Genomic DNA, 56,037 nt, shown 5'->3' on the forward strand with positions numbered 1-56,037 from the left:
GCGAAGCCGGCCTTGCCCAGCGCGGCGGCGCTGGCATTGACGATGCTGTTGATGCCGATGGTCTGGCCCGCGTCGGCACCGACCTGGAACAGCGCGCCGGAGAAAGAACCGTCCAGCAGCTTGGTGCCGTTGAAGTTGGTCTGGCTGGAGACGCGGTCGATTTCCGCGGCCAGCTGCTTGACTTCCGAGTTCAGCGCACCGCGGTCGGTGGTGGAGTTGGTGGCGTTGGCCGACTGCACCGCCAGTTCGCGGATACGCTGCAGGTTGTTGCCGATTTCGACCATCGCGCCTTCGGCGGTCTGCGCCAGCGAGATGCCGTCGTTGGCGTTGCGCGAGGCCACGTCCAGGCCACGGATCTGGGTGGTGAAGCGCTCGGAGATCGCCAGACCGGCCGCATCGTCCTTGGCGCTGTTGATGCGCAGGCCCGAGGACAGGCGCTGGATCGTCGTCGCCAGGCTGGTGCTGGTGGTGTTGAGGTTCCGCTGAGCGTTCAGCGACATTACGTTGGTATTGATGACCTGTGCCATTTTGATATCTCCTCTTAGCGATTTGTCCGGCAACCGGTCGGTGCCTGGAGTCTCCGCAGGGGGCCATCAATTGGCCAGTGCGGCTGGTGATACAAGTAACGGCAATAGGCTCGCAAGCTTTAGCGATTCACTGCAGAAAATTTGCCGTTCCGGCGATGCGCAAAACACCTGGAACACCGCGGAGCGCCTTTCTCGGCCGGATTCCGGCAAACTTTAGGGCCGCATGCGCGTTGTCTACTGATCCAGCGGCGATGGCGATCTTTGTATAACGCGAAAGGCCCGGAGGCGTCGCCGCGCTCCGGGCCTTTTGGTATATCGGGTTTATCGCACGATGATCAGAGTCGGTCGAACAGCGACATCTTCTGCATCTGGGTAAAGATGGTTTGTGCCGCTTTCAGCGCCGACTGTTCCAACTGGTACTGGGAAATCGCCTGCGCGTAATCCAGGTCGCGCAGCGAGGACAGGGTGGTCTTCAGGGTCACGTTGTTGGCTTCGCGCAGATCGGTGGCGTTGTCGATGGCCGCCAGCTGGGCGCCGCCGGCGGCGCGCGCGTCGATCAGCTTCGACGAGGCCTGGGTGATGTCGCGCATCGACGATTGCAGGCCGTTCTGCAGCGCGGCCTTGGCGGTAGGGGTGATGGGATCGGTGTTGAGCAGGTTGACCAGGTTGCTGATGGTGGAGAACACGTCCTTGGTGGTCGATGGGCCGATCTGGAAGCTGTCGCCGGCGGCGGGGGCGCCGTCCACGCGCATCTTCAGGCCGGGCAGGCCGATGCTCTCGCCGGCGGCATAGGTGCCGGTGTTGACCACCGCGCCGCTGCTGTCGCGGACCTCGTAGGTGGTGGCGGCGGTGAACACGACGCTGTAGCTGCCGCCGTTCCAGGCGCTGCCGGAGCCGGCGCGGCTGAAATCCAGCAACAGGCCGGTGCCGGTGTTGCCGGCGGCCGCGTGCGCGTCCACGGTGCCGTCGCCGGTGGGCACGCGCATGAAGATCTCGCTGCCGGGCAGGGTGTCGGAGACCTTGGTGTCCGGCGCGATCTCCACGCTGCGCTGGGTCTGGTTGCCGCTGTAGACCACGTTGCCGGAGACCACGGCGAACGGCGCGGCGTCGTCGGCGGTGCCGCCGAACAGGTAGCGGCCGGAGCCGTCGGTGCTGTTGGACAGGCTCAGCAGGCTGTCGTGCAGGGTCTTCAGTTCCGCGGCAATGGCCTTGCGGTCGGGGGTGGTCAGCGCCGAACTATTGGCTTGCACCGCCAGATCCTTGACCCGGGCCATCAGGTTGCCGGCCTGCGACAGCGAATTCTCCTGCAGGTTGAGCCGGTTCTGCACGTTGGTGGCGTTGTCGCCGAAGCGGGCCAGCGCGGCCACGGTGCGATCCAGGGTGACCGCGGTGCCGGCGGCAACCGGGTCGTCGGCCGCACTGACCAGGCGCTGGCCGGTGGAGAGTTGCTGCTGCAGGTGCGAGATCGTCGCCTGCTTGCCGAGCATGGTGTTGAGCGACTGATTGAAGATCATGCCGCTGGAGATGCGATTGCTCATCGGACCGCGCTCAGGATGGACTGGAACAGGGTGTCGGCGGTGGAGATCAGGCGCGAGGCCGCCTGGTAGGCCTGCTGCAGCCGCAGCATGTCCGCCGCTTCCTCGTCGAGGTTGACGCCGGACAGCGAGTCGCGCGCATCCTGGGCGCTGCTCTGGATCACGTCCTGCGCGTCGGCGGCGTACTTGGCCTGGCGTGCCGACGAGCCGATCGTGGTGGTCAGGCCGGCCACTGCGCCGTTGAGGGTGATGGTGCCGCCGTTGAAGGCCTTGGCATCGTCCAGGTTGGACAGCAGCAGCGCGTTGCCGTTGTTGCTCGAGCCGACCCCGGTGGGGCCCACCGCGAAGCTGTCGCCGGCGGACGGCACGCCGTCCATGGTCAGGCTCCAGCCGTTGGCGCTGATGGTCTGCCCGGCGGTGTAGGTCTGCGGCGCGCCGCCGTTGATCGAGTAATGCGTGGAATCGATGAAGGCGATGTTCGCCGGCGTCAGCAGGTTGGCGTTGCTGGCGTCGGTCGCGGTGACGTTGCTGACCTTGCCGGTGCCCAGGTTGTTCAGCGTGGCGCTGGCCTGGATCGGCGTCGCCGCGGCGATGCGCGAGGGGTCGCTGATGGCCACGGACAGCTTGCTGATGGTGTTGGCGGTGGGCTGCAGCAGGAACTTGTCGCCGCTGGCGGCGGTGCCGGATACCTGCAGGGTCACGCCGTTGACCACGAACGGGTCGGTACTGGTGCCGGACCCGCTCATCGGGACGCTGGCGCCGGTGTCGGCGCGGCTGGCGTTCCAGCTCGTGCCGTTGTAGGTCAACAGCAGGTTCTGCCCGTCGAGCTTGCTCAGGTCGCTGACGCTGGCGGTGAACGCCGCCGTGCCGGTGTTGGCGCTGTTGCCGTCCACGCTCGGCGGCGGCAGATTGAAGAAATCGCCGCCCATCTGCCCGTACAGGTTCATGCCGGCGTGGTGCTGCTGGTTGTAGCTGCTGGCCAGGCCGGTGGCGATGCGGCCGAGCTCGGCCTTGGTCGGATCCAGGACGGTGCTGCGGAACTCCAGGAAGCCGCCGATCTGCCCGCCCAGCGCCTTTTCGCTCAGCGGGGTCGTGCCGCCCTGTGTCTTCACCGCGATCTGCAGCCGCTCCGGCTGGTAGGGATCGGGACTGGCGACCAGCGTCGAGGCGTTGGTCCCGACCACCATCGCCTGGCCGCCGGAGGTGTAGACGTTCATCATCCCGCCATCCTGCTGGATGACGCTGCCGCCGGTGTAGCCGATGAGCTGGCTGATCATCTGGTCGCGGCGATCGAGCAGGTCCGGCGCGGCGGCATTGGCGTTGGAGCCGATCTGGCCGTTGAGCTTGGCGATCTCGGTGGCCAGGCGGTTGGCTTCGGCGGTGCCGGCCAGCAGGCCGTTGTTGACCTCGCTGCCGAGCGAGTCGAGCTGGCCGTTGAGCTGCTTGAAGCGGGTCACCAGCGAATTGCCGGCGTCCAGCAGGTTCTGCCGGTTGGCGCTGGCCGAGGCGTTGGAGGACAGGCCGGTGGTGGCGTCGAAGAAGTTCGACCACTGCCTGGCGATGCTGGTGGCCTTGTCCGAGAACAGCCCGTCGACGCGGCTGGACAGGCTGGACAACTGCTTCAGCCGCGCGACTTCGCCAGTGCTGTCGAACAGGCGCGAGATCGCCAACTGGTCGGCGACGCGGGAAACGTCGGTGATCTGGGTGCCGTTGCCGACGAACTCGCTGCCGTACTGGCTGGGGACCGTGGTCGCGAACGTCGTCCGCTGCCGGCTGTAGCCGTCGGTGTTGATGTTGGCGACGTTGTGGCTGACCGTCGACAGGGCCCGCTGGAAGGCGAGCAGGGCACCGGTACCGGTAGAGAGGATGGACATGGGCGGCTACCTCAGCGGCGCACGAGGCCGGACGAATCGACGGTGCTGGCCAGCACGCGCTCGATGCCGCCGGCGGCGGCGCTGCCGATCGCGGCGACCGCGCGACCGATGGTCGGGCCGCCGGCGATGGCGGCGATCTTGGCCGCATAGGCCGGGTCGGTGGCGTAGCCGGCGCGCTGCAGGCCCTGGGCGAAGCCGCGGATGTCGGTGCCGGCCTTCAGCGCCTGCTGATAGCGCGGATTGGTCTTCAGCAGGCGCACGTAGTCGGCAAAGCTTTCCGCCGGCGAGGAATAGGCGCGGAAATCGGCGGTCTGCGACTGCTTGACCCCGTCCACGTATTCGTGGGTGCCGGTGGTCACGCGATCGCCGTTCCAGCCGGTGGCCTTGATCCCGAACAGGTTGTTGGAACTGGCGCCGTCGCCGCGGGAAATGCCGCGGCGGCCCCAGCCGGTTTCCAGCGCGGCCTGCGCGACCAGGGCGCGCGCGTCCACGCCCAGTTCCTGCGCGGCCTTCTGCGCATGGTTCCAGATCTTGGCCACGAAGCCTTCCGGGGTGCGCTCGCCGAGGCTGGCCGCCGCGGCATTGGCGGCCGCCGCGGCGCTGGGATCGATGGCGCTGCCGCTGTCGGCGGCCGCCTGCAGGTTCGACCAGCGGTCGTCGGCGCCGGCCCAGGACAGGCCGGCGCTGCCGTCGGCCGGGCTGCTGCCGATGGCCTGGTGCAGGGCGCTGCTCTCGCGGCCGGCGATCATGTCCAGCACCTGGTCGACCTGGTGCTGCGGGGCCGCGCCATCGGCGCTGCTCCACGGGCCGACGCCGGCGCCGGCCGCGGCACCGGCGCCGAGCGCGGCCTCGCCCTGCAGCGGCATCGGGCCGTTGCCGGACTGGCCGGACACCAGCGAGTAGGCCTTGGCCGCCTTGGCTGCGCCCAGCGCCGTGTTGGGCGTCTCGCTCGCCGCCGGCTGCCCGCCGCCGAGCTGCTTGGCGATCATTGCCGCCAGGCCCAGCCCCTTGCCGTCGGTCAGGCCCTTGGCCAGCTGCTGGTCGTACATGTCGCGGAAGGTCTGGTTCTCGCCCGGGAACAGCGAGTTGCCGAAGCTGGCCTCGCGCATGCTCTTGACCAGCATGTTGGCGAACTGCCCTTCGAGCTGGCGCGAGACCTTGTCGATCTTGGCCGGATCGTTCTGGGTAGAGGCGTGCAGGTCGAAGGGAGCGGCCGAGATACGCATGTCAGATCACCTCCAGCTCCGCGCTCAGGGCACCCGCCTGCTTGAGCGCTTCCAGAATCGCGATCAGGTCGCCAGGCGCGGCGCCGACCTCGTTGACCGCCCGAACGATCTGATCCAGCGAGGTGCCGCCCTCGAACTTGAACATGCGGCTGCCTTCGTTGGTGGCGGTGATGGTGGACTTGGGCGTGGCCACGGTCTGGCCGCCGCTCAGCGCATTCGGCTGGCTGACCTGGGTGCCTTCGCTGATGGTCACCGTCAGCGAGCCGTGCGAGATCGCCGCCGGGCTGACCCGGACCTGCGAGCCGATCACCACCGTGCCGGTGCGGGCATTGACCACCACCTTGGCAGGTGCCGCGCCCGGCGACAGCTCGACGTTCTCGATGCGTGCCAGCAGGCCGATGCGCGCGCTCTGGTCGGTGGGCGAACGCACCGCCACGGTGGAACCGTCCACCGCGTGCGCGCTGCCCGGGCCGAAGGTGCTTTCCAGCGCCGAAACCATGCGCGAGACGGTGGTGAAATCGGGCTGGTGCAGGTTCAGGGTGATCTCGCCGGTGTTGCCGAACACGTCCGGCAGCGCGCGTTCCACCGTCGCGCCGTTGGGGATCAGGCCGACGCTGGGCACGTTCACCGAGATCCGCGAACCGTCCTTGCCCTGCGCGCCGAAGCCGCCGACCACCAGGTTGCCCTGGGCGACCGCATAGACCTGGCCGTCGGCGCCCTTCAGCGGCGCCATCAGCAGGGTGCCGCCGCGCAGCGAGATGGCATTGCCGATCGAGGAGACGGTGATGTCGATGGTCTGGCCCGGCTTGGCGAACGCCGGCAACTGCGCGCTGATCGCCACCGCGGCGACGTTCTTCAGCTGCGGATTGACGTTGGCCGGCACGTTGACGCCCAGCTCGCCGAGCATGTTCTTCAGGCTCTGCACGGTGAAGGGCGCCTGGCTGGTGCGGTCGCCGCTGCCGTCCAGGCCGACCACCAAACCGTAGCCGACCAGCGCGTTGTTGCGCACGCCGCCGACCTGGGCCAGGTCCTTGATGCGTTCGGCCGCGGCCGGCGCGGCCAGGCCCGCGCACAGGGCGACGGCGGCGAGCAGGCGGCAGGGCAGGGACAGGAGATTCATGGCGGGCCTCAGTACGGCGAGATGCGCGAGTTGAAGAAGCGGCTCAGCCAGCCCATCGCGTTGGACTGCGCGACCGCGCCGCGGCCGCCGTAGGCGATGCGCGCTTCGGCCACCTTGCTGGAGGGGATGGTGTTGTCCGGGGCGATGTCGGCGGCGCGGACCACGCCCTGCACCTGCACCAGTTCGTCGCCCTGGTTCAGGCGCAGGTTCTTCTGGCCCTGGATCACCAGGTTGCCGTTGGGCAGGCGCTGCATCACGGTCACGGTGATGCTGCCCTGCATGGTGTTGCTCTGCGCGGTGTTGCCCTTGCCGGCGAAGCTGCGGTCGCCGCTGGTGGAGTTTTTGAGGATGTTGTTGCCGTTGACGGTCAGCGGCGCGCCGAGCAGGGTCGGCGTGGCCATGGTCACCGCATCCTTCTTGCTGATGCTGGTGTTGGCGGTGCTGCTGGCGTTGGTGCTTTCGACCAGGGTGATGGTCAGCAGGTCGCCGACGTCGCGGGCGCGACGGTCCGAATACAGCTGCAGGCCGGGGCCGGCGGCGTAGATCGCACCGGCGGTGGGTTGCGCCTGCGGCGCCATCACCGGCGTGATCGGCGCCATCGGCGCGTACGGGCGCACGTCGCCGGCGGCCACGCCCAGGCCGGCGCAACCGCCGAGCAGGACCGGCAGCAGCAGCGCGGCGGAGAAGGAGAGAGAGGACAGGCGCGACATGGCGGATTCCGGAGGCGAGGGGATCAGACGTTGTTGTTCAGATAGCCGAGCATGGAGTCGGTGGTGGAGATGGCCTTGGCGTTCATCTCGTAGGCGCGCTGGGTTTCGATCATGCTCACCAGCTCTTCCACCACGTTGACGTTGCTGCCTTCCAGCGCGCCCTGCGCGATCTTGCCCAGGCCGTTGAGGCCGGGGGTGCCGTTGGTGGCCGGGCCGGAGGCGGCGGTTTCCACGTACAGGTTCTGGCCCTGGGCCTGCAGGCCGGAGGGATTGATGAAGTCGGTGAGGGTCAGGGAGCCGACTTGCAGCGCGGCGGCGGTGCCGGCGACCTGCACGCTCACCGTGCCGTCGGAGCCGATGGTCACCGACTGCGCGCCTTCCGGGATCTGGATGCCCGGCTGGATCGGGTAGCCGCTGTTGGTGACCAATTGGCCCTGCGCATCGATCTGGAAGCTGCCGTCGCGGGTGTAGGCCGAGGTGCCGTCCGGCATCTGCACTTCGAAGAAGCCGCGGCCGTTGACCATCACGTCCAGGGCGCGGCCGGTCTGCTGCTGGCTGCCCTGCTCGAAATCCTTGGCGGTGGCGACCACGCGCACGCCGGTACCCACCTGCAAGCCAGAGGGCAACTGCGTCTGCGAGGAGCTGGCACCACCGGGCTGCCGCAGCTGTTGGTACAGCAGGTCCTCGAAGTTGGCGCGGTCGCGCTTGAAGCCGGTGGTGTTGGTGTTGGCCAGGTTGTTGGAGACGACCGACATGCGCGTCTGTTGCGCATCCAGTCCGGTCTTGGCGACCCACAAAGCCTGATTCATGACCCGAATTCCTCTGATGGTGGCCCCGGCACGACGCGCCGGGGGCGCAGGGACTGATGCATGTGCCGTGCCAAACCGGCGCCTGCGGGCGCCGCGGCGCGCCTTAGCCGTTCAGGCGCAACAGCGTGTTGGCCGACTGCGCGTTCTCGTCGCCGTTCTTGATGACCTTCACCTGCATTTCGAACTGACGCTGCAACTGGATCATCTGCACCAGCGCGCCGGCGGCATCGACATTGCTGCCCTCGAGCACGCCGGTCCGCAGCGAATTGCCGGTGGCCGGCGCGAAGGCCTTGGCCGGATCGTCGCTGACGTTGCGCATCAGGCCGTCGGGGCGGCGGGTGAGCTGGTCCGCCGGCGCCTGCACCACCTTGAGGGTGGCGATGGTGCTCATCGCGGTGGGGGCTTCGCCCAACGGCACGATCGACACGGTGCCGTCGTTGCCGATTTCCAGCGACTGGTGCGGCGGGATCGCCACCGGGTTGCCCTGGTCGTCGAGCACCGCATGGCCGCTGGCGGTGACCAGCTGGCCGTTGGGCGTCAGCGCCAATTCGCCGCCGCGCGTGTACGCCTCCTTGCCATCGGAGGACTGCACCGCCAGCCAGCGATCGGCATCCAACGACAGATCCAGCGGATTGCCGGTCATGTGCTGGGCGCCGACGTCGCGATTGAAGCCCTGGTCGATGTGCAGCGCATCGATGCGCGACGGATAACCGGCGCCAGGAATCCGATACGCCTCGGTGTTGGCCAGCGCCGCCTTGAACCCGGAGGTCTCGACATTGGCCAGATTGTGCGACACGGTGGCCTGCGCCTGCAGCGAGGCGCGGGCGCCGGTCATGGCGACGTAGAGCGCTTTGTCCATTGGAGGGAACCGGGAATGGGGAATCGGGAATGGCGGAAAGCGGGAGGTCGGTGGCGGGAACCGCGTTCACGATTCCCGTTTCCCCGTTCCCGATTCCCGTGGGTCATCAACGCATGTTGATGATCGTCTGCGTGACCTGATCCTGGGTCGAGATCACCTGCGAGTTGGCCTGGAAGTTGCGCTGCGCCACGATCATGTTGACCAGTTGCTCGGTCAGGTCGACGGTGGAGGATTCCAGCGAGCCGGACTGCACGCTGCCGAAATCCGAGGTCGCCGGCGAGCCGGTGCGGGCGATGCCGGACGCCGAGCTTTCCGCCCAGGCGTTGTCGCCGAGCGAACTCAGGCCCTGCGGGTTGACGAAGTTGGTCACCGCGATCTGGCCCAGTGCCTTGTCCGCGTTGTTGGAGTAGCGCGCGTAGACGATGCCTTTTTCGTCGATGCTGATCGAGTTGAGCTTGCCGCTGGCGTAGCCGTCCTGGGTCGCGCCGCGCAGCGCGAAGGTTTCGCCGTACTGGGTCGATCCGAACACGTTCAGGGTCAGCGACAGGGTGCCGGCGCCGGTGCTGGGGGTGAAGGTACCCAGCGCGATCTTGCCGTCGGTCGGGCTGACCAGCGCGCCGCTGTTGGAGAACTGCAGGGTGCTGGCACCGCCGGCGGCAACGCCGTCGACGTAGTTGTAGACGGTCCACTGGTTGGGCGTGGAGGTCTTGACGAAGTACGAGGTCTGCACGTGCGCCACGCCCAGCGAATCGTAGACCGTGGTGCCGCCGCTGGAGTTGTTGTAGCTGTTGGCATCGTTCGGATTGAACGTGGTCACCGTCGGCGGCTTGGTGTTGCCGGGCAGGGTGAAGGTCAGGTTGACCGTGCCGGTCTGCTTGGGCGGGCTGTCGGTGGTCAGCAACCGCAGGTCGCTCAGGGTGCCGACCGCGAAGCCGTTGCCGTTGCTCGCCGGCGGGAACACCTGCAGGCGCGCGCCCTGCGGATTGACCACATAGCCGTTGGCGTCGGTCTGGAAGTTGCCGGCGCGCGAGTACACGCGGGCGCCGTTGTTGGACAGGGTGAAGAAGCCGGAGCCGGAGATGGCCAGGTCCAGGCTGCGCCCGGTCGGATCGATGGTGCCCTGCGAGAACTGCTGGGCGACGTTGCTGACGCGTACGCCCGACCCCACCGCGTTGCGTGCCAGGCCGTAGCCGTTGAGCGTGAACTGGTCGGCGAACTCGGCACGCGAGCCCTTGAAGCCGGTGGTGTTGGCGTTGGCGATGTTGTTGGCGGTGACGTTGAGGTCGGTATTGGCCGCCCTGAGGCCGGACAGCGATGTATTGAAACCCATGGTGGACTCCTGAGGATTGTCGGGCGTGGCGTTAGCTGACGCGGAGGACGTTGGTCAGCGGCGTGGTGCCGAGCCCGGTCAGGTCGAGATAGATGCCGTCCGATCCGATGATGGCGCTCTCGACCCGCGCCTGGACGTACGTGGACAGGGACAGGTGGTTGCCCTGGGCATCGGTCTGCCCAGCGGTGATGCTGTAGCTGCCGGCCGGCATGCGCTTGCCGCTGGCGTCGGTGCCGTCCCAGGCGAAATCGAGCTGGCCGGCCTTGTCGGTGGTCAGGCTGATCTTCTTGATCGGTTGCCCGTTGGCGTCGCTGACGGTGACGTCGACCACGCCCGCGGCCTTGGCCGCGACCAGGCCGCCGGTGCTGCCTTCGGCGGCCAGCGGCAGCGTCGCCGACGGCACCAGCACCTTGTGCCCGATCAGGTTGGCGCCGCGCAGCACCTGGTCGGTGCTCATCGACGCCGACAGCGCGGTGACGGTCTTGTTGAGGTCGCCGATGCCCTGCACGGTGGACAGCTGCGCCATCTGCGCGACCATCTGGCTGTTGTCCATCGGCTTGAGCGGATCCTGGTGCTGCAGCTGCTCGGTCATCAGCTTCAGGAAGTCGGCCTGCTGCAGCGCCTTGCCACTGGTGGTGCTGGTGTTGCTCGAGGCGCTCAGGCCCAGGCTGGAATAGGTGGTGTCGGTGGAGCTGGTGACGCTGGTCATGGAAGCGGTCCTGGGACGTGACGCGGCGGAGGGAGGGCGGATCAGCGGCCCATGGTCAAGGTGGCCAGCGCCAGTTCCTTGGCGGTGTTGAGGACCTCCACGCCGGCCTGGTAATTGCGCGAGGCGGAGATCAGGTTGACCATCTGCGAGACCGGGTCCACATCGGGCGAATAGATGTAGCCGTCGGCGTCGGCGAGCGGATGGCCGGGTTCGTAGCGCTTGATCGGCGGTGCGTTGGTCGTGGCGATTTGCTTGACGTTGACCGAGGTCAGGCTGCTGTCGTGCGGATTGCGCACCGCCTGGAAGATCGGCTCGATCGGCTTGTAGGCCGCCTCGGCCGAGCCGGCCACCGAATCGGCGTTGGACAGGTTGCTGGCGATGGTGCTCATGCGCACCGACTGCGCCTGCAGCGCGGAGCCGGCGACGTCGAAGATCGGCAGGTTGCTCATGGCTTATTGGCCCGTGATCGCGGTGAGCATGCTGCGCACCTTGGATTCGAGGAAGCTCAGCGAGGCGCGGTACTCCAGCGCGGCGCGGCCGTAGGCGGCGCGTTCGGCGTCCGGATCGACGGTGTTGCCGTCCAGGCTGGGCTGGCTGGCGACGCGGGTGACCTGGAACGGGTTCAGGCCATCGCCGCCGACCGCGATGTGGCGGCTGTCGTCGACCGCGAGCTGGGTCCCCTCGCGCTGTCCCTGCGCGGCACGCATCGCCGCGTCGAAATCCAGGTCCTGGGCCTTGTACCCGGGCGTGTCGACGTTGCTGAGGTTGCTGGCAATCAGCTTCATGCGCTGCTCGCGCAGCGGCAGGGCGTCGCCGTGGACGCCGAAGTAGGCTGTGATCGGATTGGACATGGCACGATCCCGCGGTTCGTTGCCGAAACCACAAGCAAGGCGCGTGCCAAAGTCGGGCGCAAGGCCCGTGAGATCAGGGGGTTGCCGCGGGAGGCGGGGCGCCCCGCGCGCGTTATAAAAGCTCGGGCAGGCCGCGCGGCGGGCGCGGCGCCCGAGTCAGGCGGCCGCCTGCGCGGCCGCGGCCACGACCCGCAGCCGGGTCAGCACGTACTCAGCCAGCTCGTTGGGGCTGTACTTGGCCACGAAGGCGTTGGCGCCCACGCGCTCGACCATCGCATTGTTGAACACGCCCGACAGCGAGGTGTGCAACAGCACGTACAGGCCGGACAGGCCGGCATGGCGGCGGATTTCCGTCGTCAGCGTGTAGCCGTCCATCGCCGGCATCTCGATGTCCGAGATCACCATGGCGTAGCGCTCGGCCGGATTCTCGCCTGCGGCGTGGATCTGCAAGAGATGGTCCAGGGCCTGGCGGCCGTCCGAGAGCAGGGTCGCGGCGACCCCGAGCTGGTCCAGCACGCTGCGGATCTGCTGCCGCGCCACGCGCGAGTCGTCGACCACCAGCACCTGCAACTGCGGGCCGGTGAGCGCCAGCGACGGGTCCAGGTTGGCCTCGACCCGGGTCTGGGCGATGTCGGCCAGCACGCTTTCCACGTCGATCACCTGGATCAGCTCGCCCTGGAAGCGGGTCACCGCGGTCAGGTAGCTGGATTCGGCACCCAGTTCCGGCGGCGGATGGATGTCCTCCACCGCGATGTTGACGATGCGCTCCACGCCGCTGACCAGGAAGCCCTGCACCGAGCGGTTGAACTCGGTCACCACCAGATAGCCTGGCGCGGTGTCCGCGTTCGGCTCGCGCTCCGGGTGGCCGATGGCCAGGCCCAGGTCGAGCACCGGCACCGAGCGCCCGCGCACGTCGGCGACGCCGGAGAATTGCAGCGGCAGCCCCGGCACCTGGAACAGCTCCGGCCGGCGCAGCACTTCCTGCACCTTGAAGACGTTCACGCCAAAAAGCTGGCGACCACCCAGCCGGAACAGCAGCAGGGCAAGCCGGTTGTGGCCCGCCAAGCGGGTGCGCTGGTCGATTCGGTTGAGAAGGTCGTGACTCATGGCGTTCATATCGGCGCTGTCGTGGCGGAACTTGAGGGCAGGGCGCAGATCGACCGTGCGGTTTCCGGCACGGTCTTTGCATCGTGTCGGCGACCTTTCCGAGAGAGACGGCGATGCGCCCGATCCTATTGCTGGTCCTGCTGGCGGCCACGCCGGCCTGGGCCGCGGACTTCCAGTCGGTGGACTCGATCCGTGCCGCGGCGCTGTCCCTGGCCGGCGCCGACGCCGATGCCGAGGCGACCCTGGACCCCTCGGTACGGGTGCCGCTGTGCCCGGTGCCGCTGCAGGCCCAGCCGACCGGTACCACGACCGTGGAAGTGAGCTGCCCGCGCGAGACCGGCTGGCGGCTGTTCGTGCCGGTCAAGGTGCGGCGCATGCAGCACGTCCTGGTGCTGGCGCGCGGCCTGTCGGCTGGAGAAACCATCGGCGCGGCCGATATCGTTCCCGAGAAGCGCGACGCGGCGCGCATCGTCGGCGCCGCGATGACCGAACCGGAGGCGGCGATCGGCAAGGTGGTGCGGCGGACCCTGCCGGCCGGCACCTTGTTGTCCGCCACCGACCTGGTCGCGCCGCGGCTGGTCCGGCGCGGCGACAATGTGGCGCTGGTGGCCCGCAGCGGCGGCCTGGAAGTGCGCATGTCCGGGCGCGCACTGGGCGATGCGGGCGAAAACGAGCGGGTGACCGTCGAAAACCTGTCGTCCAAACGCATCGTTCAGGGAACTGTGTCACAGAACGGCGACGTTTTAGTGACGCGATGAGATCCCGGCTAAAGTTCTCCGACGCTGTGCCGTTACTTACACCGAACCCGTAACAGGATGTCCGTCATGAGCCAGAAAATTGAAGGGAGCTTGCCGAGCCCGGCCACCCTTCGCACGTCATCCGTCTCGACCAAGGCCGCCTCCGGCGCGGCCGAGGAAGGCAAGGAGCGTGCGGTCGGTGCGGCCGCTGCAACCGACAGCCTGCGCCTGACCGGCGAGGCCTCCGGCCTGCAGACCCTGCAACGCCAACTGTCGGCCGCTCCGGCGGTGGACAGCAGCCGCGTCGATGCGGTGCGCTCGGCGCTGCAGAACGGCAGCTACAAGATCAACCCCGACGCGATCGCCAACCGCATGATCGACATGGATCGGCAACTCGGCGCATGAACACGTCCGTGACCAACCCCCTGCAGCAGCTCAGCGACGCGCTCGCCGGCGAGCGCCAGGCGTTGTTGGATCACAACGTGGAAGGCCTCATGCAGGCGACCAGCGCCAAGCTGGCGGCCCTACGCGCACTGGAGGCCGACGTGCCCGCCGGCGCCGAGGCCGAACTGCGCCTGCGCGAACTCGCCGACGCCAACCGCGCCAACGGCGCGCTGCTGTCGCGGCGCCGGCGCGAGGTCAACTGGGCGCTGCGCCACCTCGGCCGCAGCGAGAGCGCGTCGTCCTACGACGCCAACGGCGAGTCAAGCACGCCGCTCTCCCAGCGTCCGCTGGCGGTCGCGTAAGCCGCAGCGCGTCCCACGGCGGGGCGCGCATCCGCCGGCGGCAACGGCGTATATTGGGCATCCATCGATCGCCCGCGGCCTGTCGTGAATTTCGCCGAAATCAATCCCACCGAACCGCTTGTCCTGCCTGCGCGCGAGCAACTGCTCGCCCTGAGCGAACTGTTGTACGAAGGCGTGGTGCTGTTCCGCGCCGACGGCCAGCTGCTGCTGGCCAACAGCGCGGCGCGCCGCCATCTTTCCGGCGCCGACGCCGGCGGCCTGGCCGCGCACCTGGCGCAGTGGCTGCCCAGCGATGCGTTGTCGCAGGCACGCAGCAGCGGCCGCTGGAGCGGCAGCCTGCCGACCGAGCAGCACGTGGTGCTGGCGCATCTGTACTTCCATGCCGACGCGGGCGGCGGCCATTACCTGATGCTGATCCAGGGCATCGAGGGCCAGCAGGACTACGAACAGGAGCTGCAGCAGCGCCACGCCGAACTGCGCCAGGCCTATCTGCGCCTCAACGGCGCCCAGGAAAAGCTGCTGCAGTCGGAGAAGATGGCCTCGATCGGCCAGCTCGCCGCCGGCGTCGCCCACGAGATCAACAACCCGATCGGCTACGTCCACTCCAACCTGGGCAGCCTGCAGGAATACCTGCGCAGCCTGTTCACCCTGATCGAGGCCTACGAGCGCGCCCTGCGCGCGCCCGACCCGAAGGCGCTGATCCCGGAGATCGACGACATCCGCAACCGCTTCGACATCGACTTCATCAGCCGCGACCTGCCGCAACTGATGGCCGAGTCGCGCGAAGGCATCGAGCGGGTCACCCGCATCGTCCGCGACCTCAAGGACTTCTCGTATTCCGGCCGCGAAGAGTCGTGGAAGCTGGTGGACCTGCACTCGGGCCTGGAATCCACGATCAACATCATCTGGAACGAGCTCAAGTACAAGGTCACCCTGGAGCGCCACTACGGCAACCTGCCGCTGGTGGAGTGCCTGCCGTCCGAGCTCAACCAGGTGTACATGAACCTGCTGCTCAACGCCGGCCAGGCGATCGGCGAGCGCGGCACCATCGTGGTCAGCACCGGCCAGGACGGCGAAGAGGTGTGGATCGAGTTCAAGGACTCCGGCGCCGGCATTCCGGCGGACCTGCTGCAGCGCATCTTCGACCCGTTCTTCACCACCAAGCCGGTCGGCAGCGGCACCGGCCTGGGCCTGTCGATCTCCTACGGCATCATCAACAAGCACCACGGTCGCATCGACGTCAGCAGCACCGTCGGCGAAGGCTCCACGTTCCGGATCGTGATTCCGGTGAGGCAGCCGAAGTAGCTGGGAATGGGGAATCGGGAATGGGGAATCGGAAAAGCGGGCAGCACGGCCGCTGTTCGATTTCCGCGTACCCGATGTCGCCTCAATGATTTGATGTGAAAAATGAAAAGCCGCGATGCGGCTTTTCCCATTTCCGATTCCCCATTCCCCGATCCCGGCTTCTCAGGGGCCCGCATCCCGGCGCTGTTCGTCGTGCGTGCGGAAGGCCTGGCGGATGTGTTCGCGGAGTTCGTCGTCGTTCCAGGGCTTGGTCAGGAAGCGGTAGATCGCGCCGCGGTTGATCGCGTCGGTGACGGTGGCCAGGTCGGTGTAGCCGGACAGGACCAGGCGGATGGTGTCGGGGTAGAGCATCTTCACCCGGCCCAGGAACTCGGTGCCGCTCATGTCGGACATGCGCTGGTCGGACAGGATCACCTGCACGTCGTTGGTGGCGAGCAGGTCGAAGGCGTCGCGGACGTTGCCGGCGGCGAGGATGCGGTAGCCGTCGCGGCGGAACAGGCGCACCAGCGAGCGCAGCACGTTCTCCTCGTCGTCGAGCAGCAGCAGGGTGCGATCCGGGCGCGTCTCGGTGAACGATTCCGGGCGCAGGTAGCGCCGGCGCAGGGCCATGCCGGCGGCTTCGGCCGACATCGGTTCGCCGAACAGGTAGCCCTGGAAGATGTCGCAGTCGTTGCGGCGCAGGAAGCCCAGTTGCGCCTGCGATTCGACGCCGTTGGCGATCACCACCATGCCCAGCTGGTGGCCCATGGCGATGATCGCGCGGGCGATCGCCGCCTCGCGGTTGCCGGCCGGCGCGCTCTTGATGAAGCTGCGGTCGATCTTGAGCTTGTCCACCGGGTAGCGCACCAGCGCGCTGAGGCTGGAATCGCCGGTGCCGAAGTTGTCCAGGCTCAGGCTGATGCCTTCGCGGCACAGGTTGGCCAGGGTCTCGTGGACGAAGTTGACGTTGTTGGTCAGCGCGCTCTCGTTGATCTCCAGCACCACCATCTGCGGCGGCACCCCGGCCACCTGCAGCGCCGACATCACTTCGTTGAAGAAGGTCGGGCGCAGCAGCTGCAGGGTGGAGACGTTGACCGCGATGGTGAAGTCGTCGAAGCCTTGGTCGCGCCATAGCCGCGCCTGGCGCAGCGCGCCTTCCATCACCCAGGTGCCGATCTGCACGATCACGCCCAGGCGCTCGGCGGTGCGCATGAAGCGCTCCGGCACCAGGATGCCCAGGGTCGGCGACTGCCAGCGCAGCAGCGATTCCATGCCGACCACGCGGCCGTCGCGGGCGCTGACCATCGGCTGGTAGCGCAGGCGCAGTTCGCCGTTGGGAATGGCGTCGACGATCTGCCGCGAGATGATGCTCTCGCTGTGCGCGCTCGGCGGGCCGTCGGCGGCGTACAGGCGCACCAGGTTGCCGCCTTCGCGCGCGGCCTGGTAGACCGCGTCCTCGGCGAAGTCGAGCAGGGTCGACAGCCGCGTGGAATGCTCCGGGCACAGGCTCACGCCGATCTTGCCGGTCATGAACAGGGTGTACGGCAGCACCGACAGCGGCAGCTCGATCTGTTGCCGGATCTCCTCGGCGAAGGCTTCCGGCGGCGGCACGTCGGCAGTGCGCGGCACCGCCATCACCAGTTCGTCGCTGCCGTGGCGCCACAGCAGGCCGCGGCCGCGCAGGTGCGCCTGCAGCCGGTGCGCGAGCAGCGCCAGCGCCTGGTCGCCGACCTCCGGACTCATGTTCTCGTTGATCGAGGCGAAGTGGTCGATGTCGATGTGCAGCAGCATCACCCCCGGCCCGCCGGCCAAGGCCTCGGCGATCATGCCGGTCAGGGCGGGGTGACCCGCACCCAGGCGCGACGGCAGTTCGTCGTCCACGGGTACGGCGCTGGCGGGATTCCACATCGGCTCAGGTTCCAGGAGGGGGCGACGGCGGTGCCGCGGTGGTGTAGGGCAGGCACAGCGTCACCCGGGTGCCGGCGCCGGGCGCGGTGTCGATCTGCAGGGTACCGCCGGCGCTCTGTGCGCGCTCGCGCATCACGATCAGGCCCAGGCCGCGCGGCCCGGCCGGATCGAAGCCGTCGCCATCGTCGACCACTTCCAGGCGTAGGCGCTGGCGTTCCTCGTCGCCCAGGGTCATCCGCACCTCGCCGGCGCTGGCATGGCGCAGCACGTTGGTCAGGCTCTCCTGGGCGATGCGGAAACAGGCCTGTTCGACCTCGCCGCTGGGCCGCTCGGGCAGGGGCGCGATGTCCAGTTGCAGGCGCACCGGCGAGGCGCGGAACAGCATGCCGGCCTGCCAGCGCAGCGCCGCCTCCAGGCCGAGCGCGTCCAGTTGCGGCGGCCGCAGCAGGGTGGAGAGGTTGCGCAGCTTGGTGATGCTGCTGTCGGCCAGCTGCACGATCTCGCTCAGATCCTCGCGGCGGCGCTCGGCGTCGGTCTCGTCCAGTGCCGCGTGCGCGGACAGCTTCATCGCGGTGATCGCCTGGCCGATGTCGTCGTGCAGGTCGCGCGAGATCGCGCGGCGCTCGTCTTCCTGCAGCGAGAACAGCCGCCGCGCCATCGCCTGCAGCTCGCGGTTGCTCTGCGCCAGCGCATCGCGCATGCGTTCCGGTTCGCTGAGGTCGCGCACGATCAGCAGCTTGCAGTCGCGCCCGCTGTAGCGGACGTTGCCGAACGACAGCCCGGCGTGGAACAGCGAGCCGTCGCGGCGGCACATGCGCGCGGTGGCGCCGCGCTCGCCCTTGGCGCCGGCCGCGCCCATCCGCTGCCGCACCAGCGCCAGGTCGGCGCTGTCGACCAGGCCCTGCAGCGGCTCGCCGAGCAGGTTCTCGCCCTCGAAGCCGAACTGCCCGGCGCAGGCGGCGTTGGCGTACAGCACGTGTTCCTGGTGCAGGATCGCCACACCGTCCGGCAGCACCCGCACCAGTTCGCGGAACTGCTCCTCGCGCTCGTGCAGCAGGCGCCGCGAGCGCTCGTGCTCGGTCACGTCCTGCAGGGTGCCGTGCACGCAGGCGCCGCCCGCGTCGTCGGCGGCCGATTCGGCGCGCAGATGCAGCATGCGCGCCTGGCCGTCGGCGGCCAGCACCGGCAGCAGCATGTCCAGTTGCAGCGGCGCGCTGCCGCACAGGTCCTCGATCACCCGCTGGATGCGCGCCTGCGACGGCACGTCGGGCGGCACCAGCAGCTCTTCCAGGCGGTGCTGGCGCGGCTGGTCCGGCACGCGCCGGCCGAGCATCCGGTAGACCTGCTCGGAATAGCTGCCCAGGCCGCTGGCCCGGTCGAGCTGCCAGGAGCCCAGCCGCGCGATCGACTGCGCCTCCTGCAGATGTCGCAGGGCCAGGTCGCGGCGGCGCTGCGCGTCGTACTCGGCGCTGCGGTCGCTGATCACCACCAGCCGCGCCTGCCGGCCGTGGTAGTCCAGGCTGGTGCTGCGCGCCTCGGCCATGCACTGGCTTCCGTCGCGCAGGCGCAGGGGCTCGGCCACCACGCAGGTCTTGGACGGGGTCTGCCGGATCGTCTCGATCACCTCGGCCAGGCGGGCGCTGGCGCTGGGCGGCCACAGCCGGGACAGTTCCAGGCCGACGAACTCGTCGTGCGACCAGCCGAAGAAGGCGACCGCGGCGGGGTTCACGTCGAGGATGCGCAGGCTTTCCAGGTCGTAGACCAGCATCGGGCTGGGATTGGCGTGGAACATCTGCCGGTAGCCGGCCTCCGACAGCGCCAGCCGGGTGTGCGCCTGCACCGCGGCGCGCACCAGCGGGCGCAGCAGGTAGTACAGGGCGACCGCGGTCAGGGCCAGGAACAGGGCGTCGTTGACCAGCTGCAAGACGATCAACGTGCCGGGATCGTCTACGAAATGCACCAGAACCAGATCGCTGCCGATCGACAGCGCAAGTCCCAGCAGGACGTACAGCAGCACCACGCGCCAGATGCCGCGGTCCAGGCGTTGCGCCAGGCGCATGCCGGAGGTCGCCTGAGGGGGCAGGGAACTGTCGCGTTGTGGTTGCATGCCCCGGCAGCCTGCTGCGGTGGTCCGTGTCCGGTAGACATCTTAGCCGCTGATGACCGCCGCGGCCCATCGCCGGGCGGCGCCGGCGCTCAATTAATGCCACCGGGTGCCGTTATCACCTTCGACCGCTGGCCTTCAGGGCGGCGAAACGGAGTATCTCGGCGTGGATCAAGGCGTCATCGCAAGCTTGCTGCAGCACCCGCTCACCTCGGCGCTCGTCCTGCTGGACGCCGATGGCAGGCCGCTGGCGGCGAACCGGGCAGCGCAGGCACTGGAGCTGCCGCGCACCGTGGAGGCGTACGCCGAGCTGTTGCGTGCGGCCCGCGAGCGCCTGCTTGGCGGCGAGATCATGCTGGCCTGCGCCCTGCCGGGCACCGCCGGGCGACGCCTGGACGGCTGGCTGCGCGCGGTCCGCGACGACAGCGGTGGGCTGCTGGCCTACACCCTCAGCGTGCCCGAACCGGTCGGCAGCGACGGCGCCACCCGCTGGGAGATCGCCCTGGACAGCGCCGAGCACGGCCTGTGGGACTGGGACATCCCCAGCGACACCATTTTCCGCTCCGAGCGCTGGAAACGCATGCTCGGCTATGCCGGCGATGCCCCGGCCGACGGCCTGAACGCGCTGCTGCCGCTGGTCCACGGCGACGACCAGGAGCGCCTGCGCCAGGCGATCCGCTCGCATTTCGAGGGCCGTACCGAAACCTACATGTGCGAGTTCCGCCTGCGCCGGCAGGACGGGCAGTGGCACTGGATCCTGGACCGCGGCCGCATCGTCGCGCGCACCGCCGACGGCAGCCCGCTGCGCATGATCGGCACGCACACCGACATCCACGAGCAGAAGCTGCTCGAGCAACGCCTGCGCGACCAGCAGACTCTGCTGCGCGAGGCGCAGCGCATGACCCGCATGGGCAGCTGGTCCTGGGACCCGCTGGGCGACCGGGTGTGGTGCTCGCGTGAGTTCCTGCGCGTGACCGGCCTGGACGAACAACGCGCGCCGAGCAGCCGTGGCTGGCTGCGTCTGCTCAGCCGCGATTCGCGGGCGCAACTGATCTCGATCTGGCGACGCATGGCGCGCGAGACCAAGCCGGCCAATTTCGAGGTCGAGCTGGTGCGCGGCAGCGAGTCGCCGCTGCACCTGCGGGTATGGGCGCAGCCGCAGGTGGAGGCCGACGGCCACATCCAGCGCGTGCTCGGCCAGGTGCAGAACATCACCGAGCAGCGGCAGACCGACGCGCTGATCCGCTGGCGCACCGAACTGCTCAACCGCGTTTCGGCGCTGGGCAAGATCGGCGGTTGCGAGATCGAGGTCGGCACCCGGCGCATGCAGTGGACCGAGGAGTGCTACCGCATCCATGGCCTGCGCAAGGAGGCCATCGATCTCGACCACGCGCTGGCGCTGTACACCCAGGACTCGCGCGATGCGTTCGAGTCGGCGCTGGTGCGCATCGCCGAGGGCGGCCTGCCGGAGCAGTTGGACCTGTGCTTCCACCGCCCGTCCGGGCAACGCATCTGGGTGCAGGTACTGATCGAACTGGACGAGCGCGACGGCCTGCCGCCGCGCTTCGTGGTGCTGTTCCGCGACATCACCCGCGAGCGCGAGGCCAGCGAGCGCATCGAACTGCTGGCCCACTACGACCTGCTGACCGGCCTGCCGAACCGGCAGCTGCTGCGCGAGCAGGCCGAGAAGGCGATGCACGATGCGGTGGAGCGCGGCACCACGCTGGCGATGCTGTTCGTCGACCTGGACGGCTTCAAGAGCATCAACGATTCCTTCGGTCACGCCACCGGCGACGCCTTGCTGAAGCTCGCGGCCACCCGCATGCACCAGCAACTGCGCACCAGCGACCTGTTCGGCCGCTTCAGCGGCGACGAATTCGTGGTGGTGCTGCGCGACCTGGCCGAGCCCGGCGACGCCGGGCACGTGGCGCGCAAGCTGATCGCGGCGCTGGCCGAGCCGCTGCACAGCGGCGAGAACGTGATCAAGATCGGCGCCAGCATCGGCATCGCGCTGATGGAGGAGGGCCGCCAGGACTTCGATGGCCTGCTGCGCGCAGCCGATGCGGCCATGTACGCGGCCAAGGAATCCGGGCGCAACACCTGCCATTACTACAGCCAGGATGTGCTGCTGCGCGCGCAGCGGCGCCTGGAGATCGAGCACGCCCTGCATGGCGCGCTGGACCGCGAGGAGTTCTCGCTGGTGTACCAGCCGCTGGTGCATGCGGCGGGCGAGCGCGCGCCGGCGGTGGAAGCGCTGCTGCGCTGGCATCGCCCCGGCCACGGCCATTGCAATCCGGCCGAATTCATCCCGATCGCCGAGGAATGCGGCGAGATCGTGCGGCTGGGCGACTGGGTGATCGGCGAGGCCTGCCGCCAGGCCGCGGCCTGGGATGCGGCGGGGCTGAGCTTCGACCGCGTCTCGGTGAACGTCTCGGCGATGCAGTTGCGCGACCGCGGCTTCGCCGAGCGGGTGATCGAACTGTGCCAGCGCAACGGCTGGTCGCCGAAGCGGCTGGAACTGGAGCTGACCGAGTCGGCGCTGATCCGCGACAGCGAGTCGCTGCGCCGCTGCTTCGAACTGTTCGAGCAGGAAGGCGTGCTGCTGGCGGTGGACGATTTCGGTACCGGCTTCTCCAACCTGCATTACCTCAACCGCTTCCCGGTGCAGCGGCTGAAGATCGACCGCAGCTTCGTGCAGGACATGCTGCACGACAGCGGCACCGCCAAGGTCACCCAGGCGATCGTGCAACTCGGCCACGCGTTGGGCATGCAGGTGGTGGCCGAGGGCGTGGAGACGGTGCAGGAAGAGGCGTTGCTGCGCGAGCAGGGCTGCGACGAAATCCAGGGCTATCTGCACTCGCGGCCGCTGCCGCCGCGCGAGCTGGCGGCCTGGTTGCGCGCGCGCCAGCAGGTGGCGCCGGCGACCCATCCGCGGCTGGTGCTGGCTGCGCAGTGAATGCGTGGCGCCGCGGGCGCCGCGCGGACTTGCGGCGCCGCAGCAGCTGGCTATACTGCGCGCGCCCATCGTTTCCCGGCCAGAGGCCACCTTCCTTGGACAGTCATCCTAGACCGACGCTGCAGCGACAGAGCTGACAGGACCGCCACGGTCTGGGTCGTCCCAGATGGGTCCCGTCCGCTCAGGACGGGATCGTTCGCCAGCCTCTTGCGGCTGGCCTTGATTCCGAGAATGCGCAAGCCCGATCCGCGAGGACTCCGAGCGTAGCCCCTGGCGTTTCCCATCGTCGGAGCCGCCCATGCGCCTGCCATCGCCATCGTCCCTGATTCGTTCGCCGCTGCGCGATTGCGTGGCGCGGCGACGGCGTGCGTGCGCCGCTCAGTCGGTGCATGCCCGCGCGGCCGGCAGCGGCTGACGCACGGCGTACATCTTCCCCGGTCACACTGGGCGGTCCGCGTCGCGACCCGCGCCAGCGTCCTTTTACCTGCGGCGCCGCCTGCCGCTCCTGCCGGATCTTCCCATGCTGCCATTCGCCCGCGACCGCTCCGCGCCCGGACAGCTCGCCGCACGTCCCGGCGTGCTGCCCAACCTGCACGATCTGGCGGTGTTCGCGCTGCTGCTGGGTCTGGGCGCGCTGCTGCTGCACGGCGCATCGGACATGCGCGCACCGCTGCCGCCGGCAGGCACCGCCGCGGTGTCGCTGGATCTGTGGCAGTTGCCCGAGTACGGCCTGCGCACCACCTTGCGGATGTTCGCGGCGATGGCCGCCTCCTTGCTCTTCACCTTCGTGGTGGCGACCCTGGCCGCCAAGAGCCGGCGCGCCGAACGGGTGATCGTGCCGGCGCTGGACATCCTGCAGTCGGTGCCGGTGCTGGGCTTCCTCACCTTCACCGTGACCTTCTTCCTGGGCCTGTTCCCCGGCCGCCAGATCGGCGCCGAGCTGGCCTCGATCTTCGCCATCTTCACCAGCCAGGCCTGGAACATGGCGTTCTCGTTCTACCAGTCGCTGCGCAACGTGCCACGCGACCTGGACGAGGTGGCGCGCGGCTTCGGGCTCAGCGCCTGGCAACGCTTCTGGCGGCTGGAGGCGCCGTACGCCACGCCCTCGCTGATCTGGAACATGATGATGTCCATGTCCGGCGGCTGGTTCTTCGTGGTCGCCTCCGAGGCGATCAGCGTCGGCGACCACACCCTGGAACTGCCCGGTATCGGCTCGTACCTGGCGCTGGCGATCGCCCAGCGCAACTTCGCCGCGGTCGGCTGGGCGGTGGTGGCGATGGCGGTGCTGATCGCCCTGTACGACCAGTTGCTGTTCCGCCCGATCGTGGCCTGGTCGGACAAGTTCCGCGCCGAGCTCACCGCCTCGCAGGACAAGCCGCAGTCGTGGCTGTACGACCTGCTGCGGCGCACGCGCCTGGCCAAGCGGCTGGTCGCACCGCTGGCCTGGGTCTGGCAGCGTGCCATGCTGGTGCGCTGGGCGCCGCGGCGCAAGCCGCAGCCCGTGGCGACGACGCGCGAACCCGGCCGCAGTGGCGTGTGGGGCGATCGGTTGTGGAGCGCGGCGCTGGCGCTGGCCGGTGCGGCCGCGGCCTGGTTCGCCTACGACTATGGCCGTCGCCACCTGGGCCTGCACGACCTGGCCGAGGCCTTCGGTGGCGGTCTGGCCACGCTGCTGCGCGTGGTGGTGCTGATTGCCCTGGCCAGTGTGGTGTGGGTGCCGATCGGCGTGTGGATCGGGCTGCGCCCGAAGGTGGCGCAGCGGGTGCAGCCGCTGGCGCAGTTCCTGGCCGCGTTCCCGGCCAACGTGCTGTTCCCGTTCGCGGTGCTGGCCATCGTCAGCACCGGCGCCGATCCCAACATCTGGCTGTCGCCGCTGATGATCCTCGGCACCCAGTGGTACATCCTGTTCAACGTGATCGCCGGCGCCAGCGCGTTCCCCACCGATCTGCGCGAGGCGGCCACCATCTACCACCTGCGCTCGTGGACCTGGTGGCGGCGGGTGATCCTGCCGGGCATCTTCCCGTACTACATCACCGGCGCGCTGACCGCCTCCGGCGGTTCCTGGAACGCCAGCATCGTCGCCGAGCTGGCCAGCTGGGGCCACACCCAGGTACAGGCCTACGGCCTCGGCGCCTACATCGCCCGCGCCACCGCCGTCGGCGATGGCCCGCGGGTGTTGCTCGGGGTGGCGGTGATGTCGCTGTTCGTGACCCTCTTCAACCGCGCGGTCTGGCGACGCCTGTACGTCTTCGCCGAACGCCGCCTGCGTTTCGACTGATTCCTGGAGACCGACCATGAGCTATTCCGCAAGCGTGCCCGAGCGCGCCCCGCTGGTCCGCGTGCAGGGCGTGCGCAAGAGCTACGACAAGGGTGGGGCGACGCCGCTGGTGGTGCTGGAGGATGTCGACCTGACCCTGCACTCGGGGCAGATCGTGGGCCTGCTCGGGCGCTCCGGCTCGGGCAAGTCGACCCTGCTGCGCGCCATCGCCGGGCTGCTGCAGCCCAGCGCCGGCAGCATCGTGTTCCGCGATGCCGCGCCGGGCCAGGTGGCCGACGACATCGCCATGGTGTTCCAGAGCTTCGCCCTGTTTCCGTGGCTGACCGTGCTGCAGAACGTGGAAGTGGGCCTGGAGGCGCGCGGGGTGGCTGCCGACGAGCGCCGCCAGCGTGCCCTGGCGGCGATCGACCTGATCGGCCTGGACGGCTACGAAGGCGCCTACCCGAAGGAACTGTCCGGCGGCATGCGCCAGCGCGTGGGCCTGGCGCGGGCGCTGGTGGTGCGGCCGAAGCTGCTGCTGATGGACGAGCCGTTCTCCGCGCTGGACGTGCTGACCGCCGAGACCCTGCGCACCGACCTGCTGGACCTGTGGTCGGAAGGGCGCATGCCGATCGAATCGATCCTGATGGTCACCCACAACATCGAAGAAGCGGTGCTGATGTGCGACCGCATCGTCATCTTCGGCGCCAATCCGGGGCGGGTGATCGGCGAGATCGAGGTGACCCTGCCGCAGCCGCGCAACCGCCTGGCGCCGGCGTTCCGTGCATTGGTCGACGACATCTACGCACGCATGACCGCCAGCCCGCAGCGGCCGCAGACCCGCGAAGGCGTGTTCCCGGGCAGCGGCATCGCCATGGTGTTGCCGCGCGTCTCGAGCAACCTGCTGGCCGGCCTGATCGAAGCCGTGGCGGCCGAGCCGTACCACGGCCGCGCCGACCTGCCGCCGCTGGCCGCTGGCCTGCAGTTGGAGGTGGACGAACTGTTCCCGATCGCCGAGACCCTGCAACTGCTGCGCTTCGCCGTGTTCGAGCAGGGCGACCTGCAACTGACGCCGGCCGGGCAGCGCTTCGCCGAACTGGGCACCGACGCGCGCAAGCAACTGTTCGCCCAGCACCTGGCCACCTACGTGCCGCTGGCGGCGCACATCCGCCGCGTACTCGACGAACGTCCGGCGCATCACGCGCCGGCACGCCGTTTCCGCGACGAGCTGGAAGACCACATGTCCGAGAGCTATGCGGCGGAGACGGTGCAGGCGGTCACCAGTTGGGCGCGCTACGCCGAGTACTTCGCCTACGACAAGCAGGCGGATCTGTTCTCGCTGGAAAATCCGAGCTGACCGGGAGGCGGTGTAGGCGTTGCGTAGGAGCGGCGTCAGCCGCGACCCGAGGCCGAACATAGCAGGAGCTGTGGCTTGGCTGCCGCCATCGGGGATTCCCGGCAGCCGGCGGCGGCGAATGGCACGGCGTCATAGCGTGCTGTCCCCACACGCAAGGCAGCGTGTGGGAGGGACTTCAGTCCCGACTGCAGGAACATCAATGTCACCGGACGGCGTCATGCGTCGCGACTGAAGTCGCTCCCACCGTGATGCTTTGCAGCGACCGGACGCTCCAGATCGCGGAATGGCTCCAGCGGCGCGACTGGATGCCGTGCTCGCTGGCTTTTTGCGATGCGTAATGGCGTGCTGGTCGATGTGTCGCATCTCGCCACCGAATCCGCTCTCGCATCACCGATGCCGGGATCTGATCGCAAGGTGTGGGAGGGACTTCAGTCCCGACTGCATGCGGCCGGCCGGGCACGTGTCGCTCGCTTGTCACGTTTGAAAAACGCCGCGCATCGCGGCCTTTGCCAAGGTCGGCAAGTTCCGCCGTGCCCGCGTAGGAGCGGCTTCAGCCGCGACGGGGCATTCCCGATACCGCCTGTCGCGGCTGAAGCCGCTCCTGCGGCCGCGAAGTGTGCATTGATTGATCGGCCTCCTGCACCAAACGAAATCGAGGGAGATGAGGCCGGGTCACGCTCTACCGGGTCACTCTCTGGCGGTGCCCTGAACCCACTGCCACAGCAAGCTTCGCTCGGTACCGGCGCGGCCGCCGCGATCCCGCTCAGTCGCCGTCGTAGAGCGGAAAGTGCACCGGTGGCGCCGGCGTGCCGGCGGCCGCCACCGCGCTGCCGTTCAGGCCCATGTCCCAGGCCAGGCCGGCCCAGATCGGGTCGGCGATGCGCGCGTCCTGTGGTGCCGGGGCGCGCGCGATCAGCAACTGCCGCAGTTCGGCCTGGGCCAGCGTCTCCAGCCGCCGCAGTGCGTGGCCGGGTTGGCGCGGCGCGGCCACCGGCCGGAGGCCAGTGTCCGTCACCGGCTCGGACGAGGGCGCGTGGGCGCTGCTGCTTTCATCGCAGGACATGGCCGCAACTCGGGACAGGGACTGGAGAGGCATCGACATCGACGGGGCCGGACGGGAAGGGCAGAGACGACAAGCCCCGGCAGGGGCCGGGGACTCGTCGGTTCATGGCACGGAGGACGACAAGGCGGGCTTTAGAACAGCTCGACCGTGCCGGCGCCCATGCTCTGCTGCGCCACCGGCTTGTGCGGCGGACGCTCCCACTCGGTGCGCATGTCGCGCAGACGGTTGCCGACCCGCTGCAGGGCGTCGATCAGTTCGTGATCGAACACGCCGCCATTGCGGTGCAGCAGTTCCTGCAGCGCCACGGCCTCGCGGTTGATCGCGGTCAGGCGGTCCAGGTGGGTGTGCACGCCGCCCAGAGCCTGGGTCGCGATGTCCTCGAACTGCAGGGCGCGCACCGCTTCGGCGACGCTGCTGTCGATGGCGCGGCCGCACTCGGAGATCTCGCGCATGCCGTCGCCCAGCGAGTGGTTGATCGCGGCCACGTTGTCCAGCATCGCCGCGGCTTCGGCCCGCGCCTCGCGGGAGCGGTCCATGTCGCGCGAGGCCATGTTCGAGACCGTCTCGCGGACCTTGGCGATGGCGTCCTTGGAGCTGTGCGCCAGCTTGCGGATCTGCTCGTTGAAGGTGGTCGAGCGCTCGGAGAGGTTGCGCACCTCGTCGGCCACCACCGCGAAGCCGCGGCCCGCCTCACCGGCGCGCGCCGCTTCGATCGCCGCGTTCAGCGCCAGCAGGTTGGTCTGGTCGGCGATCGACTTGACGTCCTCCAGCAGGGCGAAGATGCCGTCCAGGTGCTGGGACATGTCGTCGATGTAGTGCACCGTGGTGCTGCTCTGGCCGCTGACCTGCTCCAGCGCCTCCACCAGCTGCTCCATGCGCTGGCTGGCATGCTGGGCGAAGCGGGCCACGTCCACGCCGGCACCGCCGTCTTCGCCGGCGCGGTCGACGATGCGGGCCAGCGCCACGCTTTGCTGCCGCGACTTGCGGTTCATCGCCTCGAAGCTGCCGCCCAGGCCGCTGACCGCCTGGCGGATCAGTTCGCGGGCACGTTCGATCTCGGAGCGGGAGCCCTCGATCTCGTTGCCGACGAAGCTGCGCAGCTCGGTCAGCAGGTGGTCCTGCTCGCGCATGACCTTGGCCTGCTCCGGCGAGCGCCGGGTCTGGCTGTACGCGGTCCAGCCGGCGAAACCGAGCCAGCTCAGCGTCATCGTGGTGAGGATGGCCCAACGGACCGGGGCCGGCCAATCGAAACCGGCGGCGATGGGGAACAGCAGCGTCAGGGCGAGCGGGGCGGCCAGACGGATCAGGAGGCGTGAGTACATGGAAGTTCTCGGCAGATTCACGATTGCTGTATCGGCCGTCCCCCCCGGGTCTTTAGCAACGCAGTGAGCGGATCATCGAAACCTGCCGACATTCGTACGATCGACGTCGCAGAACGGCCGCGGGCGGGGCGCTGCCGCCCCCGCGCCAGCGCCCGAGAGGCTCAGCGCAGCGCGCGGTCCACGGTCTCGCGCATGCGCCGCTTGGCCAACAGGAAGTCCCACAGGCTGCCGCCCATCTGCCGCCACAACACCGCCGCGCGCACCGCCGCCAGCAGCAGCGCACGGATCTCCGCCACCACTCCCGCCTGGCCCAGGTAATGCGGGTTGCCTTGCACCATCACCCGCGGGCGCAGGTGGCTGATGGTGTCGGCATAGAGCTGGCCCAGCGCCGCGATCACCTCCGGGTGGGTGCTGTCGCCATGGCGCTCCACCAGCGGTGCGATCCGGGCGAGGCCGGCGTCGACCTTGGCGTCGGTCTCGGCATCGCCGGCGAAGCGCCGTTCAAGCTGGATCACCGCCAGTGCCAGCCGCGGCAGCACCTCGTCCTGGCCCTGGTTGCGGAAGTAGTTGTGCAGCAGGCGCAGGCCCGGCGCCAGGTCGGCACGGCGGCCGTAGACCGCTTCGGGGCTGGGCGCATCGATGCGGAACACGCTGTCGAGCAGGGTGCGCACCAGCGACGCCTCCGACTGGCCGGTCTCGGCGATGCGCCGCACCTGCTGCAGGGCCTGGGCCACGCCCGCCAGCGCCAGCATGCGCGCGTCCATGGAATCGGTCATCGAATGGTGTCCTCGTGTACGGCGGGGGCCTGCTGCGCCAGGCGGCGCTCCAGCGGTGCATCGGTGGTGGCGATCACGGCGCCGCCCAGGCATTCCTCGCCCTGGTACAGCACCAGCGATTGGCCGGGGGTGACGGCGCGCTGCGGGCGTGCGAAGCGGACCGACAGGGTGCCGTCGTCGCCGACCTCGACCGTGCACGGTTCGTCGGCCTGGCGGTAGCGGGTCTGTGCGGTGCAGTCGAAGCGCCGTGCCGGCGGCGCGCCGGCGATCCAGTGGGCGATCTCGGACTGCAGCCGGTTGGCCATCAGGTAGGGGCTGTCGCGGTCCTGGTCGACGTACAGCACGTTGCGGGCGACGTCCTTGCCGACCACGTACCACGGCGCCGCGGCGCGGCCGCGCACCCCGCCGATGTTCAGGCCCTCGCGCTGGCCCAGGGTGAAGTAGAACACGCCCGGATGCTCGGCCACGACCTGCTCGTGCGGGTCGCGGATCTCGCCGCGCCGCGCCGGCAGGTACCGGCCCAGGAATTCGCGGAAATCCCGTTCGCCGATGAAGCAGATGCCGGTGGAGTCCTTCTTGGCGTGGGTCGGCAGGCCGGCCTCGCGGGCGATGCGGCGCACCTGCTCCTTGGGCAGCTCGCCGACCGGGAACAGGGTCGCGGCCAGTTGCGCCTGGCCAAGCTGGTGCAGGAAGTAGCTCTGGTCCTTGTTGCGGTCCAGCCCGCGCAGCAGCCGCCAGCGGCCACCGACGCTGTCCACCCGCGCATAGTGGCCGGTGGCGATGCGCTCGGCGCCGAGCTCGCGCGCAGCGTCCAGGAAATGCTTGAACTTGACCTCGCGGTTGCACAGCACGTCCGGGTTGGGCGTGCGCCCGGCGGCGTACTCGGCCAGGAAGTGCGCGAACACCCCTTGCCAGTACTCCTGCGAAAAATCGCGGAAATGGAACGGGATGCCGAGCCGGCCGCACACCGCCACCGCATCGCGGCGGTCGTCGTCGGCGCGGCAGTCGCCGCTGCCGTCGTCGGCCCAGTTCTGCATGAACAGGCCGGACACCGCCGCGCCCTGCTGGACCAGTTGCCAGGCCGCCACCGACGAATCCACGCCGCCGGAGACCCCGACCATGACCGCTGCGCCGCTCATGCCACCTGCCGCAACAGGTCCAGCGGGTAGCGGCGCCCGGCCAGGTAGTCTGCCACCACCTGCCACACCAGCGGGCTGCGCCAGCGCGGCGCGGCGGCCTCCAGCTCGGCCGGGGTCATCCACAGCGCCCGCACGATGCCGGTGTCCAGCGGCCGCTGCGGATCGTGCGCGACCGGGTCGGCGGCAAAGGCGAAGCGCAGGTAGTGGCGGCCGTTGTCGGCCTTCCACTGGTAGGCGCCGATGAAGGCGGTCGGCTGCACCTGCCAGCCGGTTTCCTCCAGCGTCTCGCGCACCGCGGCCTCGATCAGGCTCTCGTCCGGTTCCAGGTGGCCGGCCGGCTGGTTCAGCACCAGCGCACCGGCGATCGCTTCCTCGACCTGCAGCAGGCGCCCGTCGCGCACCACTACCGTGGCCACGGTCACATCCGGCTGCCAGGGTTCGGTGGTTGCCGTCATCAGAACAGGTCCTTGCCGCCATTGAGTTCGGCGTCCATCGCGTCGGCGCCGCGTGCGGCCGCCTCCAGCGCCTCGCGCAGCGCCGCATCGTCGGCATCGGCGGGGATCTTGACCACGAACACCGCGGTGCCGCCCTGGCGCACCCAGCCGCCGAGGATGTCGGACTGCGCGTCCTCCAACAGCCGGTTGGCGACCTTGGCGGGCAGGCTGTCGCCCTGCGCCTGGTAGGCCGGCGACCACACCTCGCGGATGCGGTAGCTACCGAAGGTCTCCACCGGCGAGCGCACGTAGGTGAGCTGCTTGCGCTCGCCGCCGTTCTCGCGCAGGCCGAACAGCACCTGGTAGTCGCCGTCCTCGTCGGCCTGCGCGTCGTAGCCCAGCGCCTGCAAGCGCTTGCCCAGCGCCGCATCCGGCGGCGTGGCGGCCGCCGGCATGGCGGCGGCGAGCAGCGCGGCGAACAGCGGAAGCTTGGGGAACATCGTCGAATGCATGCGAAGCGCCATCGAAAGGAGGGGAATTGTGCGGGCAGGGCCGGCGATCGTCCAATCCGGGCCGGCGGCCCCCGTATATAATGGGCAGATGCCCCGCAAGAATTCCCCCGAGCACGATCATGGCGTTATGGTGGAGACCGGCAAGCCGGAAATCGCCCGACCGCCGATGTATCAGGTGCTGCTGCTGAACGATGACTACACCCCGATGGACTTCGTGGTGACCGTCCTGCAGCAGTTCTTCTCCCTGGACCTGGAGCGCGCCACCCAGGTAATGCTGCACGTACATACCCGCGGCCGCGGCGTCTGTGGGGTGTATACCCGCGAGGTGGCTGAATCCAAGGTGGCTCAGGTGAACGAGTTCTCGCGGATGAACCAGCACCCCCTGTTGTGCACGATGGAAAAAGCCTGATAGTGGGAGGCGTCGGCTCCCGGTCTGCCCGGACTAACGCGGTCTGAACACACTGATCCGATAGGGTTGTGGAAATCTCGCAGCTCAAGCCACATATCGTTGGCAACAGACGTCGGAGTGCACCATGTTCAGCAAAGATCTCGAGCAGACCATCGGCCAGTGCTACAAGCGCGCCCGGGAAGCCCGTCATGAGTTCATGACGGTGGAACACCTGCTGTTGGCGCTGCTCGACAATCCCTCCGCCCAGGCCGTGCTCAAGGCCTGCGGCGCCGATGTCGACCGCCTGCGCAGCGACCTGGAACAGGCCATCGAAGCCTCGGTGGCGCGCCTGGCCGACGACGACGGCCGCGACACCCAGCCCACCCTGGGCTTCCAGCGGGTGCTGCAGCGGGCGGTCTACCACGTGCAATCCTCGGGCAAGAAGGAGGTCAGCGGCGCGAACGTGCTGGTGGCGATCTTCGGCGAGAAGGACTCGCACGCGGTGTATTTCCTGAACCAGCAGGACATCACCCGCCTGGACATCGTCAACTACCTGTCCCACGGCATCGCCAAGATGGGCGAGGACGGCGAACACGCGGCCCCGGCCGACGGCGAGCCCAAGGGCGAGGCGGGCGAGGGCGAGCCGAAGGGCGACGCCCTGGCCGAATACGCCACCAATTTGAACGAGCAGGCCCGCAACGGCCGCATCGACCCGCTGGTGGGCCGCGGCGACGAGATCGAGCGCACCATCCAGGTGCTGTGCCGCCGCCGCAAGAACAACCCGCTGTACGTGGGCGAGGCCGGCGTCGGCAAGACCGCCATCGCCGAGGGCTTGGCCAAGCGCATCGTCGAGGGCAGCGTGCCCCAGGTGCTGGCCGACGCGGTGATCTTCTCGCTCGACCTGGGCGCGCTGGTCGCCGGCACCAAGTACCGCGGCGACTTCGAGAAGCGCCTGAAGGGCGTGCTGACCTCGCTGAAGAAGGTGCCCAACGCGGTGCTGTTCATCGACGAGATCCACACCATCATCGGCGCCGGTTCCGCCTCCGGCGGCACCATGGACGCGTCCAACCTGATCAAGCCGGCGCTGTCCTCGGGCGAGTTGCGCTGCATCGGTTCGACCACGTTCCAGGAATATCGCGGCATCTTCGAGAAGGACCGCGCCCTGGCGCGGCGCTTCCAGAAGATCGACATCGTCGAGCCGACCGTGGGCGAGACTTTCGAGATCCTGCAGGGTCTCAAGCCCAAGTACGAGGCGCACCACGGCGTGACCTATGCCGACGACGCGCTGCAGGCGGCGGTGGACCTGTCGGTCAAGCACATCGGCGACCGGCTGCTGCCGGACAAGGCGATCGACGTGATCGACGAGGCCGGTGCGCGCCAGCGGCTGCTGCCGGAAGGTCAGCGCAAGGAACTGATCGACATCGAGGAGATCGAGACCATCGTCGCCAAGATGGCGCGGATCCCGGCCAAGCAGGTCAGCGCCACCGACAAGGACGTGCTGCAGCACCTGGAGCGCAACCTGAAGATGGTGATCTTCGGCCAGGATCCGGCGATCGAGACGCTGTCCTCGTCGATCAAGCTGGCGCGCTCGGGCCTGGCCAATCCGGAGAAGCCGATCGGCAACTTCCTGTTCGCTGGCCCCACCGGCGTGGGCAAGACCGAGGTCACCAAGCAGTTGGCGCTGCAGTTGGGCATCGAACTGGTGCGCTTCGACATGTCCGAATACATGGAGCCGCATTCGATCAGCCGCCTGATCGGCGCGCCTCCTGGCTACGTCGGCTTCGACCAGGGCGGCCTGCTGACCGAGAAGATCGTCAAGACCCCGCACTGCGTGCTGCTGCTGGACGAGGTGGAGAAGGCGCATCCGGACATCTTCAACATCCTGTTGCAGGTCATGGACCGCGGCGTGCTCACCGATACCAACGGACGCGAGGCGAACTTCAAGAACGTGATCCTGGTGATGACCACCAATGCCGGCGCCACCCAGGCCTCGCGGCGCTCGATCGGCTTCACCCAGCAGGACCACTCCACCGATGCGATGGAGATCATCCGCCGCAGCTTCACCCCGGAGTTCCGCAACCGCCTGGACGCGGTGGTGCAGTTCCAGCCGCTGGCCTTCAGCCACATCCTGCGCGTGGTCGACAAGTTCGTGATCGAGCTGGAGATGTTGCTGCAGGAGAAGCACGTGTCGCTGTCGGCGACTCCGACCGCCCGCGACTGGCTGGCCCAGCACGGCTTCGACCCGCTGATGGGCGCGCGGCCGATGGCGCGGGTGATCCAGGACAAGGTCAAGCGCCCGCTGGCCGACGAGTTGCTGTTCGGCAAGCTGGTCAACGGCGGCCGCGTCACCATCGACGTGCGCGACGGCGAGCTGGTGGTGGAGACCCAGGCCGAGCCGGAGCGCCTGCTGCCGGCGACGGTGGACTGAGGCCGGGCAGGCACGACGAAAGGCGGCTGCAGAGGCTGCAGCCGCCTGGCGAGGTCACCGTCGTTCCATCGTTGCAGACGCGAAAGGCGGCCATTGGCCGCCTTCTTCATGTCCGCCCGTGGCGGATTACTTCATGCGGTAGGTGATGCGACCCTTGGTCAGGTCGTACGGGGTCATTTCGACCTTCACCCGGTCGCCGGTCAGGATGCGGATGTAGTTCTTGCGCATGCGGCCGGAGATGTGGGCGATGATTTCGTGCCCGTTTTCCAGCTTGACCCGGAACGTGGTATTGGGCAACGTCTCGCTGACGGTGCCTTCGAATTCGATGGAGTCGTCTTTCGACATGTAATCCTGTGCGATTCGGAACGGCCAAAGGCCTGAAGAGCGAGGATTTTACTCGCCTGGGCCGCGCCATGCAAAGTTTGCGTTAATCCCGCTCAGCCCTGGGCCAGTTCCAGCGCCGCCAGCGACCCGAATCGCGACGTCCACGACCCGGTCTCGGCGGGCGCCGCCACCAACGGGGCGATGGCCTCCAGGAAGCGGGCACGCGGCCAGCGCTCGGCGCCGAGGCTGAGCAGGTGGGCGTTCTCCACCTGCGCATCGATCAGCGGCCAGCCCCAGCCGTGCAGGCGCCGCGCCAGCGCCGCCAGCGCCACCTTGGAGCCGCCGCTGCGGGCGCTGAACATGCTCTCGCCGAAGAACATGTGCCCGCGCGTCACCCCATAGATGCCGCCGACCAGGTCGCTGCCGTCGAACACCTCCACCGAATGCGCGTGGCCGGCCTGGTGCAGGGCCAGGTAGGCCGCGCGCATCGGTGCGGTGATCCAGGTGCCGTCCTGGCCGCGGCGCGGGAGTTGCGCGCAGGCGTCGATGACCTGGGCGAAGGCGGTATCGGCGCGCACCGTCCACGGCGAGCGCCGCAGGCTGCGGCGGAAGCGCGAGGACAGGCGCACCCCGTCGCTGCGGAACACGGTGCGCGGGTCCGGGCTCCACCACAGGATCGGCTCGCCATCGGAATACCAGGGGAAGATGCCCTGCGCATAGGCCGTGAGCAGGCGGATCGGCGACAGGTCGCCGCCGACCGCGAGCAGGCCATCCGGTTCGCGCAGGGCGCTGGACGGCGGCGGGAACGGGGCGGCGGGATCGGCCGCGAGCAGGGCAGGGAGACGACGCATCGCCGGAAGCCTAGTCGATGCCTCAGGCGTCGTGGCGGAACGGCGAATGGCGCTGCAGCGCCGCCGCGTGCTGGCGGACCTCGGCACGCTCCTGCGCGCACCACTCGGCCAGGGGCACGCGGAAGCCGGGGTCGGCAATCCAGTGACGGCTGCGCACCAGCCGCGGCAGGAAGCCGCGGGCGATCTTGTGCTGGCCCTGCGCACCCGGCTCGAAGCGGGTCAGGCCCTCGCGCAGGCAATAGTCGATGCCCTGGTAGTAGCAGGTCTCGAAGTGCAGGCCGGGCAGGGGCTCGCCGCCCCAGTAGCGGCCGTACAAGGTGTCGCCGCCGCGCAGGCAGAACGCGCCGGCGACCGGCACACCTTCATGCATGGCCAGGAAGATCAGCAGGTTGCGCGGCATCGTTCGCGCAAGATGCGCGAAGAAGTCCAGGGTCAGCGCCGGCGAATTGCCGTAGTCGTCGAAGGTGCGCAGGTAGAACCCATACATCGCCTCCAGGTCGGCAGCGCTGGCCTCGTCGCCGTGCAGTACGCGGAAGCCGATGCCGGCGCGCTGCACCTTGGCCCGCTCCTGGCGGATGTTCTTGCGGTGCTTGTGGTCCATCGCGCCCAGGTAGTCGTCGAAGCCGGCCCAGCCGGCCTCGTTGTGCCACTGGTACTGCACGTCGTTGCGCTCCAGCCAATCGGCGCCGAACGCGGCGTCCTCCTCGGCGCGGTGGAAGTTGACGTGGGCCGAGGACAGGCCGGTGCTTTCGGCGGGCGCCTGCATGGCCGCCAGCAACTCCTGTCGGGCGGCCGGGTCGCGCGCCAGCAGCCGCGGCCCGGTCACCGGCGAGTAGGGCACCGCGCACAGCCACTTGGGGAAGTAGTCCTGGCCGTAGCGCGCGTAGGCATGCGCCCAGGCGTGGTCGAACACGAATTCGCCATGCGAGTTGCTTTTCAGGTACCCGGGCGCGGCCGCGACCAGCGTCTCGCCGTCCCAGACGCTGAGATGCAGCGGGCTCCAGCCCCAGTCCGGGCGCAGGCAGCCATGCTGCTCCAGCCCGGCCAGGAAGGCGTGGGCGACGAACGGATTGCGGCCGTCGTGCAGCACGTCCCAGTCGGCAGCGGCGACGGTGTCGAGCCGGCGCAGCCAGCGGATCCGGCTCATCGCCCCGGCCACCGCAGCAGAAGAGCGCGCCGACCGCCGGTTGCGTCGGCGCGCGCGCTTGCCGGCGCGCGGCGATTGCCGGCCCAGGGCCGGCAGCTCAGAACGTGCGCGGACTCAGGCACCCTTGTCCAGATAGCGCTCGGCGTCCAGCGCGGCCATGCAGCCGAAGCCGGCCGAGGTGATCGCCTGGCGGTAGTGCTGGTCGGCCACGTCGCCGGCGGCGAACACGCCCGGCACCGAGGTCTCGGTGGCGGCGCCGCCCAGGCCGGAGCGGATCTCCAGGTAGCCGTTGTGCATCGCCAACTGGCCGTCGAACAGCTGGGTGTTCGGGTGATGGCCGATGGCGACGAAGAAGCCGTGCGCCTCCAGGTCGCGGGTGCTGCCGTCCTGCACCGACTTGACCCGCACGCCGGTGACGCCGGCCTCGTTGCCCAGCACCTCGTCCACCTGGTGGTGCCAGACGGTCTCGATCTTGCCGGCGGCCACCTTGGCGAACAGCTTGTCCTGCATGATCTTTTCCGCGCGCAGGGTGTCGCGGCGATGCACCAGGTAGACCTTGCGGGCGATGTTGGACAGGTACAGCGCCTCTTCCACGGCGGTGTTGCCGCCGCCGACCACGACCACGTCCTGGTCCTTGTAGAAGAAGCCGTCGCAGGTGGCGCAGGCGGACACGCCGCGGCCCTTGAACGCCTCTTCCGAGGGAATGCCCAGGTACTTGGCGGTGGCGCCGGTGGCGATGATCAGCGCGTCGCAGGTGTAGTCGCCGCTGTCGCCGCTGAGCCGGAACGGGCGCTGCGACAGGTCGGCGGTGTGGATGTGGTCGAAGATCACCTCGGTCTCGAAGCGCTCGGCATGCGCCTGCATGCGCGCCATCAGGTCCGGGCCCATCAGGCCGTGGGGGTCGCCGGGCCAGTTGTCGACCTCGGTGGTGGTCATCAGCTGGCCGCCCTGCTGCAGGCCGGTGATCACCACGGGCTTGAGATTGGCGCGCGCGGCGTAGACCGCGGCGGTCCAGCCGGCCGGGCCGGAGCCCAGGATCAGCAGGCGGGAATGCTTGGCGGAATTGGCGGCAGAGGGGCTCATGTATACTCGCGAACAGGGTGAAATGGCGGCGGAAACGCGGCATTGCGCGGGTTCCGGCGAAGGCGCATAGAGTGGCGGCCGGCCTGGAACGAATCAAGCCGCGTGGCGGAAACGCTGCGGCCCGTCGCGACCGACGGCCTCCGCGGCACGCCAGTGCATGCTGCCAGCAGGCGCCGCCGCGGCACAGCGGCGCGAGACCGGACGATTCAGGTAGCGCCTGCTGAAATGCAAAGGCGAGTCGTTTATTATCAATCACTAACGATGCATTTCTAAGGTCTGGTCATAGCGTGGCGAAGCAGGTTCCGGAACGCGGCAAATCCCAGGGCGCCAATGCGGCGGCACGCAAGCAGGGCGCCGCGCCCAACCCACGCCGGCAGAAGCTGTGGCGCGATCTGGCGCTGATCGCGATCGCGCCGCTGCTGCTGTACCTGCTGGCCAGCCTGGCGACCTATTCGGCCACCGATCCGGGCTGGTCGCATACCGGCAGCGTGGTCGCGCCGGTGCACAACATGGGCGGCAAGTTCGGCGCCTGGATCGCCGACGTGCTGCTGCAACTGTTCGGCTACGTGGCCTTCCTGCTGCCGGTGGTGATCGGCGCGATCTCCTGGATCGCGCTGTTCGGCATGGACCAGGACGGCGACGGCGAGGCCGACCTCGGCCCGGCGCTGCGCCTGGTCGGCATCGTCGGCTTCCTGATCGCCGCCACCGGGCTGCTGCACCTGCGCCTGTTCGCCGGCGACGTGGCCGGCGCCGGCGGCATCCTCGGCAAGCTGGTCGGTAGTTCGCTGGGCGCCGGCTTCGGCGCGCTCGGCGCCAACCTGTTCGTGCTGGTGCTGCTGCTGGTGTCGGTGACCCTGGCCACCGGGCTGTCCTGGTTCGCGGTGATGGAGCGCATCGGCAAGGCGGTGATGACCCTGCCGGCGCTGGCCCGACGCGGCACCCAGCAGGCCAACGAATGGCAGCAGACCCGCGCCATGCGCGAGGAACGCGAGGAAGTGCGCAAGGTCGACGCGGTGCAGCGCGCCAAGCGCGAGCCGGTCAAGATCGAGCCGCCGCCGGCGCCGGTGGTGGAGAAGAGCGAGCGCGCCAAGCGCGAGCAGCAGATCCCGCTGTTCCACGGCACCGGCAGCGACCCCTCCGGGGTGCCGCCGCTGGCGCTGCTGGACGACCCCAAGCCGCAGGCCAAGGGCTATTCCGAGGAGACCCTGGAAACCCTGTCGCGGCAGATCGAGTTCAAGCTCAAGGACTTCCGCATCGAGGCGCAGGTGGTCGGCGCCTATCCCGGTCCGGTCATCACCCGCTTCGAGATCGAGCCGGCGCCGGGCATCAAGGTCAGCCAGATCAGTTCGCTGGACAAGGACATCGCCCGCGGCCTGTCGGTGAAGTCGGTGCGCGTGGTCGACGTGATCCCGGGCAAGTCGGTGATCGGCCTGGAGATCCCCAACGTCAGCCGCGAGATGATCTATCTCAGCGAACTGCTGCGCTCCAAGGAATACGACAAGTCGGCCAGCCCGCTGACCCTGGCCCTGGGCAAGGACATCGCCGGGCGTCCGACCGTGGCCGACCTGGCGCGCATGCCGCATTTGCTGGTCGCCGGTACGACCGGCTCGGGCAAGTCGGTGGCGGTCAACGCGATGGTGTTGAGCCTGCTGTACAAGGCCTCGGCCAAGGACCTGCGGATGCTGATGATCGACCCGAAGATGCTCGAACTGAGCGTCTACCAGGGCATCCCGCATCTGCTGGCGCCGGTGGTCACCGACATGAAGGAGGCCGCCAACGGCCTGCGCTGGTGCGTGGCGGAAATGGAGCGCCGCTACAAGCTGATGAGCGCGGTCGGCGTGCGCAACCTGGCCGGCTTCAACAAGAAGGTCAAGGATGCGCAGGACGCCGGGCAGCCGCTGATGGACCCGCTGTTCAAGCCCAACCCGGACCTGGCCGAGGCGCCGCGGCCGCTGGACACGCTGCCGTTCATCGTCATCTTCATCGACGAATTCGCCGACATGATGATGATCGTCGGCAAGAAGGTCGAAGAACTGATCGCGCGCCTGGCGCAGAAGGCCCGCGCGGCCGGCATCCACCTGATCCTGGCCACCCAGCGTCCGTCGGTGGACGTGATCACCGGCCTGATCAAGGCCAACATCCCGACCCGCATCGCCTTCCAGGTCAGTTCCAAGATCGACTCGCGCACCATCCTCGACCAGTCCGGCGCCGAGACCCTGCTGGGCCATGGCGACATGCTGTACCTGCCGCCGGGCACGGCGATGCCGGACCGCGTGCACGGCGCCTTCGTCAGCGACGAGGAAGTGCACCGCGTGGTGGAGCACCTCAAGGCCAGCGGCCCGGCCGACTACATCGAGGGCGTGCTCGACGAGGTGCAGACCATGGGCGACGGCACCGTGATCGGCGCCACCGGCCTGCCCGAAGCCGGCGGCGGTGGCGGCGACGAATCCGACCCGCTGTACGACGAGGCCCTGCGCATCGTCACCGAGACCCGCCGCGCCTCGATTTCCGGCGTACAGCGGCGGTTGAAGATCGGCTACAACCGCGCCGCGCGGCTGATCGAGGCGATGGAAGCCGCCGGGGTGGTCAGCCCGCCCGAACACAACGGCGACCGCAGCGTGCTGGCGCCGCCGCCGCCGAAGTGAGCCGTACCGCGCCCTCCGCCGGCCATGGCCGGCGCCTGCGTGGACCGGCGCCACTGCGCGCGGTGCGATGGTTGCTCGGCTCGGCGCTGCTGGCGCTGGCCGGCCTCGCCACGGCGCAACCGGCGCCGACCGCGGAGCGCGACACCGACCAGCCGGCCGCGGCCGCACCGGTGGTCAGCAACAACTACAGCTACGTGCGCTACCGCGCCGACTACGAGGTGCGCGAGGACGCCACCAGCGTGGAGACTGACGAGGTCGAACTGCTGCTCAAGACCAAGGCCGGCGTCGACCAGTTCAGCCAGGTGCGCCTGAGCTACAGCGAGAAGCTGGAGACGCTGGAGGTGCTGGCCGCCTACACGCTGACCCCGGACGGGCTGCGCCACGACGTGCCGGCCGACAAGATCTACACCCAGGAAAGTTATTCCAGCGCGGCAGCGGCGATGTACGCCGACCGCAAGGTCAAGGTGGTGGTGTTTCCCAACCTGATGCCCGGCGCGCGCCTGGTGTACCGGGTGCGGCGCACCCAGAACGTGCCGTACTTCCCCGGCTACTTCAGCCTGTGGGAGACCTTCAGCGTGTTCTCCCAGTACGACGACGCCACGGTGACCCTGGTGGCGCCGCGGCGCCTGCAGATGCACCTGTACACGCGCGGCGTGCAGGGCAGCAACACGCCGCAGATCGACGGCGAGCAGGCGCGCTGGCAGTGGCACTACAGCCGCCGCGAGCCGATGAAGAGCCAGAACTGGTCGGCGGCGACCTGGGAATTCAGCCCGACCATCATGGCCAGCAGCTTCCGCCGCTGGGCGCAGATGGCCCAGGCCTACCAGCACAGCAGCGCCGCCGCTGCGCAGGTCACGCCCAAGGTGCGCGCCCGCGCCGAGCAGATCACCGCCGGCATCAGCGATCGCCGCGCACAGGCCGCGGCGCTGTACGAATGGGTGGCGCGCAACATCCGCTACGTGGCGGTGTACCTGGGCAACGGCGGGCTGCAGCCGAACAGCGCCGACAGCATCCTCGACAACCACTACGGCGACTGCAAGGACCACACCGTGGTGCTGGAAGCGCTGCTGGCGGCCAAGGGCATCGCCAGCACGCCGGTACTGATCGGCGCGCAGGGCGGACCGACCCTGCCCGAGGTGCCGGTGCTGGGCCGGTTCAACCACGCCATCACCTATCTGCCCGAGTTCAAGCTGTACGTGGACTCCACCAGCCCGTACGCGCGCTTCGGCCAGTTGCCGGCCGGCGACCTCGGCGCGCCGGTGCTGCACACCGCCGACGGCACCCTGGCGCGCACGCCGCCGGACGATGCCAAGCGCAACCGCTACCTGGTCGAGACCGACTATCGCTTCGCCGCCGACGGCAGCCTGAGCGGCATCACCCGCCTGGACAGCGGCGATGTCGGCGAGGTCGGCCTGCGCACGATGTTCGTGCAGCTCAACGCGCAGAACCGCACCCGCATCGAGGAATCGATCCTCGCCGCCTCCGGCTTCGACGGCAGCGGCGAGTTGCTGCTGCAGGGCGCGCCGCAGGACCTGCGCCGGCCGTTCGGCTACGCCTACCGCTTCCGCGCGCACGACTACGTGGACTTCGGCGTGGTCGGCGGCATGAGCCTGCCGCTGATGCCCGGCGCCGATTCGGTGCGCGGGGTCTACAGCACCGCCTCGGCCGAGCGCAATCTGACCCCGTTCTACTGCAATGACAACGCGCGCAGCGAGACCTACCGGCTGACCTTCCCCGACAGCGTGCCGATCATCGCGATCCCGGCCGACACCCATTTCCGCAATGCCGCTGGCGAATACGCCGCGACCTGGGTGCGCGACGGGCAGACCGTCACCGCCACGCACACGCTGCACCGGCGCGCGATCCACGGCCCGGCGGCGCTGTGCCAGCCGCAGGACTACGCCGCATTCCGCGAGCTGTACCAGCAGGTGCGGCGCGGCTTCCGCGGGCAGATCCTGTACGGCGACCTGAGCCGGATGCAGACCGGGCCGTAGGCCTGGCTCGGCCGGCGACGTCCTCTGATCGCCTATTCAGGCGTGCCGCGTCACACTTCCCACACTCCATCCGGAAATCCATCCGCATGCTTCGCACACTCCGCTACACCGTCCTCGCCACCGCGCTGCTGGCCGGCTCCGCCTTCGCCGGCGCCCGCGAGGACCTCACTGCCTTCACCCGCGGGCTGAAGGGCCTGGACGGCCAGTTCGCGCAGAAGGTCTACGACGGCAAGGGCACGCTGAAGGAAAGCTCCAGCGGCCGCGTTGCGCTGTCGGCGCCGCGCCTGTTCCGCTGGGAGTACCGCAAGCCCTATACCCAGCTGATCGTCGCCGACGGCAGCAAGGTCTGGGTGTACGACCCGGACCTGAAGCAGGCCACGGTGCGCACGCAGGGCAGCGAGGAACAGAACAGCCCGCTGACCGCGCTGATCGACCCGGGCAAGCTCGACCGCCAGTACGACGTCAGCGAGGAAGCGGTGGCCCGCGACGGGCTGCAGTGGCTGACCATGACGCCGAAGGTGGACACCGAGGCCAGCTTCCAGATGGCCAAGCTCGGCTTCGACCGCAACGGCCTGGCGCGCATGGAAGTGGTGGATCCGGTCGGCCAGCGCACCGAGATCAGCTTCAGCGACTGGAAGCGCAATCCGGCCTTCGCCACCGGCACCTTCCGCTACGTCCCGGACAAGGACGTGGACGTGGTCGGCGACCGCTGAGCCGGCTGCCGCCGCGCGCCGTCTCGGTGCGCGGCGGTCTTCCCGGTCATTCCGGGCAGGTCTGCACTTCGATGCTGACGTGGCCCAGGGTGGCCACGCCCTGCAGGCGCGCGTGGTAGAACGCCGCCGGCCGCGGCCGGTGGGTCACCAGCGACACGATCGCCGCGTGCTGGCCGGGGCCGACCCGCCACACGTGCAGGTCGGCGATGCGTTCGTCGTCCTGCTGCAGGCGGTCGCGGATCTGCGCCTGCAGCGCCGCCGGCGCCGAGGCGTCGAGCAGCACCGCGCCGGTGTCGCGCAGCAGCGCCAGCGACCACCGCGCGATGACGATGGCGCCGACGATGCCCATCAACGCATCGGTCCAGGTCCAGCCCAGGTACTTGGCCAGCAGCAGGGCGGCGATCGCCATCACCGAGGTCAGCGCGTCGGCCAGCACGTGCATGTAGGCCGAGCGCAGGTTGTGGTCGGCGTGCGCGTGGCGGTCGTGGCTGGCGGCCTGCGCGGGCGCGACGTGGGCGTGTGCGTGCCCGTGGTGATCGCGGGGGTGGTGATGGTCGTGACCGTGCGCGTGATCGTGTTCATGCCCATCGTGGTGCGCGTGCGCATGGTCGTCATGCCGATGCGTGGCATGGGCATGGCCGTGTTCGTGATGATGGCCGTGACTATGGCCGTGCCCGTGCCCGTGCCCGTGCCCATGATCATGATGGTGGTCGGCGCCCAGCATCCAGGCGCTGAGAAGGTTCACCAGCAGGCCCAGTGCCGCGATCCACAGGGCCTCGTCGTAGGCGATGTGCACCGGCTGCGCCAGGCGCAGCGCCGACTCCACGCCGATGCCCAGCGCGATCAGCGCCAGGATCAACGCGCTGGAGAAGCCGGCCAGGTCGCCGACCTTGCCGGTGCCGAAGGTGAAGCGCGGATTGTGCCGGTGCCGCCGCGCGAACCAGTAGGCGAAGCCGGCCAGCGACAGCGCGCCGGCGTGGGTGGCCATGTGCAGACCGTCGGCCAGCAGCGCCATCGAGCCGGTCCACCAGCCGGCGACGATCTCCACGCCCATCATCGCGGCGGTCAGCGCCACCACCGACCAGGTGCGGCGCGCGTTGCGCTCGTGGCGCGTGCCGAGGAAGTCGTGCTGATGGGTGAACGCGTCCAGGGTGTCGTGGTGGCTCATGGCGGGGGGGCGGCCGTGCGGTGGAGGCGTCGCGATTCTAGCGCTCGCATTGGCGCCACGCGGGCCTGCGGCGCCGGGCACGCCGGCAGCCGGGATACATGCCGGCGGCAAGGCGTACACGGGCCGCGGCGATAGAATGGGCGCATGGCCAAACGCAGACCCTTCGCTTCCGATGCCCCCGACCTGCTGAGCGTCGACCGCGAGGCCATGCGCCCGCTGGCCGAGCGCATGCGCCCGCGCACGCTCGACGAGATGGTCGGGCAGAAGCGCCTGCTGGCGCCGACCAGTGCGCTGCGCCGTGCGGTCGCGTCCGGCCGCGTGCACTCGATGATCCTGTGGGGGCCGCCGGGCTGCGGCAAGACCACGCTGGCGCTGCTGTTGGCGCAATATGCCGAGGCCGAGTTCAAGGCGATCTCGGCGGTGCTGTCCGGCCTGGCCGAGGTGCGGCTGGTGCTGGCCGAGGCCGCGCAGCGTTTCGCCGACGGACGCCGCACGGTGCTGTTCGTCGACGAGGTGCATCGCTTCAACAAGGCGCAGCAGGACGCGTTCCTGCCGCACATCGAGCGCGGCACCATCCTGTTCGTCGGCGCCACCACCGAGAATCCCTCGTTCGAGCTGAATTCGGCGCTGCTGTCGCGCTGCCGCGTGCACGTGCTGGAGGCGGTGTCGCCGCAGGACATCGCCGAGGCGCTGCAGCGGGCGCTGCACGATCCCGAGCGCGGGCTCGGCGCCGAGCCGTTGCGCGTGTCCGACGCGGCGCTGCTGGAGATCGCCGGCGCTGCCGATGGCGACGTGCGGCGTGCGCTGACCCTGCTGGAGATCGCCGCCGAACTGGCCCAGGACGAGGGCGGCGAGATCACCGCGCAGACCCTGCAGCAGGTGCTGGCCGACCGCACCCGCCGCTTCGACAAGGGCGGCGAGCAGTTCTACGACCAGATCTCGGCGCTGCACAAGTCGGTGCGCAGCTCCAATCCCGACGCGGCGCTGTACTGGCTCACGCGCATGCTCGACGGCGGCTGCGACCCGGCCTACCTGGCGCGGCGGCTGACCCGCATGGCGATCGAGGACATCGGCCTGGCCGATCCGCGCGCGCAGTCGATGGCGCTGGAAGCCTGGGACATCTACGAGCGCCTGGGCAGCCCGGAAGGCGAACTGGCCTTCGCGCAACTGGTGCTGTACCTGGCCAGCACCGCCAAGTCCAACGCCGGCTATGCCGCGTTCAACCAGGCCAAGGCGGAGGTGCGCGAGACCGGCACCCAGGAGGTACCGCTGCACTTGCGCAACGCGCCGACCAAGCTGATGAAGACCCTGGGCTATGGCGCCGACTATCAGTACGACCACGACGCCGAGGGCGGCATTGCGCTGGACCAGACCGGCTTTCCCGATGCGATGGGCGAGCGGGTCTACTACCGGCCGGTGGAACGCGGCCTGGAGATCAAGCTCAAGGACAAGCTCGACCGCCTGCGCGCCGCGCGCGAACAGGCGCGGGCTGACAAGGCCGGACGATCGACCGCATAATCGGCGCACAGGAGATGGCATTCCTCCTCGAACCGCCCGCAGCACTGCGCGCTGATGATGCCTGCCCAACCCCCGCCGGGGTGGCAGGTCCGCGCCCCGGCATCGTCCCTGTGGAGAATCCGATGCCCGTTCTTTCTCGTGTTTCAGCTGCTGCTCCTGCGTTCGTCTCGCGGAGGCGCGCATGAACCTGACCCTGTGGTGGCAGCAACTGCTGCTGGCGATGGCCGGCGGCGCGGTCGGCTCCGGCCTGCGTTTCGCGGTCGGCAGCGCGCTGCTGCAGCGCTACGGCGCCGGCTTCCCGTGGGGCACGCTGGCGGTGAACCTGGCCGGCGCCTTCGTCGGCGGCTTCCTGCTGGTGTGGATCGAAGGCCGCGGCGCCAGCGCGCCGTACTGGCGGGCGCTGCTGATCGTCGGCCTGGTCGGCGGACTGACCACGTTCTCCTCGCTGATGATGGAAAGCATGGTGTTCGTGCGCAACGGCCGCCTCGGCATGGTCCCGCTGTACCTGGCGATTACCCTGGCGGCGGGGCTGGTGCTGGTGTTCGCCGGCGCGCGCACCGCCGCGGAACTACGGGCGCCGACGGTGGCCGCCGATCGCTGAGTAAGGCGGGTACCTAGCCCAGCAGGGCGGCGCCCACGCCCAGCGGCGGCGCCAGCAGCGCCAGCGGCACGATCAGCCGTGGCCGGTAAGGCAGCAGGCCCAGGGTCAGCAGCGCCGCACTGGCGCTGAGCGAGCCCACCCACAGCACCGGGCCGATCCCCCAGCCGCGCGCGGCGACGCAGCAGGCGAATGCCACGCCCAGCAGCAGCCAGCCGGCGGCCTGCAGTTGTCGCATCCGCGGCGCCGACGCGCGATGTGCGCCATACAGCTCGAGCTGGTGCTTCTCCATGCCCAGGCACAGCGCGACGAAGCCGGAGAAGGCCAGGCACAGGCCGAGCGCGGTCATGCGCCCTCCGTGGCCAGCACCGGCTTGCCCGATCCGCCGCGCTCGCGGGCGCGGCGTTCGGCCGCCGACAGCGGCGGTTGCCAACGCTGCATGCGGCGCGCGGCCAGCGCCAGGGCCAGGCCGAGGAACAGACAGACCAGATCGAACCCGGCCAGCGCCCAGTCGCCGGCCAGCAGGCTCACGCCCAGGTGCGCCTCGGTGGTGATGGCGTTGAGCAGCGGCAGCAAGCCGAACAGCGCCGCGCCCGCATACAGTTGCCAGGCCCACATGGCGCGTTTCGGCCACACCTGCGCGGCGAGCAGGGCCGCCGCCCAGGCCAGGAAGAACACCGCCGCTTCGCGCTCCGGACGTGCCTCCAGGTGCAGCGGCAATAGCCGGTTGCCCCAGAAATAGGCGGCGAAGGCGATCGGCAGCCCGGCCACGGTACCGATGTTGAGCGCATCGACCAGGCGCAGGCCCAGGCCGATGCGGCCGGCCTTGGCGTGCTTGGGCCGCTCCTTGACCGCCCACAGGATCGCGCCGCTGGCCACCATCAGGCAGCCGAGCAGGCCGCAACCGAAGAACAGCCAGCGCAGCCAGGGGCCGGCGAAGTGCGCCAGGTGCAGGCCGTACAGGGTGCTGCGGGTTGCCGCGGCGGCGCCCAGCGTGCCGCTGCGGCCGAGGATCTGGCCGCTGCCGGCGTCCAGCAGCAATGACGGTGTGGTGTAACCCAGGCGCTGGCCGTCGCCCTGGCGGATCTGGATGGCCGCGGCCGCGTCGCCGGCGTTGTACACGGTGAAGCCGGCGATCGGCGCCTGCGCGCCCCATTCGCGGCGCGCCACGTCCAACAGTTGCTCGATCGGCAGCATGCGCCCGGGCGTGCCGCTGGCCTCGCGCAGGTTCTCCGGTTCCTGGAACGCCTCGGCGTAGAACGCCTGCTCGGCGTCGGGGTAGGCGGTCTTGATGCCCCAGGGCAGGTACATCAGCATCAGCGTGACCAGCCCGGTGTAGGTGATCATCGCGTGGTAGGGCAGGGCGAGCACCGCGCTGGCATTGTGGAAGTCCAGCCACGAGCGCTGGCCCTTGGCCGGGCGGAAGGTGAAGAAGTCCTTGAAGATCTTCTTGTGGGTGATCACGCCGCTGATGATCGCCACCAGCATGAACATCGCGCAGAAGCCGACGATGTAGCGCGCCCACAGCGCCGGGATGTAGTGCAGGTCGAAGTGCAGGCGGTAGAAGAAGTCGCCGCCGCGGGTGTCGCGGGTCTGGCTGGCCTCGCCGCTGACCGGGTCGAGCAGGGCGTTGCCGAACATCTCCTTGCGGCTCTGGCGGGCGCCGTCGGCCGGCGGCGGATTGCGCCAGAACAGGTCGGTGAACGGCGCGCGCGGATTGGCCAGCGACACGAACCACTGCGGCGACTGCGGCGCCTCGCGCTGCAGCAGCGCCACCGCACGGGCGGCCACCACGTCGGTGCTCGGTTGCGCCTGCGGCAGTTCCGGACGCATCCAGCGGCTGATCTCGTTGCGGAAATAGCTGGCGGTGCCGGCCATGAAGATCAGCAGCAGCACCCAGGACACCAGCAGGCCGCTCCAGGTGTGCAGCCAGGCCATCGATTGGCGGAATCCCTGCTTCATGGCGCGTGCTGCTGCAGCCAGGCGATGGCCAGGGCCATCGGCGCCAGCAGCGCGGCGATGCCCAGCCAGGCGCGCCCGACGCTGCGCGCGGCGAACGCCCACAGCGCGGTGCAGGCGCAGACCAGGATGCCCAGCATCATCCCGCTCAACACCGCCTGCGCGCGCACCGATGACCACAGCAGCGGCAGCAGCACCGCAGTGGCCGCGGCCAGCGCATAACCGCCGACGATCGCCGCCAGGGTGCGCGCCAGCACGCCCAGCCAGGGCGGCAGGGAGCGGCGCCGCGGCGTCGCCGGGGCGTCAGGGGCGTGGAGCGAGGTGGAAGAAGAAGACATGCAGGCCCGTGGGGAGGAAGCACCGGCTGGGCAGCGGACAGCGCGTGGCGGCGGTGGGTGAGATGTCAGTTAATGATACGCATTCCTATCTTTGGCGCAAATGCGGGGAGATGAACCGTGCGCTGGTGTAGTTGGCGCTGCCGCCGCGGTGGGCTGCGTCATGGCATGTTCCGCGATCCCGGCATGCCAAGCCGTCGCTGCGGACACACTGAAACGCATGCGCGAGCAGGCTCTCTGAACAACCCGCGCCGCCGCCGCGATCGCTGCGACCGCGTCAGCGCAGCGTTGCGTTCCCCGGCGAGCCATTGGCCGCCATTGCCTCAGCCGTGGTGATCTTCTGCGTCACCGTCTCGCGCAGCGGCGACGCGGTGGGCAGCAGGGTCAACAAGTGGTGCCAGTCGCCCGCCGCATCGGCATAGCGCTGCTGCTGGAACGCGGCGATGCCGCGCATCCACAGCGCCCGCTGGTTGTCCGGTTGCTGCGCCAGCACCCGGTCGAGCATGGCGCGTGCGGCGTTGCCGACGGCGAGATCGGCGCGTTGCGCCATGTCGGTCTCGGCCCAGCCGAGCAGCGCCTCGACATTGTCCGGGGCGATCCGCAGGGCCTGCGCATAGGCCTGCTGCGCGTCGTGCGGGCGCTGCGCCTGTTGCGCGTCCCAGGCCTGCTGCAGCCAGCCTTGCAGCCGTTGCGCGGTCTGCTCCGGCGCAGCCGGCGGCTGCGGTTGCAGGGGGACGCCGGCCAGGGCCGTCGGCGTGCCGATGCGCCAGTACAGGCCGGCGCCGAGCAACGGCAGCAGCAGCGCCAGCAGCAGGGCGATGCCACGTTGCGGACGTATGCCGGGACGCTGGGCGAGCAGGGGACGCAGCACGGCGACCAGGGCGATGCCGAGCATCGTCGCGGCGGTGAGGGCGAAGCCGGGCGTCACCAGGCGTCCTCTGCGTCGGCGTCTGCCGTTGCGGCACCGATGGCACGACGACGGTGCCGCAGTGTCGCCACGACCATGCCGGCGCCGCCCAGCAGCAACAGCGCCGGCCCGAACCACAGCAGCCAGGTGCCCGGCGCCAGTGGTGGGTCGTACAGCACGAAAGCCGAGTAGCGATCGACCATGTACTGCTTGATCTGGGCATCGCTGCGCCCGGCCTGCAGTTGTGCGAACACCTGGTGGCGCAGGTCGCGCGCCAGGGTCGCGTCGGAATCGGCCAGGTTCTCGTTCTGGCAGACCAGGCAGCGCAATTGCGCGGTCAGGCGCTGGAAGCGCTGTTCCTGCGCGCGGTCCTTGAACGGCAGCGGGTCCACCGCCTGGGCCAGCGCCGGCACTGCACCGCCCAGCAGCCACAGCAGCACCAGCAGTCGCCACCACGGCTTACGTCGGCACGTCCGTGCGACGGTCGCGCTCATCGCCGCGCCTCGTCGAGCGCCGCGATCGCCGGGCGCAGCTCGTCGGCGAACACCTGCGGTGTCAGCACGCCGACGTGCTTGTAGCGGACCACGCCGTCGGCATCGATCAGGAAGGTTTCCGGGGCGCCGTACACGCCCAGGTCGATGGCGCGCTGGCCGTCGGCGTCCACCAGCACCAGCGCATACGGATTGCCGCGCTGCGCCAGCCAGGCGGCGGTGTCGTGCGGATCGTCGCGGTAGGCGTAGCCGACCAGGGGCACGCCCAACTGCCGGGCCTGCGCCATCAGCAGCGGATGCTCCTCGCTGCAGGCCATGCACCAGCTGCCGAACACGTTGAGCAGATACGGGCGGCCGCGCAGCGCCTGGCTGCCGCTGCGCAGGTCCGGGCGGTCCAGGCGCGGCAGCGCGAACGCCGGCACCGGCTTGCCCAGCAGCGGCGAGGGCACGGCGCGCGGGTCGTGGCTGCGGCTCCACCACAGCCCGAACCCGAACAGCGCGGCCAGCAGCACGAACGCGGCCAGCGGCAGCAGCCGGCTCATGGCGCGGCTCCGGCGAGCGCGGCCGGCGCGGTCGCGCTTGTCGCAGCCGGCTGCGCACGCAAGCGGCGCGCGCCAGCGCTGACGAAGCCGCCGAGCATCATCAGCAGGCCGCCGGCCCAGATCCAGCGGATGAAGGGCTTGTCGTACAGGCGCAGGGTCCAGCCGTATTCGATGTGCTGGTCGTCGACGGGCTCGCCCAGCGCGACGTACAGGTCGCGCAGCACGCCGGCGTCGATCGCCGCCTCGGTCTGGATGCGTTCGCTGCTGTACAGACGCTTCTGCGGGTGCAGCACCGCCACGACGCCGCCGTCGCGCAACACGGTCACGGTGCCTTGCTCCGCCTTCCAGTTGGGGCCGTCGACCAGGCGCACGCCATCGAAGCGAAACGCATGGGCGCCGATCTGCGCGCTCTGGCCGGGATCCAGGCGCACGTCGCGTTCCACCGACAGGCTTTCCGACAGCAGCACGCCGGCCACGAACACCGCCACCCCGGCATGCGCGAGCAGCATGCCGGCCAGTTCGGCGGGGAAGCGGCGGCCACGCGGCGCGCTGCGCCAGCGGGTCAGCGCATACAGCGCGGTGCCGACGCCGACCCAGGCCGCCGCCGCGACGCCGGCCACCGCGCGCAGCGTGCCCGCGCTCAGCAACCACGCCAGCAGCGCGCAGCCCAGTGCGGCCAGTCCGGCCCGTGCGGCTACCGCGCGCAGCGCGCCGGGTTCGGTGCGGCCCCAGCGCAGATAGGGGCCGAACGGCAACAGCAGCACCACCGGCAGCATCAGCAGCGGGAACAGCAGGCCGAAGTAGGGCGGCCCGACCGAAAGCTTGCCCAGCCGCAGCGCGTCGCCGAGCAGCGGGAACAGCGTGCCCAGCAGCACCATCGCCGCGGCCACGCTGAGCATCAGGTTGCCGATCAGGATCGCGGTCTCCCGCGACAGCGCGGCGAACGGCTTGCCCGCGGCCAGGCGCGGCGCGCGCAGCGCGTACAGCAGCAGCGAACCGCCGACCACCAGCACCAGGAAGCCGAGGATGTACAGGCCGCGGCGCGGGTCGGCGGCGAAGGCGTGCACCGAGGTCAGCACGCCCGAGCGCACCAGAAAAGTACCCAACAACGACAGCGAGAACGCCAGGATCGACAGCAGCAGGGTCCAGGCGCCGAGCGCACCGCGTTTCTCGGTCACGGCCTGGGTGTGGATCAGCGCCGCGCCGACCAGCCACGGCATGAAGCTGGCGTTCTCCACCGGATCCCAGAACCACCAGCCGCCCCAGCCCAGCTCGGCGTAGGCCCACCAGCTGCCGGCGACGATGCCGGCGCTGAGGAAGCCCCAGGCGACGTTGGTCCACGGCCGCGCCCAGCGCACCCAGGCCTGCTGCTGTTCGCCGCCGAGCAGGGCGGCGATGGCGAAGGCGAAGGCCACCGAGAAGCCGACGTAACCGGTGTACAGCACCGGCGGATGTAGCACCATGCCCGGGTCCTGCAGCACCGGATTGAGCTCGCTGCCGTCGCGCGGCATCGGCGACAGCCGCGCGAACGGATTGGAGGTGAACAGGACGAAGGCCAGGAAGCCGCTGGCGATCAGCCCGAGCACGCCGAGCACGCGCGCGGCGAACGCATTCGGCAGGTGCCGGCTACTGCGCGCCAGCGCCACCGTCCACAGGTTGAGGAGGGCGATCCACAGCAGCAGCGAGCCTTCGTGCGCGCCCCACACCGCGGCCAGCCGGTAGTACCAGGGCTGCGCCAGGTTGGCGTTGGCGGCGACATAGCGCACCGAGAAATCCAACTGCAGCAACACGTAGCCGAGCAGGCCGAAGGCCAGCCAGGCGAAACCGGCCTGGGCGTAGGCGGCCGGCCGCGCCACCGCCATCCAGGCGCGCTGGCCGCGCCAGGCGCCGAGCAGCGGCAGCACCGCCTGCACCAGCGCCAGCAGCAAGGCCAGGATCAGCGCGCACTGGCCGAGTTCGGCGCTCATGGCGATACGCTCCCGGAGATGCGGACCACGCCACTTGTCATGGTCTGATCGCCGCCGCCGCCGCGGCACCAGCACGGGCGCGATCGGCATGCGCCTGCGCCATCGCGTCCTTCAGTTCCTGCGGCATGTAGGTCTCGTCGTGCTTGGCCAGCACTTCGGTGGCGACGAAGCGCGCGCCCTGCATCGAGCCGGTGGCGATTACCGCCTGGTTGTCGCGGAACAGGTCGGGCAGGATGCCGGTGTAGGCGACCACGGTAGCGCCGGCCTTGTCGATCACGGTGAACTGCACCTGCAGCGCATCGGCGCTGCGCGTGATCGAGCCAGCCTTGACCATGCCGCCGAGCCGGAACACCCGGTAGTCCCTGGCCGCGCCGGCCTGCACCTGGCTGGGGGTGAACAGGTAGCTGATGTTGTGCTGCAGGGCCAGCACGAACAGGCTGGTGGCCAGCGCCGCGGCGCCCAGCAACAGCAGTACCAGCAGCAGACGGCGCCTACGGGTGGGATGCATCGCCAACTCCAGGGACGACGGCATTGCCGCGGGCGCGGCGGGCCTGTTCGCGGGCCGCTTGCGCGCGGATACCAGCGAGCAGGCGGCGCTGACGGCGGCGCGGCAGCAGGCTGTCCAGGAGCAGCACTACGAAGACCAGCGCGTACGCGCTCCACACGTAGACGGCGTAGCCGCCCATCGCCCAGAACCCGCTCATGCCGCGTGCTCCGCGGGCAGCGGCACGGTGTCTGCGGGCGTTGCCGGCAGCGGCGCTGCCTGCAGCGCGATCGCCCGCACCCAGGCCTTGCCGCGCTCCAGCGCCAGCAGGTCGCCGCGCATGCGCCCGCACAGGCTGGCGACGTAGTAGCACTTGCTGGCGACCACGCCGAACAGCAGCGGCCACAGCATCGACAGCGGCATCTTCGACGGGCCGAACACGCGCACGGTGGAGCCCTGGTGCAGCGTGTTCCACCAGACCACCGAGTAATGCACGATCGGCAGGTTGATCAGCCCGACCAGCGCCAGCAGCGCGGCGGCGCGCGCGCCCTGGCGCGGATCGTCGATGGCGCGGTGCAGGCCGATCACGCCCAGGTACAGGAACAGCAGCACCAGTTCCGAGGTCAGCCGCGCGTCCCAGGTCCACCAAGTGCCCCACATCGGCCGGCCCCATAGCGAGCCGGTGCACAGGGTGACAAAGGTGAAGGCCGCGCCGATCGGCGCCGACGCCGTGCAGGCGATTTCCGCCAGTTTCACCCGCCACACCAGCGCGACCAGGCCGGCCACGCCCATCGCCGCGTAGACGAACAGGCTCATCCACGCGCAGGGCACGTGCACGAACATGATGCGGTAGGCGTCGTGCTGCTGGTAATCCGGCGGCGCCAGCACCAGCCCGCCGTAGCCGGCCACGGCGCCGAGCAGCACGGCCGCCGCCAGGCTCCACGGGCGCACCGCGCCGGCCACGCGGTAGAAGGTCGGGGGCGCGCCGAGCCGGTGCAACCAGAGCGGGATCCAGGAACGCATGGAGAGCCTCTAGCGGGCGAGGGGAGCGCTGCGCGGCAGCGCCTGCACCGCAGCGGCGGCGTCCACCTGCAGCAGGCCGTCGCGCTGGCGGCTGGTGCGCAGCAGCAGGTCGTGCACGCTGCGCGCGTCCAGGTGCGGCGCCAGCGCCAGCAGCAGCGCGACCACGCCGCTGACGTGGGCCGTGGCCATCGACGAGCCGGAGGTGAAGTCGTAGCCGCCGTTGGGCTGGGTGGTGAGGATGTCCTCGCCCGGCGCGCTGAGCACGCCGGGCGGCGCCGGCGTGGCGGCGCTGCTGCGCACCACGATCACCCCGGGAATGCCGTCGGGAAACCCGTCCAGGCGGCCGTTGGGCGGCATCGCCGCGACCACGATGCGGCCATCGCGCAACAGGTGTTCCAGCAACTTGCGCAGCAGCGGGTCGGCCGGGCCGCCGAGGCTGAGATTGATGATGCGGGTGCGGGTGTCGCCGATCGCCGCCAGGGCCTTGGCCAGGGTGAAGGAATTGCAGCCGGCGCCGGCGCCGGCGCCGGGCCGCTGCGGATACCAGCAGGCCTTGTACACGTCGAGCATCGCCTTCGGCGCGATGCCGACGATGCCCAGGTGGTTGTTGCTGCCGGCGGCGATGATGCCGGCGACCTCGGTGCCGTGGTGGTCGCGGTTGAACGCGCCCGGATCGGCGGCGACCAGGTCGCGGGTGTTGCGCAGGCGCCCGCGCAGGTCCGGATGGGCGGTGTCCACGCCGGTGTCGACGATGGCCACGTCCACGCCCTGGCCCTGGCTCAGCGCCTGCGCGGTGGCCGCATTGGTGGCGGCGAAGCCGCGCTGCATGTCCACGTAGGGGTCGTTGTAGCGCAGCGGCTGCGCCGGCGCGGCGGCCTGGCTGTCGGCCGAATACGTGCCGAAATCCTGCAGCGGCTGCGACAGCGCCACACGGTCGTCCTTGGCCAGTTGCGCCAGCAGCGCGGCACGGTCGCTGCGTGGCGCCGGCTCCAGCACCACGCAGTACAGCCCCAATGCCTTGATCGGCCAGCCGGCCACCTGGCGCAGGCCGTAACGCTTGTTCAGCGCGTCCAGGGTGGCCACCGCCTGGGTGCCGGCGCCGTAGTAGCGCGCCGAGGCGTAGCCGAGCAGGTTGGAGCCGGCGTGGCGGCTGGGCGCGGCCATCGGGTTGGCCACGGCGAGGACGATCTGGCGCTGGCTGTCCAGCGCCGGCGACGGATCCAGGCCGGGCGCCTTGGCCGCGGCTGCAAGCGCAGGATCGGCGACCGCCGCCGGTGCGGCGTGGGCGCAGGCGCCCAGGCCCAGGCAGGCGACGAGCAGGCTGGCGAGATGCAGCTTCATGGCGCGGCGATCGGCTCCGCCAGGCGGATGCCGGCGGTGGCACGCAGCTGCTGCACGCTGCGCTGCGGCTGCGCCGCCGCGCCGGCCTGGATCGGCACCACGGTGTAGGCGCCGGCGGCGTTGGGGCCGCCGATCACCCGCAGCTGCAGCTTGCGCAGCAGCGCGTCCCAGTCGGCCAGGGTCATGCGCGCATCCGGCACCACCCGGATCGCGTCGGCCGCCAGCGGCTGCGCGGCGTCGCTGAGGGTGCGGTAGGCGGTGCTGCGCTCGTGCTCGGCGGACAGGCGCAGGCCCAGCACGCCAAGGCCGATCGCCTGCAGCAGCGCGGCAGCGACCAGCGCCCGCGTGGTCCAGCTGGCGCGGCTGCGCTGCGGCGGCGCCTGCGGGACCGGCGCGTCCAGGCGCTGCAGCAGGCGCTGCAGCCCGGCCTCGGCGTCCACCGGCACGTCGCTGGGCAGGGTCATGGCCATGCGCAGGCGGCTCTGCTGGGCGAACTCGGCGCTGCAGTGCCGGCACTTGGCCAGGTGCGCCACCAGCCACGCGTTTTCTTGTTCCGTTGCGCTGTCCTGCAGCACCCACGGCATCAGTTCCCAGGCGTGCGCGCACTCGTTGCCTGGCTCGTTGAAGCCCGATTTCATCACGCGCTCTCCGTCAGCGTGGACGCGCCGCCGGCCAATCCCGGCAGCACGTTGCGAAGCTTGACCCGGGCATGGAACAGCCGTGCCTTGATGGTGCCCACCGGGCACTGCATGATCGCGGCGACCTCTTCCAGCTTGTGGCCGAGGCCGTAGACCAGTTCCACCACCAGGCGCTGGTCGGCCGACAGGCGTTCCAGGCCCTTGCCCAGCCAGTCGCGCAACTCGCGATCCTCGTCCGGGT

At 69.7% G+C, this 56,037-nt stretch carries 52 protein-coding genes, 1 pseudogene and 1 riboswitch (1 of these 54 only partly in view); of the genes and pseudogenes, 14 read left to right on the plus strand and 39 right to left on the minus strand.

What is annotated here, in order from left to right; translation table 11 throughout:
• The 13 genes and pseudogenes from M3U25_RS05555 to M3U25_RS05615 all read right to left on the minus strand — a co-directional run.
• A pseudogene (locus M3U25_RS05555) lies at positions 1–527 on the minus strand (flagellin); the annotation flags it as partial.
• A 335-nt stretch (positions 528–862) separates the two neighbouring features.
• Entirely contained in the window at positions 863–2,065 is a 1,203-nt protein-coding gene (gene flgL, locus M3U25_RS05560; protein WP_355497702.1) for a flagellar hook-associated protein FlgL, read from the minus strand.
• A complete protein-coding gene (gene flgK / locus M3U25_RS05565; RefSeq protein ID WP_355497699.1) occupies positions 2,062–3,936 on the minus strand; it encodes a flagellar hook-associated protein FlgK in 1,875 nt (624 codons plus the stop codon). The genes flgL and flgK overlap by 4 nt, the downstream gene beginning before the upstream one ends.
• Before the next feature lie 11 nt (positions 3,937–3,947).
• On the minus strand, positions 3,948–5,162 hold the full coding sequence (flgJ, locus tag M3U25_RS05570; protein ID WP_355497697.1) for a flagellar assembly peptidoglycan hydrolase FlgJ: 1,215 nt from the start codon (positions 5,160–5,162) through the stop codon (positions 3,948–3,950).
• A gap of 1 nt (position 5,163) precedes the next feature.
• Positions 5,164–6,282, minus strand: a complete 1,119-nt coding sequence (locus M3U25_RS05575) for a flagellar basal body P-ring protein FlgI (RefSeq protein ID WP_019796242.1) — start codon at positions 6,280–6,282, stop codon at positions 5,164–5,166.
• A gap of 8 nt (positions 6,283–6,290) precedes the next feature.
• Positions 6,291–6,992 (minus strand): flagellar basal body L-ring protein FlgH, encoded by a 702-nt coding sequence (gene flgH / locus M3U25_RS05580; RefSeq protein WP_355497693.1) that lies wholly within the window; start codon positions 6,990–6,992, stop codon positions 6,291–6,293.
• A gap of 23 nt (positions 6,993–7,015) precedes the next feature.
• Positions 7,016–7,801 (minus strand): flagellar basal-body rod protein FlgG, encoded by a 786-nt coding sequence (gene flgG / locus M3U25_RS05585; protein WP_355497691.1) that lies wholly within the window; start codon positions 7,799–7,801, stop codon positions 7,016–7,018.
• 103 nt (positions 7,802–7,904) lie between these two features.
• Complete coding sequence (locus M3U25_RS05590) at positions 7,905–8,660, minus strand: flagellar basal body rod protein FlgF (protein ID WP_355497688.1); 756 nt, start codon at positions 8,658–8,660, stop codon at positions 7,905–7,907.
• 106 nt (positions 8,661–8,766) lie between these two features.
• Entirely contained in the window at positions 8,767–9,990 is a 1,224-nt protein-coding gene (gene flgE, locus M3U25_RS05595) for a flagellar hook protein FlgE (RefSeq protein ID WP_355497685.1), read from the minus strand.
• Between the two features lie 31 nt (positions 9,991–10,021).
• Complete coding sequence (locus M3U25_RS05600) at positions 10,022–10,699, minus strand: flagellar hook capping FlgD N-terminal domain-containing protein (RefSeq protein ID WP_355497682.1); 678 nt, start codon at positions 10,697–10,699, stop codon at positions 10,022–10,024.
• Positions 10,700–10,740: 41 nt separating this feature from the next.
• Positions 10,741–11,148 (minus strand): flagellar basal body rod protein FlgC, encoded by a 408-nt coding sequence (gene flgC, locus M3U25_RS05605; protein WP_160947193.1) that lies wholly within the window; start codon positions 11,146–11,148, stop codon positions 10,741–10,743.
• 3 nt (positions 11,149–11,151) lie between these two features.
• On the minus strand, positions 11,152–11,550 hold the full coding sequence (flgB, locus tag M3U25_RS05610) for a flagellar basal body rod protein FlgB (protein WP_242083481.1): 399 nt from the start codon (positions 11,548–11,550) through the stop codon (positions 11,152–11,154).
• 156 nt (positions 11,551–11,706) lie between these two features.
• Positions 11,707–12,657 carry a chemotaxis protein gene (locus M3U25_RS05615; protein ID WP_242158635.1) on the minus strand — a complete coding sequence of 317 codons (951 nt, stop codon included), beginning with the start codon at positions 12,655–12,657 and terminating at the stop codon, positions 11,707–11,709.
• Between the two features lie 113 nt (positions 12,658–12,770).
• On the opposite strand from M3U25_RS05615, the gene flgA reads away from it, so the two are divergent.
• The 4 genes from flgA to M3U25_RS05635 all read left to right on the plus strand — a co-directional run bounded on the left by flgA (position 12,771) and on the right by M3U25_RS05635 (position 15,445).
• Positions 12,771–13,415 carry a flagellar basal body P-ring formation chaperone FlgA gene (gene flgA / locus M3U25_RS05620; RefSeq protein ID WP_355497675.1) on the plus strand — a complete coding sequence of 215 codons (645 nt, stop codon included), beginning with the start codon at positions 12,771–12,773 and terminating at the stop codon, positions 13,413–13,415.
• 66 nt (positions 13,416–13,481) lie between these two features.
• Entirely contained in the window at positions 13,482–13,799 is a 318-nt protein-coding gene (flgM, locus tag M3U25_RS05625) for a flagellar biosynthesis anti-sigma factor FlgM (RefSeq protein WP_355497672.1), read from the plus strand.
• Positions 13,796–14,140, plus strand: coding sequence for a flagellar protein FlgN (locus tag M3U25_RS05630; RefSeq protein ID WP_242158640.1), 345 nt, complete (start codon positions 13,796–13,798; stop codon positions 14,138–14,140). Before flgM ends, M3U25_RS05630 begins: the two co-directional genes overlap by 4 nt.
• An 84-nt stretch (positions 14,141–14,224) precedes the next feature.
• Complete coding sequence (locus tag M3U25_RS05635; protein WP_355497668.1) at positions 14,225–15,445, plus strand: ATP-binding protein; 1,221 nt, start codon at positions 14,225–14,227, stop codon at positions 15,443–15,445.
• A 162-nt stretch (positions 15,446–15,607) separates the two neighbouring features.
• Here M3U25_RS05635 and M3U25_RS05640 read toward each other — a convergent pair whose 3' ends face one another.
• Positions 15,608–17,332: an EAL domain-containing protein gene (locus tag M3U25_RS05640; RefSeq protein ID WP_160947198.1), complete on the minus strand. Its 1,725-nt coding sequence runs from the start codon at positions 17,330–17,332 to the stop codon at positions 15,608–15,610.
• 4 nt (positions 17,333–17,336) lie between these two features.
• Positions 17,337–19,439, minus strand: a complete 2,103-nt coding sequence (locus tag M3U25_RS05645) for a PAS domain S-box protein (protein ID WP_355497664.1) — start codon at positions 19,437–19,439, stop codon at positions 17,337–17,339.
• A 163-nt stretch (positions 19,440–19,602) separates the two neighbouring features.
• Between M3U25_RS05645 and M3U25_RS05650 the strand changes: the two genes are divergently transcribed.
• The 3 genes from M3U25_RS05650 to M3U25_RS05660 all read left to right on the plus strand — a co-directional run bounded on the left by M3U25_RS05650 (position 19,603) and on the right by M3U25_RS05660 (position 26,006).
• Positions 19,603–22,392: an EAL domain-containing protein gene (locus tag M3U25_RS05650; protein WP_355497663.1), complete on the plus strand. Its 2,790-nt coding sequence runs from the start codon at positions 19,603–19,605 to the stop codon at positions 22,390–22,392.
• Between the two features lie 520 nt (positions 22,393–22,912).
• Positions 22,913–24,670 carry an ABC transporter permease subunit gene (locus M3U25_RS05655; RefSeq protein ID WP_355497661.1) on the plus strand — a complete coding sequence of 586 codons (1,758 nt, stop codon included), beginning with the start codon at positions 22,913–22,915 and terminating at the stop codon, positions 24,668–24,670.
• A 16-nt stretch (positions 24,671–24,686) separates the two neighbouring features.
• The gene (locus tag M3U25_RS05660; RefSeq protein WP_355497658.1) at positions 24,687–26,006 is read left to right on the plus strand and encodes a nitrate/sulfonate/bicarbonate ABC transporter ATP-binding protein; all 1,320 of its coding nucleotides are present in this window, start codon (positions 24,687–24,689) and stop codon (positions 26,004–26,006) included.
• A gap of 763 nt (positions 26,007–26,769) precedes the next feature.
• Here the strand turns inward: M3U25_RS05660 and M3U25_RS05665 are convergent.
• From M3U25_RS05665 to M3U25_RS05690, 6 genes are all read right to left on the minus strand, one after another.
• Positions 26,770–27,069 carry a hypothetical protein gene (locus tag M3U25_RS05665; protein ID WP_263390827.1) on the minus strand — a complete coding sequence of 100 codons (300 nt, stop codon included), beginning with the start codon at positions 27,067–27,069 and terminating at the stop codon, positions 26,770–26,772.
• A gap of 131 nt (positions 27,070–27,200) precedes the next feature.
• Positions 27,201–28,391, minus strand: coding sequence for a methyl-accepting chemotaxis protein (locus M3U25_RS05670; RefSeq protein WP_160947203.1), 1,191 nt, complete (start codon positions 28,389–28,391; stop codon positions 27,201–27,203).
• Between the two features lie 161 nt (positions 28,392–28,552).
• A complete protein-coding gene (gene hflD, locus M3U25_RS05675; RefSeq protein ID WP_355497649.1) occupies positions 28,553–29,167 on the minus strand; it encodes a high frequency lysogenization protein HflD in 615 nt (204 codons plus the stop codon).
• Entirely contained in the window at positions 29,164–30,306 is a 1,143-nt protein-coding gene (mnmA, locus tag M3U25_RS05680; protein WP_355497646.1) for a tRNA 2-thiouridine(34) synthase MnmA, read from the minus strand. Before mnmA ends, hflD begins: the two co-directional genes overlap by 4 nt.
• Entirely contained in the window at positions 30,303–30,761 is a 459-nt protein-coding gene (locus tag M3U25_RS05685) for an NUDIX hydrolase (RefSeq protein WP_355497643.1), read from the minus strand. Before M3U25_RS05685 ends, mnmA begins: the two co-directional genes overlap by 4 nt.
• Complete coding sequence (locus tag M3U25_RS05690) at positions 30,761–31,264, minus strand: hypothetical protein (RefSeq protein ID WP_160947207.1); 504 nt, start codon at positions 31,262–31,264, stop codon at positions 30,761–30,763. The genes M3U25_RS05685 and M3U25_RS05690 overlap by 1 nt, the downstream gene beginning before the upstream one ends.
• A 76-nt stretch (positions 31,265–31,340) precedes the next feature.
• Here M3U25_RS05690 and clpS point away from each other — a divergent pair, with 76 nt between their 5' ends.
• On the plus strand, positions 31,341–31,661 hold the full coding sequence (gene clpS / locus M3U25_RS05695; protein ID WP_019796528.1) for an ATP-dependent Clp protease adapter ClpS: 321 nt from the start codon (positions 31,341–31,343) through the stop codon (positions 31,659–31,661).
• Between the two features lie 124 nt (positions 31,662–31,785).
• Positions 31,786–34,068: an ATP-dependent Clp protease ATP-binding subunit ClpA gene (clpA, locus tag M3U25_RS05700; protein ID WP_160947208.1), complete on the plus strand. Its 2,283-nt coding sequence runs from the start codon at positions 31,786–31,788 to the stop codon at positions 34,066–34,068.
• Between the two features lie 126 nt (positions 34,069–34,194).
• On the opposite strand, the gene infA is transcribed toward clpA, so the two are convergent.
• From infA to trxB, 4 genes are all read right to left on the minus strand, one after another.
• Positions 34,195–34,413: a translation initiation factor IF-1 gene (infA, locus tag M3U25_RS05705; RefSeq protein WP_004425677.1), complete on the minus strand. Its 219-nt coding sequence runs from the start codon at positions 34,411–34,413 to the stop codon at positions 34,195–34,197.
• 92 nt (positions 34,414–34,505) lie between these two features.
• Complete coding sequence (gene aat, locus M3U25_RS05710) at positions 34,506–35,243, minus strand: leucyl/phenylalanyl-tRNA--protein transferase (RefSeq protein ID WP_355497633.1); 738 nt, start codon at positions 35,241–35,243, stop codon at positions 34,506–34,508.
• Between the two features lie 22 nt (positions 35,244–35,265).
• Entirely contained in the window at positions 35,266–36,390 is a 1,125-nt protein-coding gene (locus M3U25_RS05715; protein WP_355497630.1) for a GNAT family N-acetyltransferase, read from the minus strand.
• Between the two features lie 114 nt (positions 36,391–36,504).
• Complete coding sequence (gene trxB / locus M3U25_RS05720; protein ID WP_010341722.1) at positions 36,505–37,473, minus strand: thioredoxin-disulfide reductase; 969 nt, start codon at positions 37,471–37,473, stop codon at positions 36,505–36,507.
• Between the two features lie 287 nt (positions 37,474–37,760).
• Here trxB and M3U25_RS05725 point away from each other — a divergent pair, with 287 nt between their 5' ends.
• The 3 genes from M3U25_RS05725 (at position 37,761) to lolA (ending at position 42,825) form a co-directional block, all read left to right on the plus strand.
• Complete coding sequence (locus M3U25_RS05725; protein ID WP_355497625.1) at positions 37,761–40,118, plus strand: DNA translocase FtsK 4TM domain-containing protein; 2,358 nt, start codon at positions 37,761–37,763, stop codon at positions 40,116–40,118.
• 53 nt (positions 40,119–40,171) lie between these two features.
• Positions 40,172–42,112: a DUF3857 domain-containing protein gene (locus M3U25_RS05730; protein ID WP_355497755.1), complete on the plus strand. Its 1,941-nt coding sequence runs from the start codon at positions 40,172–40,174 to the stop codon at positions 42,110–42,112.
• A gap of 86 nt (positions 42,113–42,198) precedes the next feature.
• The gene (gene lolA / locus M3U25_RS05735; RefSeq protein ID WP_355497622.1) at positions 42,199–42,825 is read left to right on the plus strand and encodes an outer membrane lipoprotein chaperone LolA; all 627 of its coding nucleotides are present in this window, start codon (positions 42,199–42,201) and stop codon (positions 42,823–42,825) included.
• A 46-nt stretch (positions 42,826–42,871) separates the two neighbouring features.
• On the opposite strand, the gene dmeF is transcribed toward lolA, so the two are convergent.
• Positions 42,872–43,993 (minus strand): CDF family Co(II)/Ni(II) efflux transporter DmeF, encoded by a 1,122-nt coding sequence (gene dmeF / locus M3U25_RS05740; RefSeq protein WP_355497619.1) that lies wholly within the window; start codon positions 43,991–43,993, stop codon positions 42,872–42,874.
• 144 nt (positions 43,994–44,137) lie between these two features.
• Between dmeF and M3U25_RS05745 the strand changes: the two genes are divergently transcribed.
• Positions 44,138–45,511 (plus strand): replication-associated recombination protein A, encoded by a 1,374-nt coding sequence (locus M3U25_RS05745; RefSeq protein WP_355497616.1) that lies wholly within the window; start codon positions 44,138–44,140, stop codon positions 45,509–45,511.
• A 1-nt stretch (position 45,512) separates the two neighbouring features.
• Positions 45,513–45,582: riboswitch (Fluoride riboswitch) on the plus strand.
• Positions 45,583–45,692: 110 nt separating this feature from the next.
• Positions 45,693–46,112, plus strand: a complete 420-nt coding sequence (gene crcB, locus M3U25_RS05750; RefSeq protein ID WP_160947213.1) for a fluoride efflux transporter CrcB — start codon at positions 45,693–45,695, stop codon at positions 46,110–46,112.
• 13 nt (positions 46,113–46,125) lie between these two features.
• On the opposite strand, the gene M3U25_RS05755 is transcribed toward crcB, so the two are convergent.
• From M3U25_RS05755 to M3U25_RS05815, 13 genes are all read right to left on the minus strand, one after another.
• Positions 46,126–46,458 carry a DUF3325 domain-containing protein gene (locus M3U25_RS05755; RefSeq protein WP_355497612.1) on the minus strand — a complete coding sequence of 111 codons (333 nt, stop codon included), beginning with the start codon at positions 46,456–46,458 and terminating at the stop codon, positions 46,126–46,128.
• Entirely contained in the window at positions 46,455–48,071 is a 1,617-nt protein-coding gene (locus tag M3U25_RS05760) for a PepSY-associated TM helix domain-containing protein (RefSeq protein WP_355497609.1), read from the minus strand. Before M3U25_RS05760 ends, M3U25_RS05755 begins: the two co-directional genes overlap by 4 nt.
• The gene (locus M3U25_RS05765) at positions 48,068–48,406 is read right to left on the minus strand and encodes a DUF3649 domain-containing protein (protein ID WP_355497606.1); all 339 of its coding nucleotides are present in this window, start codon (positions 48,404–48,406) and stop codon (positions 48,068–48,070) included. Before M3U25_RS05765 ends, M3U25_RS05760 begins: the two co-directional genes overlap by 4 nt.
• A gap of 274 nt (positions 48,407–48,680) precedes the next feature.
• Positions 48,681–49,331 carry a tetratricopeptide repeat protein gene (locus M3U25_RS05770; protein WP_355497603.1) on the minus strand — a complete coding sequence of 217 codons (651 nt, stop codon included), beginning with the start codon at positions 49,329–49,331 and terminating at the stop codon, positions 48,681–48,683.
• Entirely contained in the window at positions 49,328–49,804 is a 477-nt protein-coding gene (locus M3U25_RS05775) for a cytochrome c-type biogenesis protein (protein WP_355497600.1), read from the minus strand. Before M3U25_RS05775 ends, M3U25_RS05770 begins: the two co-directional genes overlap by 4 nt.
• Positions 49,801–50,343, minus strand: a complete 543-nt coding sequence (locus tag M3U25_RS05780) for a DsbE family thiol:disulfide interchange protein (RefSeq protein WP_355497597.1) — start codon at positions 50,341–50,343, stop codon at positions 49,801–49,803. Before M3U25_RS05780 ends, M3U25_RS05775 begins: the two co-directional genes overlap by 4 nt.
• Positions 50,340–52,310: a heme lyase CcmF/NrfE family subunit gene (locus tag M3U25_RS05785; RefSeq protein ID WP_355497594.1), complete on the minus strand. Its 1,971-nt coding sequence runs from the start codon at positions 52,308–52,310 to the stop codon at positions 50,340–50,342. The genes M3U25_RS05780 and M3U25_RS05785 overlap by 4 nt, the downstream gene beginning before the upstream one ends.
• 37 nt (positions 52,311–52,347) lie before the next feature.
• Entirely contained in the window at positions 52,348–52,818 is a 471-nt protein-coding gene (gene ccmE, locus M3U25_RS05790) for a cytochrome c maturation protein CcmE (protein WP_355497591.1), read from the minus strand.
• Positions 52,802–53,014 (minus strand): heme exporter protein CcmD, encoded by a 213-nt coding sequence (gene ccmD, locus M3U25_RS05795; protein WP_242158713.1) that lies wholly within the window; start codon positions 53,012–53,014, stop codon positions 52,802–52,804. Before ccmD ends, ccmE begins: the two co-directional genes overlap by 17 nt.
• A complete protein-coding gene (locus tag M3U25_RS05800) occupies positions 53,011–53,817 on the minus strand; it encodes a heme ABC transporter permease (protein WP_355497586.1) in 807 nt (268 codons plus the stop codon). Before M3U25_RS05800 ends, ccmD begins: the two co-directional genes overlap by 4 nt.
• Before the next feature lie 9 nt (positions 53,818–53,826).
• Complete coding sequence (locus M3U25_RS05805) at positions 53,827–55,158, minus strand: S8 family serine peptidase (RefSeq protein WP_355497584.1); 1,332 nt, start codon at positions 55,156–55,158, stop codon at positions 53,827–53,829.
• Positions 55,155–55,796, minus strand: coding sequence for a zf-HC2 domain-containing protein (locus M3U25_RS05810; RefSeq protein WP_355497580.1), 642 nt, complete (start codon positions 55,794–55,796; stop codon positions 55,155–55,157). The genes M3U25_RS05805 and M3U25_RS05810 overlap by 4 nt, the downstream gene beginning before the upstream one ends.
• A protein-coding gene (locus M3U25_RS05815) for a sigma-70 family RNA polymerase sigma factor (RefSeq protein ID WP_242083424.1) crosses the window boundary here: on the minus strand, positions 55,796–56,037 show its 3' end. The gene runs 340 nt beyond the window's last position; only the last 242 of its 582 coding nucleotides appear in the window; its start codon lies off the right edge, out of view; the stop codon is at positions 55,796–55,798. The genes M3U25_RS05810 and M3U25_RS05815 overlap by 1 nt, the downstream gene beginning before the upstream one ends.

This window comes from Xanthomonas sp. PPL134 (assembly GCF_040595915.1).
Classification (GTDB): Bacteria; Pseudomonadota; Gammaproteobacteria; order Xanthomonadales; family Xanthomonadaceae; genus Xanthomonas_A; species Xanthomonas_A indica.

Coding starts and splice junctions, on each gene's coding strand:
- flgL (WP_355497702.1), bottom strand. CDS start 2,065: ATGAGCAATCGCATCTCCAGCGGCATGATCTTCAATCAGTCGCTCAAC.
- flgK (WP_355497699.1), bottom strand. CDS start 3,936: ATGTCCATCCTCTCTACCGGTACCGGTGCCCTGCTCGCCTTCCAGCGG.
- flgJ (WP_355497697.1), bottom strand. CDS start 5,162: ATGCGTATCTCGGCCGCTCCCTTCGACCTGCACGCCTCTACCCAGAAC.
- M3U25_RS05575 (WP_019796242.1), bottom strand. CDS start 6,282: ATGAATCTCCTGTCCCTGCCCTGCCGCCTGCTCGCCGCCGTCGCCCTG.
- flgH (WP_355497693.1), bottom strand. CDS start 6,992: ATGTCGCGCCTGTCCTCTCTCTCCTTCTCCGCCGCGCTGCTGCTGCCG.
- flgG (WP_355497691.1), bottom strand. CDS start 7,801: ATGAATCAGGCTTTGTGGGTCGCCAAGACCGGACTGGATGCGCAACAG.
- M3U25_RS05590 (WP_355497688.1), bottom strand. CDS start 8,660: ATGGACAAAGCGCTCTACGTCGCCATGACCGGCGCCCGCGCCTCGCTG.
- flgE (WP_355497685.1), bottom strand. CDS start 9,990: ATGGGTTTCAATACATCGCTGTCCGGCCTCAGGGCGGCCAATACCGAC.
- M3U25_RS05600 (WP_355497682.1), bottom strand. CDS start 10,699: ATGACCAGCGTCACCAGCTCCACCGACACCACCTATTCCAGCCTGGGC.
- flgC (WP_160947193.1), bottom strand. CDS start 11,148: ATGAGCAACCTGCCGATCTTCGACGTCGCCGGCTCCGCGCTGCAGGCG.
- flgB (WP_242083481.1), bottom strand. CDS start 11,550: ATGTCCAATCCGATCACAGCCTACTTCGGCGTCCACGGCGACGCCCTG.
- M3U25_RS05615 (WP_242158635.1), bottom strand. CDS start 12,657: ATGAGTCACGACCTTCTCAACCGAATCGACCAGCGCACCCGCTTGGCG.
- flgA (WP_355497675.1), top strand. CDS start 12,771: ATGCGCCCGATCCTATTGCTGGTCCTGCTGGCGGCCACGCCGGCCTGG.
- flgM (WP_355497672.1), top strand. CDS start 13,482: ATGAGCCAGAAAATTGAAGGGAGCTTGCCGAGCCCGGCCACCCTTCGC.
- M3U25_RS05630 (WP_242158640.1), top strand. CDS start 13,796: ATGAACACGTCCGTGACCAACCCCCTGCAGCAGCTCAGCGACGCGCTC.
- M3U25_RS05640 (WP_160947198.1), bottom strand. CDS start 17,332: ATGTGGAATCCCGCCAGCGCCGTACCCGTGGACGACGAACTGCCGTCG.
- M3U25_RS05645 (WP_355497664.1), bottom strand. CDS start 19,439: ATGCAACCACAACGCGACAGTTCCCTGCCCCCTCAGGCGACCTCCGGC.
- M3U25_RS05655 (WP_355497661.1), top strand. CDS start 22,913: ATGCTGCCATTCGCCCGCGACCGCTCCGCGCCCGGACAGCTCGCCGCA.
- M3U25_RS05660 (WP_355497658.1), top strand. CDS start 24,687: ATGAGCTATTCCGCAAGCGTGCCCGAGCGCGCCCCGCTGGTCCGCGTG.
- M3U25_RS05665 (WP_263390827.1), bottom strand. CDS start 27,069: ATGTCCTGCGATGAAAGCAGCAGCGCCCACGCGCCCTCGTCCGAGCCG.
- M3U25_RS05670 (WP_160947203.1), bottom strand. CDS start 28,391: ATGTACTCACGCCTCCTGATCCGTCTGGCCGCCCCGCTCGCCCTGACG.
- hflD (WP_355497649.1), bottom strand. CDS start 29,167: ATGACCGATTCCATGGACGCGCGCATGCTGGCGCTGGCGGGCGTGGCC.
- mnmA (WP_355497646.1), bottom strand. CDS start 30,306: ATGAGCGGCGCAGCGGTCATGGTCGGGGTCTCCGGCGGCGTGGATTCG.
- M3U25_RS05685 (WP_355497643.1), bottom strand. CDS start 30,761: ATGACGGCAACCACCGAACCCTGGCAGCCGGATGTGACCGTGGCCACG.
- M3U25_RS05690 (WP_160947207.1), bottom strand. CDS start 31,264: ATGGCGCTTCGCATGCATTCGACGATGTTCCCCAAGCTTCCGCTGTTC.
- clpS (WP_019796528.1), top strand. CDS start 31,341: ATGCCCCGCAAGAATTCCCCCGAGCACGATCATGGCGTTATGGTGGAG.
- clpA (WP_160947208.1), top strand. CDS start 31,786: ATGTTCAGCAAAGATCTCGAGCAGACCATCGGCCAGTGCTACAAGCGC.
- infA (WP_004425677.1), bottom strand. CDS start 34,413: ATGTCGAAAGACGACTCCATCGAATTCGAAGGCACCGTCAGCGAGACG.
- aat (WP_355497633.1), bottom strand. CDS start 35,243: ATGCGTCGTCTCCCTGCCCTGCTCGCGGCCGATCCCGCCGCCCCGTTC.
- M3U25_RS05715 (WP_355497630.1), bottom strand. CDS start 36,390: ATGAGCCGGATCCGCTGGCTGCGCCGGCTCGACACCGTCGCCGCTGCC.
- trxB (WP_010341722.1), bottom strand. CDS start 37,473: ATGAGCCCCTCTGCCGCCAATTCCGCCAAGCATTCCCGCCTGCTGATC.
- lolA (WP_355497622.1), top strand. CDS start 42,199: ATGCTTCGCACACTCCGCTACACCGTCCTCGCCACCGCGCTGCTGGCC.
- dmeF (WP_355497619.1), bottom strand. CDS start 43,993: ATGAGCCACCACGACACCCTGGACGCGTTCACCCATCAGCACGACTTC.
- M3U25_RS05745 (WP_355497616.1), top strand. CDS start 44,138: ATGGCCAAACGCAGACCCTTCGCTTCCGATGCCCCCGACCTGCTGAGC.
- crcB (WP_160947213.1), top strand. CDS start 45,693: ATGAACCTGACCCTGTGGTGGCAGCAACTGCTGCTGGCGATGGCCGGC.
- M3U25_RS05755 (WP_355497612.1), bottom strand. CDS start 46,458: ATGACCGCGCTCGGCCTGTGCCTGGCCTTCTCCGGCTTCGTCGCGCTG.
- M3U25_RS05760 (WP_355497609.1), bottom strand. CDS start 48,071: ATGAAGCAGGGATTCCGCCAATCGATGGCCTGGCTGCACACCTGGAGC.
- M3U25_RS05765 (WP_355497606.1), bottom strand. CDS start 48,406: ATGTCTTCTTCTTCCACCTCGCTCCACGCCCCTGACGCCCCGGCGACG.
- M3U25_RS05775 (WP_355497600.1), bottom strand. CDS start 49,804: ATGAGCGCGACCGTCGCACGGACGTGCCGACGTAAGCCGTGGTGGCGA.
- M3U25_RS05780 (WP_355497597.1), bottom strand. CDS start 50,343: ATGAGCCGGCTGCTGCCGCTGGCCGCGTTCGTGCTGCTGGCCGCGCTG.
- M3U25_RS05785 (WP_355497594.1), bottom strand. CDS start 52,310: ATGAGCGCCGAACTCGGCCAGTGCGCGCTGATCCTGGCCTTGCTGCTG.
- ccmE (WP_355497591.1), bottom strand. CDS start 52,818: ATGCATCCCACCCGTAGGCGCCGTCTGCTGCTGGTACTGCTGTTGCTG.
- ccmD (WP_242158713.1), bottom strand. CDS start 53,014: ATGAGCGGGTTCTGGGCGATGGGCGGCTACGCCGTCTACGTGTGGAGC.
- M3U25_RS05800 (WP_355497586.1), bottom strand. CDS start 53,817: ATGCGTTCCTGGATCCCGCTCTGGTTGCACCGGCTCGGCGCGCCCCCG.
- M3U25_RS05805 (WP_355497584.1), bottom strand. CDS start 55,158: ATGAAGCTGCATCTCGCCAGCCTGCTCGTCGCCTGCCTGGGCCTGGGC.
- M3U25_RS05810 (WP_355497580.1), bottom strand. CDS start 55,796: ATGAAATCGGGCTTCAACGAGCCAGGCAACGAGTGCGCGCACGCCTGG.